The sequence below is a fragment of the Nocardia sp. NBC_01327 genome (assembly GCF_035958815.1).
GTDB lineage: Bacteria > Actinomycetota > Actinomycetes > Mycobacteriales > Mycobacteriaceae > Nocardia.
The window spans coordinates 3,965,532-4,021,417 of record NZ_CP108383.1; the positions used below are offsets into that span (position 1 = coordinate 3,965,532).

Annotated in this window: 60 protein-coding genes (2 of these 60 cut by a window edge); 29 read left to right on the forward strand and 31 right to left on the reverse strand. The window is 66.4% G+C overall.

The features are described from left to right. The 3 genes in view from phnE to OG326_RS17920 are tightly spaced (at most 2 nt apart) and all read right to left on the reverse strand, a layout consistent with a single transcriptional unit that may run on beyond the window. Positions 1–802, reverse strand: the 5' portion of a protein-coding gene (gene phnE / locus OG326_RS17910; protein WP_327145779.1) for a phosphonate ABC transporter, permease protein PhnE. The gene continues 791 nt to the left of window position 1, outside the view; only the first 802 of its 1,593 coding nucleotides appear in the window; the start codon lies at positions 800–802; its stop codon lies off the left edge, out of view. Then, positions 799–1,611, reverse strand: a complete 813-nt coding sequence (phnC, locus tag OG326_RS17915; protein WP_327145780.1) for a phosphonate ABC transporter ATP-binding protein — start codon at positions 1,609–1,611, stop codon at positions 799–801. The genes phnE and phnC overlap by 4 nt, the downstream gene beginning before the upstream one ends. A gap of 2 nt (positions 1,612–1,613) precedes the next feature. Continuing rightward, entirely contained in the window at positions 1,614–2,582 is a 969-nt protein-coding gene (locus OG326_RS17920) for a phosphate/phosphite/phosphonate ABC transporter substrate-binding protein (protein ID WP_327145781.1), read from the reverse strand. Positions 2,583–2,854: 272 nt separating this feature from the next. Here OG326_RS17920 and OG326_RS17925 point away from each other — a divergent pair, with 272 nt between their 5' ends. Next, a complete protein-coding gene (locus tag OG326_RS17925) occupies positions 2,855–3,577 on the forward strand; it encodes a GntR family transcriptional regulator (RefSeq protein WP_327145782.1) in 723 nt (240 codons plus the stop codon). A gap of 168 nt (positions 3,578–3,745) precedes the next feature. Here the strand turns inward: OG326_RS17925 and OG326_RS17930 are convergent, their stop codons facing one another. The 4 genes from OG326_RS17930 to OG326_RS17945 form a co-directional block, all read right to left on the reverse strand. Beyond that, on the reverse strand, positions 3,746–4,504 hold the full coding sequence (locus OG326_RS17930) for an alpha/beta fold hydrolase (RefSeq protein ID WP_327145783.1): 759 nt from the start codon (positions 4,502–4,504) through the stop codon (positions 3,746–3,748). Positions 4,505–4,540: 36 nt separating this feature from the next. After that, positions 4,541–5,752 (reverse strand): alpha/beta hydrolase family protein, encoded by a 1,212-nt coding sequence (locus OG326_RS17935; protein ID WP_327145784.1) that lies wholly within the window; start codon positions 5,750–5,752, stop codon positions 4,541–4,543. Between the two features lie 111 nt (positions 5,753–5,863). Further along, positions 5,864–6,961: a cytochrome P450 gene (locus OG326_RS17940; protein ID WP_327145785.1), complete on the reverse strand. Its 1,098-nt coding sequence runs from the start codon at positions 6,959–6,961 to the stop codon at positions 5,864–5,866. Between the two features lie 171 nt (positions 6,962–7,132). Beyond that, positions 7,133–7,951 (reverse strand): hypothetical protein, encoded by an 819-nt coding sequence (locus tag OG326_RS17945; RefSeq protein ID WP_327145786.1) that lies wholly within the window; start codon positions 7,949–7,951, stop codon positions 7,133–7,135. A gap of 147 nt (positions 7,952–8,098) precedes the next feature. Between OG326_RS17945 and OG326_RS17950 the strand changes: the two genes are divergently transcribed. Next, positions 8,099–8,350, forward strand: a complete 252-nt coding sequence (locus OG326_RS17950; RefSeq protein WP_327145787.1) for a FitA-like ribbon-helix-helix domain-containing protein — start codon at positions 8,099–8,101, stop codon at positions 8,348–8,350. Next, positions 8,350–8,769, forward strand: coding sequence for a type II toxin-antitoxin system VapC family toxin (locus tag OG326_RS17955; protein WP_327145788.1), 420 nt, complete (start codon positions 8,350–8,352; stop codon positions 8,767–8,769). The genes OG326_RS17950 and OG326_RS17955 overlap by 1 nt, the downstream gene beginning before the upstream one ends. A gap of 168 nt (positions 8,770–8,937) precedes the next feature. Here OG326_RS17955 and OG326_RS17960 read toward each other — a convergent pair whose 3' ends face one another. Both OG326_RS17960 and OG326_RS17965 read right to left on the reverse strand, forming a co-directional pair. Next, positions 8,938–10,431: a hypothetical protein gene (locus tag OG326_RS17960; RefSeq protein WP_327145789.1), complete on the reverse strand. Its 1,494-nt coding sequence runs from the start codon at positions 10,429–10,431 to the stop codon at positions 8,938–8,940. Positions 10,432–10,635: 204 nt separating this feature from the next. Next, positions 10,636–12,111, reverse strand: a complete 1,476-nt coding sequence (locus tag OG326_RS17965; protein WP_327145790.1) for an FAD-dependent monooxygenase — start codon at positions 12,109–12,111, stop codon at positions 10,636–10,638. A gap of 86 nt (positions 12,112–12,197) precedes the next feature. Here OG326_RS17965 and OG326_RS17970 point away from each other — a divergent pair, with 86 nt between their 5' ends. Further along, a complete protein-coding gene (locus OG326_RS17970) occupies positions 12,198–12,803 on the forward strand; it encodes a TetR/AcrR family transcriptional regulator (protein WP_327145791.1) in 606 nt (201 codons plus the stop codon). Here OG326_RS17970 and OG326_RS17975 read toward each other — a convergent pair whose 3' ends face one another. Next, positions 12,804–13,769, reverse strand: a complete 966-nt coding sequence (locus OG326_RS17975) for a quinone oxidoreductase family protein (protein WP_327145792.1) — start codon at positions 13,767–13,769, stop codon at positions 12,804–12,806. Positions 13,770–13,867: 98 nt separating this feature from the next. Between OG326_RS17975 and OG326_RS17980 the strand changes: the two genes are divergently transcribed. Beyond that, a complete protein-coding gene (locus OG326_RS17980; RefSeq protein ID WP_327145793.1) occupies positions 13,868–14,218 on the forward strand; it encodes a hypothetical protein in 351 nt (116 codons plus the stop codon). 61 nt (positions 14,219–14,279) lie between these two features. Beyond that, on the forward strand, positions 14,280–14,990 hold the full coding sequence (locus OG326_RS17985) for a GntR family transcriptional regulator (RefSeq protein ID WP_327145794.1): 711 nt from the start codon (positions 14,280–14,282) through the stop codon (positions 14,988–14,990). A 79-nt stretch (positions 14,991–15,069) separates the two neighbouring features. Here OG326_RS17985 and OG326_RS17990 read toward each other — a convergent pair whose 3' ends face one another. After that, a complete protein-coding gene (locus tag OG326_RS17990) occupies positions 15,070–15,519 on the reverse strand; it encodes a PTS sugar transporter subunit IIA (protein WP_327145795.1) in 450 nt (149 codons plus the stop codon). A gap of 5 nt (positions 15,520–15,524) precedes the next feature. Then, entirely contained in the window at positions 15,525–15,755 is a 231-nt protein-coding gene (locus OG326_RS17995) for a PTS glucose/sucrose transporter subunit IIB (RefSeq protein ID WP_297626136.1), read from the reverse strand. Between the two features lie 110 nt (positions 15,756–15,865). Between OG326_RS17995 and OG326_RS18000 the strand changes: the two genes are divergently transcribed. The 8 genes from OG326_RS18000 (at position 15,866) to OG326_RS18035 (ending at position 23,021) form a co-directional block, all read left to right on the forward strand. Next, entirely contained in the window at positions 15,866–17,086 is a 1,221-nt protein-coding gene (locus OG326_RS18000) for a PTS transporter subunit EIIC (protein ID WP_327145796.1), read from the forward strand. Next, a complete protein-coding gene (locus OG326_RS18005; protein ID WP_327145797.1) occupies positions 17,086–17,349 on the forward strand; it encodes an HPr family phosphocarrier protein in 264 nt (87 codons plus the stop codon). The genes OG326_RS18000 and OG326_RS18005 overlap by 1 nt, the downstream gene beginning before the upstream one ends. After that, on the forward strand, positions 17,339–18,994 hold the full coding sequence (gene ptsP, locus OG326_RS18010) for a phosphoenolpyruvate--protein phosphotransferase (RefSeq protein ID WP_327145798.1): 1,656 nt from the start codon (positions 17,339–17,341) through the stop codon (positions 18,992–18,994). The genes OG326_RS18005 and ptsP overlap by 11 nt, the downstream gene beginning before the upstream one ends. After that, on the forward strand, positions 18,991–20,157 hold the full coding sequence (locus OG326_RS18015) for an N-acetylglucosamine-6-phosphate deacetylase (RefSeq protein WP_327145799.1): 1,167 nt from the start codon (positions 18,991–18,993) through the stop codon (positions 20,155–20,157). The genes ptsP and OG326_RS18015 overlap by 4 nt, the downstream gene beginning before the upstream one ends. Next, complete coding sequence (gene nagB, locus OG326_RS18020) at positions 20,145–20,927, forward strand: glucosamine-6-phosphate deaminase (protein WP_327145800.1); 783 nt, start codon at positions 20,145–20,147, stop codon at positions 20,925–20,927. The genes OG326_RS18015 and nagB overlap by 13 nt, the downstream gene beginning before the upstream one ends. A gap of 97 nt (positions 20,928–21,024) precedes the next feature. After that, positions 21,025–21,453 (forward strand): hypothetical protein, encoded by a 429-nt coding sequence (locus OG326_RS18025; RefSeq protein WP_327145801.1) that lies wholly within the window; start codon positions 21,025–21,027, stop codon positions 21,451–21,453. A gap of 98 nt (positions 21,454–21,551) precedes the next feature. Next, complete coding sequence (locus OG326_RS18030; protein WP_327145802.1) at positions 21,552–22,427, forward strand: class I SAM-dependent methyltransferase; 876 nt, start codon at positions 21,552–21,554, stop codon at positions 22,425–22,427. A gap of 81 nt (positions 22,428–22,508) precedes the next feature. Beyond that, on the forward strand, positions 22,509–23,021 hold the full coding sequence (locus tag OG326_RS18035) for a pyridoxamine 5'-phosphate oxidase family protein (RefSeq protein ID WP_327145803.1): 513 nt from the start codon (positions 22,509–22,511) through the stop codon (positions 23,019–23,021). Positions 23,022–23,082: 61 nt separating this feature from the next. Here the strand turns inward: OG326_RS18035 and OG326_RS18040 are convergent, their stop codons facing one another. The 4 genes from OG326_RS18040 to mptB form a co-directional block, all read right to left on the reverse strand. Then, entirely contained in the window at positions 23,083–24,057 is a 975-nt protein-coding gene (locus OG326_RS18040) for a COX15/CtaA family protein (protein ID WP_327145804.1), read from the reverse strand. 74 nt (positions 24,058–24,131) lie between these two features. Then, positions 24,132–24,914 (reverse strand): ABC transporter permease, encoded by a 783-nt coding sequence (locus OG326_RS18045; protein WP_327145805.1) that lies wholly within the window; start codon positions 24,912–24,914, stop codon positions 24,132–24,134. After that, the gene (locus OG326_RS18050; protein WP_327145806.1) at positions 24,911–25,843 is read right to left on the reverse strand and encodes an ABC transporter ATP-binding protein; all 933 of its coding nucleotides are present in this window, start codon (positions 25,841–25,843) and stop codon (positions 24,911–24,913) included. Before OG326_RS18050 ends, OG326_RS18045 begins: the two co-directional genes overlap by 4 nt. Beyond that, positions 25,840–27,522, reverse strand: coding sequence for a polyprenol phosphomannose-dependent alpha 1,6 mannosyltransferase MptB (mptB, locus tag OG326_RS18055; RefSeq protein ID WP_327145807.1), 1,683 nt, complete (start codon positions 27,520–27,522; stop codon positions 25,840–25,842). The genes OG326_RS18050 and mptB overlap by 4 nt, the downstream gene beginning before the upstream one ends. Positions 27,523–27,666: 144 nt before the next feature. Between mptB and OG326_RS18060 the strand changes: the two genes are divergently transcribed. Continuing rightward, a complete protein-coding gene (locus OG326_RS18060; RefSeq protein ID WP_327145808.1) occupies positions 27,667–28,260 on the forward strand; it encodes a TetR/AcrR family transcriptional regulator in 594 nt (197 codons plus the stop codon). 41 nt (positions 28,261–28,301) lie between these two features. Then, positions 28,302–29,321, forward strand: a complete 1,020-nt coding sequence (locus tag OG326_RS18065; RefSeq protein ID WP_327145809.1) for a zinc-dependent alcohol dehydrogenase — start codon at positions 28,302–28,304, stop codon at positions 29,319–29,321. Between the two features lie 5 nt (positions 29,322–29,326). On the opposite strand, the gene OG326_RS18070 is transcribed toward OG326_RS18065, so the two are convergent. Beyond that, positions 29,327–30,001 (reverse strand): GAP family protein, encoded by a 675-nt coding sequence (locus tag OG326_RS18070; protein ID WP_327145810.1) that lies wholly within the window; start codon positions 29,999–30,001, stop codon positions 29,327–29,329. A gap of 243 nt (positions 30,002–30,244) precedes the next feature. Here OG326_RS18070 and OG326_RS18075 point away from each other — a divergent pair, with 243 nt between their 5' ends. From OG326_RS18075 to OG326_RS18105, 7 genes are read left to right on the forward strand one after another with little or no spacing between them, the layout of a single operon-like run. After that, entirely contained in the window at positions 30,245–31,087 is an 843-nt protein-coding gene (locus OG326_RS18075) for a helix-turn-helix transcriptional regulator (protein ID WP_327146514.1), read from the forward strand. Beyond that, on the forward strand, positions 31,084–32,520 hold the full coding sequence (gene sufB / locus OG326_RS18080) for a Fe-S cluster assembly protein SufB (protein WP_327145811.1): 1,437 nt from the start codon (positions 31,084–31,086) through the stop codon (positions 32,518–32,520). The genes OG326_RS18075 and sufB overlap by 4 nt, the downstream gene beginning before the upstream one ends. After that, positions 32,520–33,698 carry a Fe-S cluster assembly protein SufD gene (gene sufD / locus OG326_RS18085; RefSeq protein ID WP_327145812.1) on the forward strand — a complete coding sequence of 393 codons (1,179 nt, stop codon included), beginning with the start codon at positions 32,520–32,522 and terminating at the stop codon, positions 33,696–33,698. The genes sufB and sufD overlap by 1 nt, the downstream gene beginning before the upstream one ends. A 59-nt stretch (positions 33,699–33,757) precedes the next feature. Beyond that, positions 33,758–34,531, forward strand: coding sequence for a Fe-S cluster assembly ATPase SufC (gene sufC / locus OG326_RS18090; protein ID WP_327145813.1), 774 nt, complete (start codon positions 33,758–33,760; stop codon positions 34,529–34,531). Between the two features lie 4 nt (positions 34,532–34,535). Beyond that, positions 34,536–35,813 carry a cysteine desulfurase gene (locus tag OG326_RS18095; RefSeq protein WP_327145814.1) on the forward strand — a complete coding sequence of 426 codons (1,278 nt, stop codon included), beginning with the start codon at positions 34,536–34,538 and terminating at the stop codon, positions 35,811–35,813. 3 nt (positions 35,814–35,816) lie between these two features. Continuing rightward, positions 35,817–36,305, forward strand: a complete 489-nt coding sequence (sufU, locus tag OG326_RS18100; RefSeq protein ID WP_327145815.1) for a Fe-S cluster assembly sulfur transfer protein SufU — start codon at positions 35,817–35,819, stop codon at positions 36,303–36,305. Then, a complete protein-coding gene (locus OG326_RS18105; protein ID WP_327145816.1) occupies positions 36,298–36,720 on the forward strand; it encodes a metal-sulfur cluster assembly factor in 423 nt (140 codons plus the stop codon). The genes sufU and OG326_RS18105 overlap by 8 nt, the downstream gene beginning before the upstream one ends. A gap of 102 nt (positions 36,721–36,822) precedes the next feature. Here the strand turns inward: OG326_RS18105 and OG326_RS18110 are convergent, their stop codons facing one another. Continuing rightward, positions 36,823–37,602, reverse strand: coding sequence for an SDR family NAD(P)-dependent oxidoreductase (locus OG326_RS18110; RefSeq protein ID WP_327145817.1), 780 nt, complete (start codon positions 37,600–37,602; stop codon positions 36,823–36,825). Between the two features lie 24 nt (positions 37,603–37,626). Between OG326_RS18110 and OG326_RS18115 the strand changes: the two genes are divergently transcribed. Both OG326_RS18115 and OG326_RS18120 read left to right on the forward strand, forming a co-directional pair. After that, positions 37,627–38,058, forward strand: coding sequence for a YrdB family protein (locus OG326_RS18115; RefSeq protein WP_327145818.1), 432 nt, complete (start codon positions 37,627–37,629; stop codon positions 38,056–38,058). 80 nt (positions 38,059–38,138) lie between these two features. Next, a complete protein-coding gene (locus tag OG326_RS18120; RefSeq protein ID WP_442791039.1) occupies positions 38,139–38,702 on the forward strand; it encodes a DUF7691 family protein in 564 nt (187 codons plus the stop codon). A 31-nt stretch (positions 38,703–38,733) separates the two neighbouring features. Here OG326_RS18120 and OG326_RS18125 read toward each other — a convergent pair whose 3' ends face one another. Beyond that, positions 38,734–39,360, reverse strand: coding sequence for a hypothetical protein (locus OG326_RS18125; protein WP_327145820.1), 627 nt, complete (start codon positions 39,358–39,360; stop codon positions 38,734–38,736). Between the two features lie 31 nt (positions 39,361–39,391). Between OG326_RS18125 and lexA the strand changes: the two genes are divergently transcribed. The 3 genes from lexA to OG326_RS18140 all read left to right on the forward strand — a co-directional run bounded on the left by lexA (position 39,392) and on the right by OG326_RS18140 (position 41,430). Further along, a complete protein-coding gene (lexA, locus tag OG326_RS18130) occupies positions 39,392–40,111 on the forward strand; it encodes a transcriptional repressor LexA (RefSeq protein ID WP_442790971.1) in 720 nt (239 codons plus the stop codon). 68 nt (positions 40,112–40,179) lie between these two features. Next, the gene (locus OG326_RS18135; protein WP_327145822.1) at positions 40,180–40,635 is read left to right on the forward strand and encodes a DUF4189 domain-containing protein; all 456 of its coding nucleotides are present in this window, start codon (positions 40,180–40,182) and stop codon (positions 40,633–40,635) included. A 171-nt stretch (positions 40,636–40,806) separates the two neighbouring features. Further along, positions 40,807–41,430: a hypothetical protein gene (locus tag OG326_RS18140; RefSeq protein WP_327145823.1), complete on the forward strand. Its 624-nt coding sequence runs from the start codon at positions 40,807–40,809 to the stop codon at positions 41,428–41,430. A gap of 43 nt (positions 41,431–41,473) precedes the next feature. Here OG326_RS18140 and OG326_RS18145 read toward each other — a convergent pair whose 3' ends face one another. From OG326_RS18145 to OG326_RS18190, 10 genes are all read right to left on the reverse strand, one after another. Then, positions 41,474–41,977 (reverse strand): nucleoside deaminase, encoded by a 504-nt coding sequence (locus tag OG326_RS18145; protein ID WP_327145824.1) that lies wholly within the window; start codon positions 41,975–41,977, stop codon positions 41,474–41,476. A 64-nt stretch (positions 41,978–42,041) separates the two neighbouring features. Then, positions 42,042–42,938: a xanthine dehydrogenase accessory protein XdhC gene (xdhC, locus tag OG326_RS18150; protein ID WP_327146515.1), complete on the reverse strand. Its 897-nt coding sequence runs from the start codon at positions 42,936–42,938 to the stop codon at positions 42,042–42,044. Between the two features lies 1 nt (position 42,939). Next, entirely contained in the window at positions 42,940–45,363 is a 2,424-nt protein-coding gene (xdhB, locus tag OG326_RS18155) for a xanthine dehydrogenase molybdopterin binding subunit (protein WP_327145825.1), read from the reverse strand. Beyond that, on the reverse strand, positions 45,360–46,835 hold the full coding sequence (locus tag OG326_RS18160) for a xanthine dehydrogenase small subunit (RefSeq protein ID WP_327145826.1): 1,476 nt from the start codon (positions 46,833–46,835) through the stop codon (positions 45,360–45,362). Before OG326_RS18160 ends, xdhB begins: the two co-directional genes overlap by 4 nt. Positions 46,836–47,307: 472 nt before the next feature. Then, the gene (locus OG326_RS18165) at positions 47,308–47,952 is read right to left on the reverse strand and encodes a histidine phosphatase family protein (RefSeq protein ID WP_327145827.1); all 645 of its coding nucleotides are present in this window, start codon (positions 47,950–47,952) and stop codon (positions 47,308–47,310) included. Continuing rightward, on the reverse strand, positions 47,949–49,742 hold the full coding sequence (locus OG326_RS18170) for a carbamoyltransferase family protein (protein WP_327145828.1): 1,794 nt from the start codon (positions 49,740–49,742) through the stop codon (positions 47,949–47,951). The genes OG326_RS18165 and OG326_RS18170 overlap by 4 nt, the downstream gene beginning before the upstream one ends. A 17-nt stretch (positions 49,743–49,759) precedes the next feature. After that, positions 49,760–50,857 (reverse strand): NAD(P)/FAD-dependent oxidoreductase, encoded by a 1,098-nt coding sequence (locus tag OG326_RS18175; protein WP_327145829.1) that lies wholly within the window; start codon positions 50,855–50,857, stop codon positions 49,760–49,762. Next, complete coding sequence (locus OG326_RS18180; protein ID WP_327145830.1) at positions 50,854–51,822, reverse strand: hypothetical protein; 969 nt, start codon at positions 51,820–51,822, stop codon at positions 50,854–50,856. Before OG326_RS18180 ends, OG326_RS18175 begins: the two co-directional genes overlap by 4 nt. 32 nt (positions 51,823–51,854) lie before the next feature. Then, positions 51,855–52,319, reverse strand: coding sequence for an SRPBCC family protein (locus OG326_RS18185; protein ID WP_327145831.1), 465 nt, complete (start codon positions 52,317–52,319; stop codon positions 51,855–51,857). Positions 52,320–52,509: 190 nt separating this feature from the next. After that, entirely contained in the window at positions 52,510–52,986 is a 477-nt protein-coding gene (locus OG326_RS18190; RefSeq protein ID WP_327145832.1) for a hypothetical protein, read from the reverse strand. Positions 52,987–53,276: 290 nt separating this feature from the next. On the opposite strand from OG326_RS18190, the gene OG326_RS18195 reads away from it, so the two are divergent. Continuing rightward, positions 53,277–54,704: an amino acid permease gene (locus OG326_RS18195; RefSeq protein ID WP_327145833.1), complete on the forward strand. Its 1,428-nt coding sequence runs from the start codon at positions 53,277–53,279 to the stop codon at positions 54,702–54,704. Here OG326_RS18195 and OG326_RS18200 read toward each other — a convergent pair. Both OG326_RS18200 and ku read right to left on the reverse strand, forming a co-directional pair. Then, a complete protein-coding gene (locus OG326_RS18200) occupies positions 54,694–55,269 on the reverse strand; it encodes a GNAT family N-acetyltransferase (RefSeq protein WP_327145834.1) in 576 nt (191 codons plus the stop codon). The genes OG326_RS18195 and OG326_RS18200 overlap by 11 nt on opposite strands. A 56-nt stretch (positions 55,270–55,325) precedes the next feature. Continuing rightward, on the reverse strand, positions 55,326–55,886 hold the 3' portion of the coding sequence (gene ku, locus OG326_RS18205) for a non-homologous end joining protein Ku (RefSeq protein WP_327145835.1). Its footprint extends 339 nt past the window's final position; 561 of the gene's 900 nt are visible here — the last part of the coding sequence; its start codon lies off the right edge, out of view; its stop codon occupies positions 55,326–55,328.

Genomic DNA, 55,886 nt, shown 5'->3' on the forward strand with positions numbered 1-55,886 from the left:
TCTTGCGGACGACGATCGCGAGCAGTTCCATCGCGGCGATGATCACCAGGATCACGCAGACGATGCCGAGTGCGTCGGGATACATCAGGCCGCGCAGCGCATCCTGCAGTGCGAAGCCGATTCCGCCCGCGCCGACGAAGCCGAGGATGACGGACATCCGCAGGTTGATGTCGATACGGTAGACGAAACTCGCGATCCATGACGGGATCGCCTGCGGAACAACCGCATTGAGCATCTCGCGGAAGTATCCGGCGCCTGTGCTGCGCACCGCCTCCCGTGGGCCGGGATCGGTCGCCTCGATCGACTCGGCGAAGAGCTTGCCGAGCATGCCGATGGAATGCAGTGCGAGAGCGAGGATTCCGGGCAGTACTCCGATACCGAGCGCCCGGACGAACAGTACGGCGAACAGCAGGTCGGGCATTGCCCGGCAGCAGGTGATCACGCCTCGCGCGACCGTGTACACGAGCGGGTGCGGTGTGGTGTTGCGGGCGGCCAGGAAGGCCAGCGGGACCGAGGCCACCGCGGCGAGCACGGTGCCGAGCAAGGCCATCAGCAGTGTCTGGATCGCGAGCTTCCAGATGCGGCCCGGGTCGTCCAGGGTCGGCGGCAGCATTCTTGCCAGCAGTGCCCGGACGTGGTCGAGACCGTCGAGCAGTGTGGCGGGGGCGAAGTCGATCCACCAGGCCGAGACGACGGTGCTGATCACCGCTGCCAGGAACAGCGCGGCCAGCACGCGCGGCCGACGAGGTCCTCCGTGACCGCTGCCGCGGGTTTCGGGACGAGCTGCCAGCGCCGTGCTCATGCCGAATCCACCTTGCCTGCAAGCGATTCGGCGGCCGGATCCACGCGCCGGTAGATCTCCATCGCGTTCTCGCGTGACATCTCCGAGGTCGGGCGGTCCAGCACCTTGACCCCGCTGCGCAGACCGACGATCCGATGCGCCCAGCCCATGGCGAGGTCGACCTGGTGCAGGGTGCAGACGACGGTCAGTTTCTCCTCGACGCAGATCTGGAACAGCAGGTCCATGACGATGCCCGCGTTCTCGGGATCGAGCGAGGCGACCGGCTCGTCGGCCAGCAGAATGCTCGGTCGCTGCATGAGGGTGCGGGCGATCGCGACCCGCTGCTGCTGGCCGCCGGAAAGGGTGTCGGCGCGCCGTTCGGCGAAGTCCGCCAAGCCGACTCGATCCAGATAGGTGAGCGCGTCGGCGCGCATACGCCTGGGATAGGTCAGCGTGCCGTAGCGCGGGAGGGTGAGTGCGCCCAGCCCGCCGATCAAGACATTCTCCAGGCAGCTGAGCCGCCCGACCAGGTTGAACTGCTGGAAGACGAACCCGACATCGCGGCGCAGTCTGCGCAGCTGGGCGCCCGAAGCCCGTTCCACCGCAGTGTCATTGACCGTGATGGCGCCCGAGCTGACCGGATGCAGCCCGTTGAGGCAGCGCAGCAGGGTGGACTTCCCGGAACCGGACAGCCCGAGCAGCACGACCAATTCACTCCGACGCACCTCGAGGGATACGTCGTCGAGGGCCACGGTCGGGCCGAAGCGCTTGGTGACGCCGCGGGCGGCGATGACGAGATCATCGCCGGCCACGGTGTTGTCGACGGGCATCGTCAGCCCTTGCACTTCTTGGATCCGGTGATTTCGCAGACCTTGCGCACGCCGTTGTAGTCGGCGTCGGTCGCCGGGACCACGCCCCAGGCGCGCTCATCGGTGATCCGGCACTCGTCGGCGCAGATGCCGCTGCTCTTCAGATTGGCGGCATTGAGTTTGGTGGTGAGCAGGGTCTTGAGCTTCTCGACCGTATCGGTGCCGAGGGCATTGTTGGCGGCGAAGACCGAACCGGCGATCGTCTCGGACTTCCAGACGGTCTTGAGCTGACCCGGCTTCAGATCACCCTTGTCGATCATGGTCTTGTCGACCATGGTGTCGAAGGCGAATCCCGCATCGCAGGTGCCGGAGGCGATCGAGAGTGCCGACGCGTCGTGCGCTCCGGCGTAGATGGGGGTGACACCGGCCGAAATATCGGCCTCGGAACCGGATTTGATGACGCCGGCCGAGATCAGCCCCGCTGTCGGGTAGAGGAAGCCGGAGGTCGAACTGGGGTCGACGAAACACACCTTCTTGCCCGCGAAATCCTTGAGCCCGTTGATCGAAGCATTGTCGGACTTGGCCAATCCGTAGGACTTGTAACCGGGGGATCCGCCCGCGGCCTGCACGACCGCGCCCAGCGGCGTGATCTTCGCGCCGTTGATACCGGCGACCACGTAGGCGAACGGGCCGAAGAACGCCAGATCGACATTGCCCGCGATAATGCCCTCGACAACACCGGCGTAGTCGGAAGCCTGCTTGAACTGAACCTTCGATCCGGTCTCCTTCTCCAGCAGTTTGATGACGGGCGCGTAGCTCGCCTTCAGGTCCGCGGAGTTCTCGGCCGGGACGGCGGCCAGGGTCAGGGTTTCCGGGAATCCCTGCGCGTTGAGGGAGTGGGACTTGGAATCGGAACAGCCGGACGCGACCAGGGCGAGACCGGTCAGCACGGCGGCAAGGGTCATTGCGTGGCGGCGAAGACGGATTTTCATTGTGACGCAATCTTTCTCGGTGACCGAAGGGGGCTCGGAGGGAAGGATCAGTGCGGGCGATCCGCTGCCGAGTCGGCTGTGTCCAGTACGATGAGCTCGAAATCAATTGGTAGAAGCGAGCTTTCGGACGGAGCGCCGGCGTCCGGGAGGGCGGAGGTCTGCATGAGCACTTACTCTGAGCCTTGGTATATACCAAGGAGTGCGGTTTGGGTGTTGGGCAGGTTAACAACGCTCGAACGTTGGTATATACCAAGCTTTGGTATGGTCGCCCCGTGACCGCGACCGCCGAACCCCGAGAGCTGAAACACCAAGCCCTACGCGCGAAGCTGGAGAAACTGCTCGACGGTATGTCCGCGGGAGATCCGTTTCCCGCCGAGCGCGAACTCGCCGAACGGTATGACGTCTCCCGGGAGACGGTTCGCCAGGCCCTGCGGGCCGTACTGCTGCAGGGCCGCATCGAACGCCGCGGTCGCACCACCATCGTCGCGAGCCCGAAGGTGGTGCAGCCGCTCATGATCGGCTCCTACACCGAAGCCGCGCTGGCCGATGGTCGCAGTGCCAGCCGCATTCTGGTCGGCTGGACCCACCTGGTCGCCGACGAAGAACTCGCCGCAAAGCTCCATATCGAGGTCGGCGCCCCGATCACCCAGCTCGAACGCGTCCTGACCACCGACGGCTACCGCGTCGGCCTGGAGACCACCAAATTGCCCGCCCAGCGCTACCCCGGCATGTTCGACAACTTCGACCACACCAGCTCGCTCTACGCCGCGATCATGGGGCGGGGCATACAGTTCGAACGCACCGAAGACAGCATCGACACCACCTTGCCCGACGCCCGCGAGGCCGCCCTCCTCACCGTCGACGCCCGCACCCCCATGTTCCTACTGAACCGAATCTCCTACGACCAGAACGAAATCCCCATAGAACACCGCCGCTCCCTCTACCGCGGCGACCGCATGACCTTCACAACAACCCAACAGGTCCACCACGACTGACCCGCCCGTTCGGTCGAAGAGGCGAAGGCCCAGGCATGCGGCCGGATTGTTGGAAGTCGGCCTCAGCGGTCAAAGATTGCGTCTGGACTGCATTTTTTGCCGGTGGGGGCGGGTTTTTGACCGCTCAGGTCGGATGGCGCTGCGAAGACGTTCTCACTCCGACAGGAATCAGTGCTCCGCGAGGAAGGTGAGGATCGCGGTGGCGAGTTCGGGTGCGGCGAAGGCGCTTCCGTGGTCGCCCGGTACTCGGACGAACTCGGCATTCGGCAGGAGTGCTGCCAGCAGATCGGCGTCGGTGCGCTCGTCCTGATCGCCGATTGCTACGAGTGCCGGGACGGTTATCGCGCGCAGGGCGGCCTCGGGCGTCGGCACCAGCGAGTCCAGTACGTGCAGCATGACCCGAGGGTCGGTGCCAATCCTCGAGATCATCTGGGCTGTGCGGGCATCGGGTGAGTCGGGCTCGATCGTGGTGCCGTTGACCAGTGCGGTGAGCACACGATGATTCGCGCCGCCGGCCTGGGGGCCGCTCACCTTGGCCAGTCCCTGACCGGCCACGATCGCCCGGCCGGGCGTGGCGCCCCGTGCGAGCATGCGCACCACGATCCGCGCGCCGAGGGAGTACCCGCCGAGGTCGTAGTCTCCGTCGCCGAGTCCGAGTTGCTCGACGAGTGCGATTCCGTCGTCCGCCAGGACATCCGGCGGGTAGCCGGTGCGGAAGTCGTGCGGTTTCGCGCTGTCCCCGTAGCCGCGGAAGTCAGGAAGAACAACGCGATGTCCTCGCGCGGCGAGCAGGCGGGCCGGTCCGTACTCGAGCATGAGCGAACCCACGCCTCCGAAGCCGGGCAGCAGGATCAACGGCCGACCGGACCCGATCTCGTGCCATGCCAGTTCTACGCCATCGCGGCCGGTGAATCGATACGCCCCCATAGGGTTTGGATCTTAACCTGAATCAGCCGCGGCGGGTTACAGGTGGGGGAGCATCTCGGGCTGTGCGAGTCGCTGGATGGTTTCCGCGGGGCTCATATCGCTGCGGCCGAAAACCGCATCGAAGTAGGCCAGGAGGTACGAACGTTGCAGGTCGATCGAGCGGGTCGCATCGATCGGGCCGATGGCCTGGTTCCTCAGGTCTGTGCCGACCAGGCCCGCGGTGGCCAGTTGCGCCACGATCACCTGTTCGTCGGTGAAGGACATGTGCCGGGTGCCCGCGACGCGCATGGGCAACTTCAGTCCGGTGTTGTTCGCCCATATCGATTCCCAGCCCGGGTGCGCGAACCACGGCGAGTTGTCGGCGGCGAGCATCAGCATCGGCCGATCGAGACCATCGGTGGCGACGGACCCGAGCATCGGTCCGTCCAGATTGACGCCGGCGGAGACCCTCGAGTCGTCGTGCATGGTTTGAGCCGTCGTCGACCCGCCGAGCGAATGGCCGAACATGCCGACCTTTGTCAGGTCCAGATCATCGGCGAGGTACTGCGGTAACGCAGCATCCGCCTCGGTGGAGTGCGCAGCCGCGGCAGTGAGTTGATCGAGAACGAAGCGCATATCGGCCACCCGGGTCGGGAGTAGACCTTCCAGGACGTTCGGCGACGAATCCACCGGCACCACACTGTGTTCGATGCGTCCGTCGGGGAACTGCACGGCGAACGCTTCGTGGGTGTGGTTGATGGCGACCACGACGTAGCCGTGGCTGGCGAGGTCTTCGGCTTGGGCGGTATTCAGCCCGGTGGTGTCATCCAGGCCCGGGGAATTCAGCAGGATCGGAAACCGCCCGCTGTCGGTGCGGGCGGGCTCGTCGCTGCGGCTGTGGCTGGGCCCGAGCGCCCAGGCATCGGCGGCGACACCGCTCTGGGCGAGGCCGTAGCGCTGTTCCTGTTGCCCGCCCGGGGGCATCCACGGTGCCACGGGCGAGGTGTCGACGTCGTCGGCCGGATACCAGATCTGCACCATCAGTTCGCGTCGGTGGTCCGGATCCCAGGGATCGGCGCGGTTGGCATCGGTGAGGTGCCACTGGGTGAGACCTACCGGATCGGGCCCGGTCGGAGCGGGCAGAGTGATCGTGACCGGTGGATCTGTGGGTGCGGCGGGGTCGGCATCCGCGACGCCGGTGGCGGCTGTGGCAGCCATCGATGCTGCGGCGACGGCCAGGATGTAGCGTTGTAAACCTTTGTATTCCAAGATAATTCCCCCGAATCGGTGTAAGCCTCGGTCGGCCACCATACAAGATCAGAATTGGGCGTGGACCACTGATCGTCGAGAATTGTTCGACCATCGGCACATCCGCTGGAATCAGGCGGCGACCATGCGCAGCTCGGCCAGGGCGTAGGTCTGCCAGCTCAACCGGAGGCGGTAGTCCTCACGCGCGCCGGTCACCCTCAGGTGCGGATAGTGTTGCAGCACAGCGCGTACCGCGTGCTGGACCTGCAATTCGGCGAGCCTGGCACCGATGCAGTAGTGCGGACCGTACCCGAACCCCAGATCAGCCTTCCCCGCACTGTCGGGGTCCAAATGCGCTGAACGCACCGACAGAAATACGGTATGCCCGCGCGGTATCGTCACACCGTTGACCTCGAGGTCGGTGGTGGGGAAACGGCGCAGCGCGTAGTTCACCGGTGAATTCTCGTGGATGAGCTGCTTGATGAATTTCGTGAATTCGACCGGCTCGCCGAGGATTTCGCGGGCACGGTGCTGCTGGTTGCGCACGACGTCGTCCAGGACGAGCGCGGTCAGGCTGATGACGTTCTCGATACCGGCGACGATGGTCAAGAACGCGAGGCTCATGAGTTCGTCCTCGGTGAGTTTGTCCTGCCCGTCGCGGGTGGCGATCCATGCCGAGAGCAGATCGTCACCGGGTGTGCGCCGCTTGTCCGCGATGACACCGGCCACCAGCCCCATGAGCGTGACCATGGCCTTGCGGGTGTCCTGCTCATCGGGAGAGGAATCCACGCGCAGTACCAGCGCGGATGCGTCGCGGAACGCGCCCAGCTGTTCGCGGGGCAGCCCGAGCACGGCCCCGATCACGCGCGCCGGCAACGGCTCACACAGTTCGCCCATGAGGTCGATCTCCCCGGCGGCGGGCAGGTCGGCCACCAGCTCTGCGACCGTCTCGGCCACGATCGCTTCCTGCGTGCGATGATGGCGAGGGGCGAATGCCTCGGCAGCGAGTTTGCGCAGACGGCGATGCTCCTCACCGTCCATGTTCAGTAGATTCGCGTCCAGTGCGGGCGGCAGATGGGCACCGGCATATCCGTTGCGGCTCTTGGCTTTCACCACCGATAGGCGTGCATCGTTGAGCAGACCCTTCACGGCCTCGTAGCCGGTGACCGCCCACGCCGCCGATCCGTCGGGCAGTATCCCCCGATGTACTCCCGCCCCTTGGGTTCTCATCTCCTCATGTAATGCATCGACGCCGTGGATCCCGGCCTGAAACGGGCAACTCCCCTGAAACTCCATGGCCGTTAGTGTGTCAAACGAACGTAGTTCTCGGCTGCCTTTCTGCATCAAAATGTCTGGGGCCGAACACTATTGATGGCTAGGTGAGCGCGGGGGAGGTGGTGGTTACTGGGTAGCAATGCCGATGTCGTCGACCGCGCGGGTGACTGCGTCGGTGATGATGGTGTCGGCTGTGGTCTGTGCTGCGGTCACTGTGCCGAGACCTGCGGCGAGGGCTTGTTGGGGATCGCCGGTGGCTGCCAGTTCCTGTGCTGCGGCGTCGGGGGCTTGGAATGCGGCGGTCAGGACGGTGTTGAACGCCGGGAAGACGACTGCGGCGCCTGCGTCGATCACTGCCACCACCGCGGCTTGGACGGCATCGTGCGGGGTGACGGTGGGCGGGGGATTGGGCACGATGGGTGCGTTGAGTGCGGTGTATGTGTCTTGGCGAGCGGTCTGGGCTGCCGCGACGGCCGCGGGTGGTCCGCCTGCCGCAGCGGCAGGTCCGATGTTGAGTACATCGACTACGCCTACCTCGAACGCATTCAGGGCCCGCGGCGCTACGACCGTGCCGTCGGCGACGATGGTCTGCTGTGCTGCGGCGCTCGTCGGTCCGGTGATGGAAGCTGCCGCGATGCCGAGTGCCTTGGCTGGGTCATTGCCCTGCGAAGCGGCGGCGAATGTGCCGGGCGCCCGCTGAATTGTGGTGGCCGCTGTGGTGGCGGTCTGGACGGCGAGCGGACAGATGATCGAACAGTAGGTGACCTGATTGTGCAGAAAACTGGTGATCAGACCACCGGGCGGAACCGCCTCGGCGATTGGCCCGCCATCCCGCACCGCACCCGGCGGAGGTTCACTGACCGGAGCCGCAGTGGCGGTGGCCATGGCCGCGACGGCGAACCCGGTGGCTACTACGCCGACGTACAAGCAGGACGGTATCCGCATGTTGCTCCTCGAATCGACCAGACGATGAGGACTTCACGATGTGCGGACGTGCCGGGTTCAGTCTCGAGTAAGGCCATCACTGTGTGTGAGTGATATCAACCGATATAATTTGATAGCGTGATATCAAATATGAGGAGGTGATATCAAGTGAAGAACGTGACAATCCGAAATCTCAGTGATGAAGTGCACCGAGCGATTCGCCAGCGCGCGGCCGCCCACGGCCGCAGCACCGAGGCGGAGATCCGTGCCATCCTCACCGACGCTGTGCAACCGGCCGAGCGGATCAAACTCGGCTCTCTGCTAGCAGAGGCAGGGCGCGAGATCCAGCTGACCGACGAAGAGCACGAAGCATTCGACAACCGCGACCGCACCCCGGCTGAACCCCTGGAGTTCGAATAGTGATCATTCTGGACACCAACGTCATCAGCGAACCCCTCCGCAAGTCCCCGGACCCGCGCGTCGCCGAATGGCTCGACGCCCAGAATATCGAAACCCTCTACCTGACCGCCGTTACTGTGGGCGAGCTCAGGTACGGCGCGGCAGCCATGCCCGAGGGCCGCCGCCGCGACCTACTCATCGAAAAGCTCGAAAAACACACGCTGCCATTGTTTTCCGGCCGCGTCCTGGCCTACGACCTCGCGGCCGCCGCAGAATACGCGCGCCTGATGTCCACTGCCCGCGCCGGAGGTCTGGCCATAGCCACCGCCGACGGCATGATTGCCGCCTCTGCGGCCGCCGCAGGCTTCACCGTCGCCACTCGCGACACCGCACCGTTCGAGGTTGCCGGAGTTCCCATCGTCGATCCGTGGCAAGCGTGACGTCGGCGTAACCTGCGGCCGTCTAGCGGCTCCTTCGACCTCTGACCCGATTCGACTCTCCTGCAACTGAAACGACGGCTACAGCGAACCCGGTGCCTACCACGCCGACACACAAGCTGAAAGCTGAGTTACAGACCGCGTGAACCGGGGGCCTGAATCAGGTGGGCCTCAGCAGCCTGGTTGGAGGGGGAAGCAGGCTGGGGCGATGGTGGTTTGGGGGATGGTGGGGTCTGTGGTGGTGGGGGTGGTGGATTGGTGGGTGAGGGTGGATTCTTCGGCGGGGCGGGGCTTGTTGTTGGTGGTTGTGGTGCGGCCGGTGCACATGGCGGCTACGGCGAGGATGAGGACCAGGAGGACCAGGGCGCCGACTATGGGGAGGTCGCGGCGGCGGCGGGGGCGGGCTGCCTTGGGCGGGTGCTGGGGGTCGGACCAGAGGGGGAAGCCGGGGGCCGGGTTTTGGGATTGGCCGGCGGAATAGTTTGCCTGGGGGCCGTTTTCGGGGATGCGGCCGCCCTGCGGGGGGCGGGGCTGTTGGCCGCCTTGCCATCCTGCCGGTTGGGACTGGGGTGGAAATTGGCGGGGGCGGCCGGAAGGGGAGCCTGCGGGGCCCTGAGGGGAGCCACCCTGGGGGTATTGCTGTTGGGGGGCGGGGGCACCGCCGGTGACCGCTCGGTACGCGGCCGCTGCCGCTGCGGCGCTGGCGATTTCGGCGCCTGCTGCCGGGCGGCGGCCTGCGGGCTGTGAGAACTGTTGTGCGGGTGGGGCATCGCGGCCGGGGCCGGTGGGGGACCCGCCGCCGGGACCGGACGGAGCACCGCCGGGGATGGCACGGCCCGCACCGGGACCGGACGGACCACCTGCGGGAGCCGCCGGAACACCTGGCAGAGGGGCCGCCTGGGAGCCCGGGAGCGGGCCCGAAGGAGCACCTGAGCGGGTCCCGGCGGGCGGGCCCGAAGGAGTCGGCGGCGGAGGCGGGGGCTCGGGAGACGGGACGGGAACCGACGGAACCACGACCGTGGGTGCGGCGGACAGCGGGGGAGGGGAGGTCCGGGCCGAATCGGGTGGCGGGAAACCCTCCGACACCAGATCGGAATAGGTTGCGGCGGCGGCGAATCCGAGCGCCCCGAGCGCCTGGCCGACCTGCGCGGCATCCCAGGACGGTTCAGCGCCCTCGGCGAGACTGGTGAAGTAATTGCGCAGCGAGGACGGGCCGTCGCCGATGAGAACGTCGATACCGGGTGGGAGGGCGCCCTTTTCGAGCTTCACGCGGCTGCCGAGCTGCGGGCACAGCAGCACCAGCCCGCTGACGGGGACATTCTCCCGCCCCGGCGCGGAGCGTAATTGGCCGGCGAGATGCACGGTCTGCTGCAGCACCCGCTCGAGCGGATTGGCGTCTCCGTCGATCGGCGCGGGTTTACCGTCGACCGTCCACGGCTCGTTCTCGGCGCAGGAGAGCGTGCCGGTGACACGCTCGGTGAAACCGTGCACCCCCACCACCACACTGGTCTGCGGCGTCCACACCACGATGTCGGCGTCCTGGCACTGCACGATGGCGATACCGGGCACGGCGTGCGGCCCGCTCCACGATTTGAGCCAGTTCACCACGGTGCGCTCGGTAGCCGACAACCGCGATGGGTCATCGTTCCGGACCTTCACCAACATCCCAGACCACCTCTGACCGATGCTTCTACCCTTCGGCCGCCCGAACGGTCGCCGCGACCACCTTACGTCTCACGCTGCGCGGTCGCGGCGAATTGTTTTGCGCGGCAGCAAGATCATTCTGCATGGTCCGGCCGGTTGCCGCGCAGGGGGAGCCCTACCGGCCGGTTCGGGGAGTGACCCGGGGCAACCGGCCGGTTTGTCCGATTACTGCCGCAGCAGCGCTCCGACATAGCCGTCGGGACGGATCAGCACCCGGGTTCCGTCGGTGGCTCCGTAGGCGCGATAGGCGTGCCCGCCGGCATCGATGAGGTCGTGCGCACCGGTCGAAACCCCCGGTCGGACCACCCGCACCACCCTGGCCGGCCGCCCGAACGAGACGCTCTCGATCTCGCCCGGCTCCTCGGCCCGCAGGGGTCCGAAAACGAGCAGCGTCGCATGCGGCCCGCGGAACATATCGAACAGGCTGACCGCCTGCCCTGCCGCATCGGCCAGCGGTGCGTCGGGTGCGCGATCACCGCTGTGCAACCCCTCGCCCGCATCGGCCGCATACAGCTGCCGATAGCTCAGATCCAGCTGCTGGGTGCCCTCACGATCCATGGCATTGGGATCCCCCTTGACCGTTTTGTCCAGCAGCGCCGAGCTCAGCCCGAGCACCTGCGCCGCGATCGCGCGCCGCTCGGTCTGATAGGAATCGAGCAGCGGCTCACTCTCCGCCCCCGGATTGCGCAGCGCCGCTTCGAGTTTCCACCCCAGATTGTAGCCGTCCTGCACACCGGTATTGAGCCCCTGCCCGCCGGTCGGCGGATGCACATGCGCGGCGTCACCGGCGAGGAACACCCGCCCGGCCCGGAACCGTTCGGCCAGCCGAATATTCGGCCGCCACACCGTCGACCAGCTCAAGTCGCTCAGGGTGACATCGGTCCGGCCCGACCGCCGCTCCAGATACTCCTGCAGCACCACCAGATCGGCATCGGAGTCGGCGCTGATCGGCGCCGCGAACTGGAATTTGCGCCCACCCGGCAAGGGGGACATGGCGATTCCCTCCATCGGATCCTCCGGGTTGGCGAACCAGTAGCCGTACTCGTGATCGAGCGCATCGGCGCGCATATCGCCGAGCAGCATGCGAATCGATTCGTCGGTGGTGCCCTCGAAGGCGATGCCGAGCGCCTTGCGCACCGTGCTGCGCCCGCCGTCCGCGCCCACGAGGTAGTCCGCCCGCACGGTTTCGCTCGTGTCGCCGTGCCGCAGCGTGACCGTCACCCCGTCCTGGTCGGCGGTGAAATCCGCCAGCTCGGTGGCCAATTCGACCTTCACGCCGAATTCCGCCAGCCGCTCCCGCAGTATCGCCTCGGTATCGGACTGCCCGAGCACCCACGGATTCGGATGCGGCACATCGGGAGTGGGCTCCCTCGGTTCGGTCATCCGCCGCTCCATGACGAACTCCCCGCCCAGGAAGACCTTCATGAGCGGCTGCGGGATGCCCGCGGCGAGCACCGCGCCGAGGACCCCGAGATCGTCGAACACCTCGAGCGTGCGCGGCTGGATCCCGTCCCCGCGCGAGCCGTCGAAGAACTTCTCGGCCCGATCCACAATGCGCACCGCGATGCCGCGACGCGCCAGATCGATGGCGAGGGTGAGGCCGGTGGGACCGGCGCCTGCGATGAATACCTGCGGCGACATGGCGACTCCAATAACTGAATTTCAATTCACTGAATGTAGATTCAGTATTGTGGATGGTAGTTTCCGCTGTCAAGGAGGTGGTTCGAATGGCTGGGCGACGCCAGGAGCGGTCGACGGAGACCGAGCAGGCGCTCAAGAGCGCCGCGCGACGGCTCTTCGCCGAACGCGGCTACCTGAACACCAAGATCACCGATATCACCGCCGCGGCCGGCCGGGCGGCCGGCTCGTTCTACAACCACTTCGCCGGCAAGGAGGAGATTCTCCAGGCGCTGCTGAACGACCTCGAGGCAGAAGGCGACGTCTCCGCCGAATCACCGGACCACAAACCGGATTTCACCGATCCGGAGGCGGTGCGCTACCACGTCGACAGCTACTGGAGCTTCGCTCGCCACAATTGGGCGGTATTGCGCGCCACCTCCCAGGCCGCCCTGGTCAGCGAGGATTTCGCCCGCATAGTGGCCGATTTCGGCGCACAGCAGCGGCTGGGCATCCGCGACCATCTCGACGGCTTTCCCGCCGCCGGTCTGGAACTTCCCGGCAGCCCGGACGTCAGCCTCGCCATCATGTTCCTGGCGACGAGCGCGCTACTGCAGGCCGTCGAGGACGGCGCGCTCGAACTGACCGACGAGCAGGCCGTCGAGGCGCTGACGCGCTTCATCTACCGCGGCCTGACCGGCCGCGACATCACCTGATCAGGGCAGCAGCACAACCGATCCGGTGGTCTTGCGCCCCTCCAGATCTCGATGCGCCTGCTCGGCATCGGCGAGGGCATAACTCGCGCCGATCCGGATCTTCAGGGTTCCGTCGGCAATGGCATTCATGATGTCGCCTGCGCGCCACAGCAATTCGGCGCGATCGCGCACATAGTGCGCCAGCGTCGGCCGGGTCACGAACAGCGATCCGGCGGGATTGAGCCGCTGCAGATCGAAGGGCGGCACCGGCCCGCTGGCCCCGCCGTACAGCGCCAGCATGCCGCGCACCCGTACCGAGGCCAGACTGGCCTCGAAGGTGTTCGCGCCCACCCCGTCGTAGGCGGCCGCCACGCCCATCCCATGGGTGAGTTCCCTTACGCGCGCGGCAATGTCGTCCTCGTAGCGCAGTACCTCGGCCGCGCCCGCCTCACGGGAGAGCTTCTCTTTGTCATCGGTGGACACGGTGGTGATCACCTGCACCCCGCGCGCCGCCAGCAGCTGGGTCAGGATCAGCCCGACACCACCCGCACCCGCGTGCACGAGCACGGTCTCGCCCATCTCGGGCTTGTAGATCGACTCGATCAGATAGTGCGCCGTCATGCCCTGCAGCAGTGCCGAAGCCGCGACCGGCGCGGGCACCCCGGCCGGTACCGGAATCGCGAATTCGGCGGCAACCAGCACCTTCTCGGCATAACTGGCGGGTGCGGTCGCCCACGCCACCCGATCGCCGACCTGGAACTCCGTGACCTCCGGCCCGACCGCGGCCACCACGCCGGTGCCCTCGGCGCCCGGAATGTAGGGCACGGGTGTCGGATAACGCCCGGTACGGATATAGGTGTCGATGAAATTGACACCGATCGCCTCGGTGTCCACCAGCAGCTGTCCGGGCCCGACCTGCGGGTCCGCTACCTCGGCCGACCGGAGAACCTCGGGACCGCCGTGCTCGGAAACCTCGATGGCGCGCATGACTCTGTTCTACACCCGCCGCATCGGCGGGTCGTGAGCGACGCAGGCAACACCGGCACCTCATGGAGTCCGCTTTACCCGTGGGTAAACTGGCCGGCATGAGCGCTACCGCCGCATCCGCACCTGCCAAGCTGTCGCCGTCCATCATCGATTCGGTGAAGGGATTCCTCGCCGAGCACGGCGGCAGTGCCACCGCGGTGCTGCAGCCCGTCGGCCGCATCGGCGTCCGGGTCACCCTCGTCGGCTCCGATGGCATTCTCGGCGACCGGGTCGTCGGCGATCTGGAGACCGCCAAGGCGCTGGTCGCCGCCGTCGACGGGCTCACCGAGGCCGACGAATGGAACCGCGAACTCATCTCCACCGTCACCCCCGCCAAGGGCCACTGGGCGAAGATGGCAGGCTGGGTAGCCAAGCAGAAGCGATTCCCCAAGGCACGCAACGAGAAGTAGGTCGAATGAACCCGCAACCCGCGGGGGGCGTGCACTCGCCGAGGACACCGTGTCCGGTCGAGTGACAAAACAGGCGCAGCTGCGTTCCGCGCTGACGACCCTGTGCGCAACGCTGCGCCCCGGCGAAATGCTGCCCAGTGAACGGCAACTCTGCGATGACTACCGCGTCAGTCGCATGACGGTGCGAGAGGTGCTGGGCCAGCTCGAATCCGAGGGTGTCATCACCCGCATCCCCGGTAAAGGCACCTTCGTCGCCGAACGCGTCGCGCGCTCGCGACTGCATATGGCCTCCTTCAGCGAGGACATGCGACGGCTGGGCCGCACCCCGAGCACCGTGGTGCTGCACACCGATTTCGATGTGCCGCCGCCGGCCTCGATCGCCGCGCTCGGGATCGGGACCGACGACAAGGCATTCCATCTGGTGCGATTGCGGCTCGCCGACGGACTGCCCATCTCCATCGACGACGGCTGGTACCGGGCCGATCTGCTGCCCGGACTGCTCGACCACGATCTGACGAAATCGCTGTACTCACTGCTGAATCGGGAGTACGACTGCCCCGTCGACCGTGCCGATCAAACGGTGCGCGCGGTGGCCTCGGACGAGCGGAACGCGGGCTGGCTCGGCACCGATGTCGGATCGCCGCTGCTGGCCTTCGATCGCATGTCGTACTCGCGGGACCGGTGCGTCGAACACGCCCAATCCTGGTACCGCGCAGACCGATACCAGGTCTACATGACTGTTTCGGCGGGGGACAGCGGCCAGAACGACTGAGCCGCAGCCGAACCCGATATTGCCCCGAACATGATTGAGCCCCAGCCTGATTCAGGCCGGGGCTCAGATCATTGTCCGCTCAGATAGAGAAGAGGACCTCGCCCGCGGCCACCGCGCCGGAGGCCGCGTGCTGCGCCGAACCCGGCGCGCTGTCCATCACCACCACCGGCACCGCGGCGCTGAGCCCCAGGCGGCGAATGGCATTCGGCGAGAAGGTAACCAGGGGTTCGCCAATCTCGATGCGATCGCCCTCGGCGGCCCGCACCTGGAACAGATCCGTCTTGCCGACGGTATCGATGCCGACATGCAGCAGCACCCCGACACCCGCATCGCTGAGGATGACGGCGGCATGCGGATGCAGCTTCACGATGGCGCCCGCGATGGGTGCGACCACCGTGATCGGCTCATCGGTATCGGGCGGTTCGATGGCCACGCCCGCGCCGACCATCTCGGCCGCGAACACCGGATCGGGTACCTCCGACAGCGGGATGGCGCGGCCGGGCAGGGGCGCGAGAATCTCCGTGCTCATGGCGCTCAGAGGAGATCGTTGATGTCTTCGGCCAGGGCATCGGCGGTCGGACCGACCACGACCTGAACCGCGTCACCCATCTTGACCACGCCGTGTGCGCCGGCGGCCTTGAGATCCTTCTCGTTCACCTTCGTGGCGTCCTTGACCTCGACGCGCAGGCGCGTGATGCAGCCCTCTACTTCGACGATGTTGTCGGTGCCGCCGAGTCCGGCGACGATCTGATCGACTTTCGACATGATTCCTCCTGCGTGTCGAGTGGACAAAGCTGGTTATAACCAGTTATATGTGGTTATAACCAGTCACCATACCGCCGGGTGACCCTATTCACAGACCGAGGAACACCGCTATGGCCGATACCGCCCAGGGCGCGCGCAAGAAAATCGACCTGTCCGGATTGCAGAAGCTCGGCCGTAGCTTGATGCTGCCGATTGCCACGCTACCTGCTGCCGGCCTGTTGCTACGACTAGGACAGGACGACATGATCGGCCGCTGGTCGGCCACCAAGACTGTCGCCAGCGTGCTCGCCGGCGCCGGCGGTGCACTCATCGACGCCCTACCGTTGCTGTTCGCCGTCGGTATCGCCATCGGCTGGGCCAAGAAGGCCGACGGCTCGACCGCACTCGCCGCGGTCGTCGGATATCTCGCCTTCGGCGGTGTCCTCAAGGCCATGTCCCCGGTGGTGCTGGAGGGCAAGACCGACGCCAAAGGCGCTCAGGCGCTGGTGAATTTCGGTGTCCTCGGCGGCATCGTCATCGGCCTGACCGCGGCGATTCTCTGGCAGCGCTACCACCGCACCCAGCTCCCGGACTACCTCGGCTTCTTCTCCGGCCGCCGCCTGGTCCCGATCCTGACCGCCTGTGCCGCGGTGATCATCGGCGTGGGCATGTCGTTCATCTACCCGGCCTTCAACTCCGGCCTCACCTGGCTCGGCAATACCGTGGCCGACAACTCGGTCGTCGGCGGCGGTGTCTTCGGTTTCGCCAACCGCATGCTGCTGCCCCTGGGCCTGCACCACATTCTGAACTCGGTGGTGTGGTTCGTGATCGGCGACTACAACGGCGCACACGGCGATATCCCGCGCTTCCTGGCCGGTGACCCGTCCGCGGGCACCTTCATGACCGGCTTCTTCCCGATCATGATGTTCGGCCTGCCCGCCGCCGCGCTCGCCATCTGGCGCAATGCCAAGCCGGAGAACCGCAAGATGATCGGCGGCATCATGCTCTCGACCGGTCTGACCGCCTTCGTCACCGGCATCACCGAGCCGCTGGAATTCGCCTTCATCTTCGTGGCCTGGCCGCTGCTGCTCATCCACGCGCTCTTCACCGGAACCTCACTCGCACTGACCAATGCGCTGGGCATCCACGACGGCTTCACCTTCTCCGCGGGCGCCATCGACTATCTGCTGAACTTCGGCAAGGCGACACACCCGCTGCTGCTGATACCGATCGGACTCGGGTACGCGGTCCTGTACTACTTCACCTTCAGCTTCATCATTCGACGCTGGAATCTGCCGACACCGGGTCGTGAACCCGAAGAAGAAGAGATCGAGAAGGAGAACGTCGCGTAATGATCAATCGCACCGCTGTTGTTGCGTCGAAGACCGGGCTGCATGCTCGGCCGGCAGCCCTCTTCGCACAGGCTGCCGCCAAATCGGCCACGCCCGTGACGATTTCGATCGACGGCAAGCCGCCCGTCGCCGCCGGCAGTCTGCTGCAGGTGATGACCCTCGGCGTGAAGCAGGGCGACACCGTCACCCTCTACACCGAGGACGGCGGGGACGAGGTCCTCGGCCGGCTCGTCACGCTGCTGGAGACCGATCTTGACGCGTGAGATCCACGGTGTCGCCGCTGCTCCCGGAGTGGCGCTCGGAGCGGTGAAGTGGCTGGCGTCCGCGCCGGTCACCAGCTCGTCCGATGCTCCCGGCAGTGATGTCGAGGCCGAGATCTCCCGTGCCGAAACCGCTTTCGAGACCGTTGCGGGCCGCTATGCCGCGCAGGCGGACACGGCGCAGGGCCCGGCCGCCGACATTCTGTTCATGACCTCGGCGCTGGCGGCCGATCCGGCTCTGCTCGACCAGGTGCGCACGGGCATCCGTGCCGGCGGCCCCACCGCGCACTCGGTCACCGACGCCGTCGCCCACTTCGCCGAGCAGTTGGCGGCGCTGGGCGGCATGATGGCCGAGCGCGCCTCCGACCTGCGGGATGTGGGTCAGCGGGTGGTCGCGGAACTGCTGGGAGTGGATCCGCCCGGAATCCCGGACAGCGCTGAGCCTTTCGTGCTGGCCGCCCAGGATCTCGCACCCGCCGATACGGCGACGCTCGATCCGCGGCTCGTGGTCGGATTGCTCACCGTCGCAGGCGGACCCACCTCGCACACCGCGATTCTGGCCAAGGCACTGGGTATTCCGGCCGTGGTGGCCTGCCCGGACGCGGTCGAGATCGCGGAGAACACCGTGGTGGCGCTCGACGGAACCAGCGGCACAGTCGAAGTCGAACCGGGGGCGCAGCGTCGCGAGGAAGTACTTGCCGTGCGTGCGCGGCAGGTAGACGCTCCCACCGGTCCGGGTCGTACGGCCGACGGGCATGCGGTGCCGCTGCTCGCCAATGTGGGCAGCGCCGCCGATGCGCGGCTCGCGGTCGAACTCGGCGCCGAGGGTGTCGGACTGTTCCGGACCGAATTCCTGTTCCTGGGCAGGCAATCCGCGCCGACGGTCGCCGAGCAGACGGAGCAGTACGCGGAGATCTTCCGCGTCCTGGGGGAGCGCCCGATCACGGTGCGGACCCTGGACGCCGGATCCGATAAGCCGCTGCCGTTCCTGAATCTGCCGGACGAGGAGAACCCCGCGCTCGGTGTGCGCGGGCTGCGGTTGAGCAGCGTCGATGAGGGGACGCTGCTCGACCAGCTCACGGCCATCGAGGCCGCACGACAGGCCACCGGCGCCGCCGTGCAGGTCATGGCGCCCATGGTCGGCACGGTCGAGGAGGCGAACTACTTCGCCGCTCGCGCGCGCGAGGCGGGAGTGCACTCGCCCGGCGTCATGGTCGAGATCCCGGCCGCGGCCTTGCGCGCCGAGCAACTCGGCGCGGAGGTGGATTTCTTCTCCATAGGCACCAATGATCTGTCGCAGTACCTGTTCGGCGCGGATCGCATGTCCTCGTCGCTGGCGGCGCTGCACAATCCGTGGCAGCCCGCACTGTCTGCGACCATAACCATGGTGGTCGCCGGAGCGGGCAAGCATCATGTCAAGGTCGGCGTCTGCGGCGAATCGGCGTCCAATCCCGAATTCGCCTGTGTCCTGGTGGGTCTCGGTGTCGAGACACTGTCCATGGTGCCGCGATCACTGGCGGGGGTGCGGGCAATGCTCGCAGAGGTCACTCTGGAGCAATGCCGAAATGCCGCTGCCGCAGTGCTTGCCGCGCGAACCGCCGACGAGGCATTACAGGCGGCCCGCACCGCGCTGGGGCGAGGTAGGTGAGGACGACACTGCGCGGCCGGGTCGTCTCCCTCACCGAGGCGGGCGATATCGCCGACGGTGTGGTGTCGTTCGACGGACCGGTGCTCGACTTCGTCGGCCCGGCACAGGGATTCACCGGTGAGCTGCCCGCCGTGGCGGACTGCCCGCCGGTGATCCTGCCCGGGCTCATCGACGTGCACTGCCACGGCGGCGGTGGGTTCGGCTTTCCCGAAGCCGACGCCGAAGGCATCGCCGTGGCGGCGGACTTCCATCGCCGGCGCGGCACCACCACGCTGGTGGCCTCGCTGGTCTCCGCCACCGAAACCGAACTGCGCGAACGCATCGGCGTATTGGGCGGGGCCGTCGACTCCGGACTGCTCGCGGGCATTCATCTCGAAGGTCCGTTCATCAGCGAACATCGGCGGGGCGCGCACAATCCCGACCGGATCATCGCCGGTGACCCGGCCATGCTGGATCGCCTCATCGACTACGCGGGCGGGCGCATCGTCTCGGTCACCATCGCCCCGGAGGTCGTGCACTTCGACGCGCTCGCCGATGTGCTCGCGGACGCGAATGTGGTGCTGTCGCTGGGGCATACGGTCGCCGACTACGAGCGCTCGGTGCATGCGATGCGCCGCGGTTGGCGGGTGTCCATCACCCATCTGTTCAATGCCATGCCGGAGCTCGCGCATCGCGACGCCAATTTCCTCACCGCCGCCATGGCCGCCGCCGGACGCGGTGATGTGGTGGCCGAGGTGATCGGTGACGGCGTCCATCTGGCCGACGGCACCGTCCGCATGGTTTTCGACACCCTCGGCCCGGACAATCTCGCCCTCATCACCGATGCCATGGCGGCCGCCGGTCAGCCCGATGGGCGCTATCACCTGGGCAGTCTGGATGTTGTGGTGAAGGACGGGGTTTCGCGCCTCTACGACCCGAACGGTGAGGGCGCGATCGCGGGAGGGACGGCGACCGCCTCGGACGTGCTGCGCCGTACCGTCTTCCATGCGGGCGTGGAACTCACCGCCGCTGCCACGGCCGCCTGCGCCACCCCCGCTCGTCTGCTCGGCCGCGCGGACCAGATAGGTGCGCTCCGCGCGGGTATGCATGCCGACGTGCTCGTCACCGACCACCATCTGACCCCACTGACCGTGTACAAGGACGGAGTCCCATGGAACTCGTGATCACCGATAACGCGGCCGAAGCCGGTGTGCTGGCGGGCCGCATCATGGCCGACCATGTACGCCGGGGGGCCCGCGCCATCGGCCTGGCCACCGGCTCCTCACCGCTCGGCGCCTACCGGGAACTCATTCGCCAGTACCGCGAGGCGGATCTGAGTTTCCGTGGCGTGCAGGCGTTTCTGCTCGATGAGTACATCGGCCTCCCGCCCGGGCATCCGCAGTCCTACGCGCAGTTCATCCGCGACGAATTCACCTCGCACGTGGACTTCGAGGACTCCGATGTGCACAGCCCCGACGGCAATGCCGCCGACATCCCCGCCGCCGCAGCCGATTACGAGCGCTCGATCGCACAGACCGGCCGCATCTCGGTGCAGATCCTCGGCATCGGCGCCAACGGTCACCTCGGCTTCAACGAACCCGGCTCCTCCCTGCGCTCCCGCACCCGGGTGAAAACCTTGACCCCGAAGACCCGCGAAGACAATGCCCGCTTCTTCGACGACGACCTGACCCAGGTCCCCACCCACGTCCTGACCCAGGGCCTCGGAACCATCAGCGACGCAGACCATCTCGTCATGATCGCCACCGGCGCCGGCAAAGCCGACGCCGTCGCCGCGGCCGTCGAAGGCCCCGTCTCGGCTTTCTGCCCCGCCTCGATCCTCCAGATGCACCCCCACGTGACCGTCATCGTCGACCCCGAGGCCGCCGCCGACCTGAAGGCAGTCGAGTACTACCGCTTCGCCGTCGAGAACAAGCCCGCCTGGCAAACCTTCTGAACCTCCGGGAACGAGGATCGGCGATAACTGTCGTCCGGCCCGATGAAGTACTACAATAGGTAGTAGTTGTCGAAGAACTTCGTTCTCGGGGGGCGCCATGACCGGTTCGGCAGATACCTTGCCCGCATCCGTCGCCGATAAGCAATTGCGTTCGGTGACAGCGGTTTTCGCGGTGGCCCTGCTCGTGCACGGCTCCGATCACCTGCGTCGCGGAATGAGCGCCAGCTCATCGACGGTCATGACGCTGGGGACCGCTCAACTGATCCTCGCCCTCGTCACCATCGTGCTCGTCTACCGCGGGCATCGCTGGGCCGCGCCGGCGGCCATAGCCGTGGGCTTCGCCAGTGCGGTGGGCTTCACCCTCGTTCATCTCTTCCCCGACTGGTTCGGCCCGTTCAGTGACAGCTTCATCAATCCGCCCGCCGCCGCCCACGTCAATGGATTCTCCTGGTTCGCAGCGATTTTCGAGATTCTCGCCGATATCGCGCTGGGCATCGCGGGCCTGCGGGCGCGCCGGAGCGTCTGATCGATCCCGGTCGGCGGCCATCGCGCATCGGGGCCTGCGCCGGTCCGGGCAACGTGTCCCGCGAGCGCATGTCGGGCCGTCGCTGAATAATGGTCGGCATGGCCGAGCGCAAGGCGAGTCGGACGGCGGTTCTGGTGTGTCAGGGCCGGGCCGTGGCGGATGGACGGTTGGCGGTCGGGCGGTTTGCCGACCCGGTCGCGATAGAGCTACTGACCGCCGCGGAGCAGGAGCCTGTGGGCCGGGTGCGGTCCGGGGTCCGGCCCAAGCCGTTCGGTGAGCGAATGGAATACGAATTGCTCACCGGCACTACGGAAGTGCTGGTGGTGCGGACGGTCGCCATCGACGATGCGGTGCGTGAGCGCGGCAATCCGCAGCTGGTGATTCTCGGCGCCGGATTGGATGCGCGCGCCTGGCGCATGGCCGAGCTCGCCGAGGTGGACGTCTTCGAGGTCGATCAGCCTGCCTCCCAGCAGGAGAAGCGGGAACGGCTGGGGGAGCGGACGGCGCTGGCGGCCTCGGTGCGCTTCGTTCCGGTGGACTTCGCGCGTGATTCCCTGGGTGCGGCGCTCGCCGAGGCCGGGCACGACGAGACCCGGCCCACCACCTGGATCTGGGAGGGTGTGGTGCCCTATCTGACGCCGGAGCAGGTCGAGGCCACGGTGGAGATGGTCGGCAAGCACAGTGCGCCCGGCAGCCGGTTGATCCTCACCTATCCCGTGCCGTCACGGGTGTATTCGATCGGCCGTAAGACGGTGCAGGTGCTGCTGAATCTGGCGGGGCGGAACAACCCCATGGCGGGGGAGCCGAATCGGTCGTCCTGGCCGCCGGAGCGGATGCGAAAACTACTGGGCGCGCGTGGTTTCGACGTCACCACTGATGTGGATCAGCTCAGCATCGCCCGCGGACTGGACCTGGCGATCGAGCGCGATTCCTTCCTGGCCAGCAGCAGGGTCACCGTCGCCGACCGGCAGTGATCTCGGCCGGGGCACCGATGAATTTTGTCCTCGCACGCGGTCTGCACTGATAACGGCACACCTGCGAACAGGAGATCAGTCATGTCCGAGCTCGAGCCCGTGGTCGAACTGGATCAGCGTTTCAGCAGCCCGGGGGCGGTTGCGCCGTCATGGGCCGAGGTGACCGACGCGCTGAACCAGGCGGAGATCTTCTGGCTGTCCACGGTCCGGCGCGACGGCCGCCCGCATGTGACACCGTTGCCCGCGATCTGGCATGACGGCCGCCTGCACATCTGCACCGGCGATAACGAGCAGAAGGCGGTGAACCTCGTCCGCGAACCGCGCTGCGTGCTGACGACCGGCAGTGATCGGCTGAACTCCGGGGTCGATGTGGTGGTCGAGGGAACGGCCGAGCGCATTACCGATGTGCCGACGCTCAGCGCGCTGGCCCAGCTGTGGAAGGTGCAGCTGGACTGGGACTTCAGCGTGGACGGCGACGGATTCTCGGACGGCCGGGGTGGCACGGCGTCGGTCTACGGCATCGCGCCGGAGAAGGTGCTGGCCTTCGGTAAGGGCGAGCCCTTCAGTCAGACTCGCTACCGCTTCCCGGCCTGACCGAAACACCGCCTGACCGAAACACCGCGTACAGCACCGGCTTTCCCGGCCGGTGCCGATGTCACGCGTTCTGAGCGACCGGTTCGGCGACCACCGCGGTCACCGATTCCCGAGTGCGCATTGCCGCCCACAGGGCCGCGGTCGCCGCGGTGCAGGCCGCCGCGCCACCGACGTGCACGGCCACCAGCGCGGCCGGAACATTCGTGAAGTACTGCACGATGCCGACCAGCGCCTGGCTGCACACCAGCACGATCAGCACAATCAGCCGGTTGCGAATGGCCCTGTTCATGCCGATGGCAGCCAGGCCACACGCCAGGCCGACCAGCAGCGACAGATACGCGACCAGCATCTCGGCATGCAGATGCACCAGCGTGACGATCTCCACCTGCAAGCGCGCGACCGGCTTCTCGATGCTCTTGTCACCGGCATGCGGTCCCGCACCCGTGACCAGGGTGCCCGCAATCAGCGTCGCGGACAGCGCAATCGAACTGAATCCGGTCAGCCACTGCAGCGGCTTGGGCACCCGCACGGTTTCGATGCCGTCATCGGGTTCGCAGATCTTGGCGTAGAGCAGCACCGACAGCCACACCATCAGCATGGATACCAGCAGATGCACCGACACGGTCCACCACAGCAGTCCGGTGCGCACGGTAATGCCGCCGAGGATCGCCTGCAGCACGGTGCCGCCGGGCATCAGCCACGCGTACACCTTCACCTCGTAGCGCCGCCGCGCGCGGAACACCGCGATGACCACCAGGGCCGCGCACAGTGTCACCGCGAAAGTCAGCATGCGATTGCCGAATTCGACCGCCTGATGGATCACCGGCACTTCGGACACCGTCGACGGCGTGAAGCTGCCCGGGAAGCATTGCGGCCAAGTGGGGCAACCGAGCCCGGAGGAGGTGACCCGAACAATGGCCCCGGTCACCGAGATTCCGGCCTGGGACAGGATCACCGCGAAAGCGATGATGCGCTGCACCCGGAGCGAGGGCATCGGGAGCAGGTCGACGAGTCGCTGGAATGCGCGAGATAGCACGCGTCGATGGTAGCGGGAGCGTATTCGGGCCGATCACCGGCCCTACTACAACGCGTCGTTAGTCGGGGGAGCGGTCAGTCGAAGCGGAAGAAACGCGTCGCCAGCCAGCCGCTCACGCTGCCCCAGGCGGCAAGAACGGCAATGCCGTACCAGTCGACACTCTTGCGCAGCGCCTGATTCAGGCACTCCGACAGCGCACCCGAGGGAATGATCCGGGCGATCAGATTCACGGCATGCGGAATGTCATCGGACATGACGACCAGGCTCGCGGTGCCCAGCATGATGAACCAGAGGATATTCGCCAGCGCCAGCACGATCTCCGCCTTGAGCGTCCCGCCCAGCAGCAGGCCGAGGGCACCGAAAGCGACTGTGCCCAGCGCGATCACGACCGCACCGAGCGCGAGCCCGAGGATCGACGGCCGCCAGCCGAGCGCAACACCGATGGCGCCCAGCAGAATCGACTGCAACACCACGACGATGAGCACGGCCGCGCACTTGCCCGCCACGATGCCCCAGCGTGGGAGGGGTGTTGCCCCAAGGCGTTTCAGCGCACCGTAGCGCCGATCGAAGCCGACCGCGATGGCCTGCCCGGTGAACGCGGTGGACATGACCGCCACCATCATGACCGCGGGCACCACCCGATCCACGCGATGCGCGCCCAGCCCGCTCATCGGCAGCAGCGTCAGCCCGATCAGCAGCGTGATCGGAATGAACATGGTCAGCAGCAGCTGCTCCCCATTGCGCAGCAACAGGATCAGCTCCATGCGCGTCTGCGAGACCAGCATCTTGGCGCGTGTGGTCGGCTGCGGCGCCGGGGTGAACGTGCCCGGTGCGAAGCGGTTGTCAGTCTCGGTCATCCTCTGATCTCCCGGCCGGTCAGTTCGAGGAAGACGTCTTCCAGGCGGCGCTGGTCGATGCGAATGTCGGTGGGCAGCACATTGATCTGTGCGCACCAGGCCGTCACGGTCGCGAGAACCTGCGGGGTGATATCGCCGTGCAGCTGGTAGGAGCCGGGCGAGGCCTCCTTGGGGGTGAAGCCCTCCGGTAGCGCCGCGGTCAGCAGTACGAGGTCGAGATTCGGAGGTGCGGTGAAGGCCAGCCGGCCTTCGGCGCCGTGCGAGGTGACCTCGCTGGGCGTGCCCTGGGCGACAATGCGGCCGTGGTCGATGATGACCAGCTGATCGGCCAGCTGTTCGGCCTCGTCCATGAGATGCGTGGTCAGCAGCACGCTGACGCCGTCGCGGCGCAGCGCGTCGATGAGCTCCCACACGAGATGCCTTGCCTGCGCGTCCAATCCGGCGGTCGGCTCGTCCAGGAAGACGATCTCGGGCCGGCCGACCAGCGCACAGGCCAGTGCCAATCGCTGCTGCTGACCGCCGGAGAGCCGCCGGTACGGAGTGCGGCGCGCATCCTGCAGCCCGAGCGTCTTCAACAGCCAGTCCGGATCGAGCGGATGCGCCGAATAGGAGGCGACCAGATCCAGCATCTCCCCGGCCCGCGAACCCGGATACGCGCCGCCGCCCTGCAGCATCACGCCGATGCGCGGGCGCAATTTGTCGGAATCGGCGATCGGGTCCAGGCCCAGTACCCGCACGGTCCCGGCGTCGGGGGAGACGAAACCCTCGCACATCTCGGTGGTGGTCGTCTTGCCGGCGCCATTGGGGCCGAGCAGCGCCAGCACCTGCGCGCGTTCGAGGACGAAGCTGAGACCATCGACTGCGGTGGTATCGCCGTAGCGTTTGACGACGCCGTCGACTCTGACGGCGGGTTCCGAGGCTGCGGTCACGAGGACACACCGTAGGCCGTGGGCTGCTGTGACGGAGCCGACACCCCCGGCTGATTGCGCCACGGCAGCACATTTCTGGTGAGGAAGATCAGCAGTACGCCCACGAGCACGGTGGCGATCGCGGACTCCACGATCTGGAAGACGTAGAAGTCCGCGCCGCGCGGCATGAGGATCACGCTCACCACCGCCGAGAACGCGACGGCAGGCACCCGGAAGGCGGGCCGGTTCGCCCAGGCGGCCAGCGGCACGATCGCCCACAGCAGATACCAGGGCTGCACCACCGGGAACAGCAGCACGATCGCGCCGAGCGAGACGCCCATGGCGCCGACCGGATGCAAGCGCCCGGTCCAGGCGGCGACCAGCATGCGGATGGTCACGAACACCGCGATCGCCCCGGCGATGGGCCGGGTGATGCCGAGCAGAGCTGTGGTGTGATCGCCGAGTCCGAGCAGTACGCCGCCGAATCCGGTGACGATGCCGAGCGCCGTCGGCACCGACATCCAACTGCGCACGGTGGTGGCGGCATTGAGCGTATGAATCCAGCCGAAGCCGAGACCGCTGGCGAAACTCACGAACAGCGTGGTGGCTATGGCCATCGCGCCGAGCAGTGCTCCGGCGATGAGGACCGTGCGCAATCCGCCCCGCCAGCGTTTGGCCAGGGCCATGGTCACGAAGCCGAGCGCGATAATCGACGTGATCTTGATCGAGGACGACAGCGTGATGACCACGACGCCGAACACCAGCAGCGTCCACGCGCGTTTGTCGAACGGATGGGTGTCCTCGACGGCGCGCAGGCAGAACTCCGTACCGGCCAGCATCAGCCCGAGCATGAGCGCGTCATTGTGCACGCCGCCGACCAGGTGGAACAGCACCAGCGGATTGGCCGCACCCAGCCACAGCGCGCTCACCGGCGCGACACCGCAGCGGCGCGACAGCCGCGGCAGCGCCCAGACGATCAGCGCCACACCCGCGAGCGCGAGCAGCCGGTGCAGCCACACCCCGGCAATGATGTTGTCCCCGGCCAACTCCGAGATGCCGCGCCCCATCCACAGGAACAGCGGACCGTACGGCGCGGGCGTCTCACGCCAGATATTCGGCACATTGTTGGTCAGGACATTGTTGAGTCCCAGGCCGTCCGCCGGGCCGACCGCATAGGGGTCGAGCCCGCGCGCGGCGATCTCGCTCTGCGCCAGATACGAGTACACGTCATTGCTGAACATGGGCGGCGCGACACTGAGAGGAATGATCCACAGCAGCAGCGTCCGATCCAGCTGCGACCGGGTGAGCCGATGCCGCGGATGCCCACCCCAGCCGCCGACGGCGAAGCGGCCCAGCAGCAGCCAGGCCATCACCACCAGAACCGTGCCGATCATGCACATGGCCAGCGTGGAGGTGTGCGCCCGCGCGAAGAATCCCAGCACCCGCATACCGGAGGTCGGATTCTGATGCACCGGCTGCGCGCCTACACCGAGTGCCGAAATCGCCATGATCACGGCGCCGGTCGCGCCCAGCATGCGGATCCGGCTCAGCTGCAGCGTTTCCCGCCGGTCCAGCCCCGGCACATCGGTTTCGGTGCTGTGCAGCACGGCAATGGTGTGGTCGGCGGCCGGAACGTCCAGGCCGAGGGCCCGGCGTCCCAGTTCTCTCACTCTGCGCCCCGCGCCGTCCGCTACTGCCACAGCCGCAAAGACTAGTAGGGGGTGCCATCGAGGACTCCGATCGCCCGGTTGTACCCGGGTGGGGATGGACAGACCGCGGCGTATCGGCCTGTTCCTTGCGCTGTTCGGGCTGCCGGTGTCGGACCGCACTCATACGCTTGATGCATGGTTTCCGAGTCGAAGCGTCGAATCGAGGTGGCGGCGGCGGGACTTCTGGCCCGGCACGGCTATCACGGATTCGGCCTGAAGAAGCTGAGCGAAGCGGCCGGGCTGCCGTACGGATCTATCTACCACCACTTTCCGGGTGGTAAGGAGGAGATTGCAGTCTCTGCCATCACCGGTACCGGAGTGCTGGTGGGACGCATGATCAGTGAGGCTCCGGCCGATGTGTTCGGCACGGCCGCAACCCTGTTCGACTTCATGGCCGCGAAACTCGCTGCGTCCGAATGGACCGACGGCTGTCCGGTCGGTACGCCCGCGCTCGACGGCGGCAGCGATGTGGAGGCGGTACGCACCGCGTGCGTTGCTGCATTCGATGCAATGACAGCGGGTTTCACGCAACTGCTCACCGATATGGGGTTGCCGGCGGGGGAGTCCTATGAGCTGTCCACCACGATCGTCGCCGCGTACGAGGGCGCGACACTGCTCGCCAGAGTTCGCCGCTCGGACGAGCCGCTGCTCACCGTCTCCGCCGCCCTGGCCCGCCTGATCCGACTGAGTCTCGCCGAAGTTTCTGTCGTCGAGCAGAACTCACCCTAGGGAGGGTTGTCCAGAACGATCGTTCTAGCGATGATCGATGGATGAAGCGACTCATGCTGGACGGTCCCGGCGCGCTGCGCTGGGAAGACTGCCCCGAACCCACCCTCGACACCCCCGATCAGGCCCTGGTCCGGCCGATCGCCGTAGCCACCTGCGATCTGGATCCCGCTGTCCTGCAAGGTTTCTTTCCCCTCGCGGGCCCCTATCCCTTCGGGCATGAAGGGGTTGCCGAAGTCATCGCCGTAGGCGAGAACGTCCGCACCGTGAGCCCCGGCGACAGAGTGGTCGTCCCGTTCCAAATCTCCTGCGGCGCCTGCCCGCCCTGCCTGCGTGGCCGCACCGGCAGCTGCACCGCCCAGGCCTTCATGTCCACCTACGGCCTCGGTCCGATGGGCGGCCTCGAATGGGGCGGTCTCTGGGCCGATCTCGCGCGAATTCCGCACGCCGACGCCATGCTCGTCCCGCTCCCCGCGGGCATCGACCCGGTCGCGGTGGCCAGCGCCAGCGACAATATCCCCGACGCCTATCGCGCCGTGGCCCCGCAACTTTCGGCGGATCCCGCCGCGGAGGTCCTCATTCTCGGTGGCCCGGCCGCCTCCTCCATCGGCCTCTACGCCGCCGGTCTGGCGGTAGCCCTCGGCGCCTCCCGCACCGTCTACCTCGACACCGACCCCGAAAGACTCGATATAGCAGCCAAACTCGGCGCCGATCCCATCGAGGGCGACCCCGCCACCCGGGTGGGCCGCTTCCCCATCACCGTCGAAGCAGCCGGTGGAGGTGAGGCACTCCGCGCCGCGATCAATGCCACCGCGAACGACGGCTGGTGCACCAGCGTCAGCGTCCAAGTGCAGGACGTGCCGCTCCCACTCCTCGGAATGTATTCGCGCTGCTGCACTTTCCACACCGGCCGCGCCCACGTCCGACCCGTCATCCCGCACGTCCTGGACCTCGTGGCGACCGGTCGCTTCGATCCCTCCGTCGTCACCACGCGCACGGTGCCGTTCGAGGATTCCGTCGATGCGCTCCTGGAAACACCGATGAAGCTTGTCGCCGTCCGCTGACGCGGCTACGAGGCCAGACCGCTGATGCCGTCGCCGAGGGATTTGGCGCTGAGCAGTGCCAGCAGGACCGCCATGATGACGTATTGGTTGCGGACGGTCCAGGTCTTCCAGCGCTCGAGGGTGCCGGCGCCGGTGGTGTGGTTGAAGAAGTGCACCGCCAGGGGGATCAATACGACCAGGGAGGCGATGGCGATGAAGATGGCCGCGGCGCCGATGCGGCCGCCGAGGTGCGCGGTGGAGGATGCGGTGGTGACGGCCCCGGCGGCGACCTGCATGACATTCTTCGGATTGGCCACCACCAGAACGGCGCCCAGGATCAGGCAGTTGCGGGTGGTGAATTCACGTACTCGCTGCAGCCGCGGGGGGAGCGAATCCGGATCGGTGGTTCGGGACAGTCGCAGCTGCTGCAGTGCCATCAAGGCGATGAGCACGCCGAGGATCAGCCGGAACCACGCCACCCAGGATGCGGGCTGCCCATTGTGTTCGGCTCCGGCTCCGGCGCTGATCACCAGCAGCACCGTGAAGATGGCGGTGATGGCCAGCACCCAGCCCAGGACGAAGGCCAGTGCGTTCTGCCGTCCCCGGGGTGCGGAGACGATAAGGATCACCGCGATCAACGCCAGCGGACTGATGGCGACGCCGACCGCGTGACTGAGAAACTGACCGACCGCGTGTCCCATGGAGTCTCCTGCTGTGCCGTACTGCTCGGAAGTCGGGCCTGAGCGTAGCTATGTATTTGCTGATTCAGTTGAATGTGAGCAGGTTTCACCCGTTTCGGGTGAGCTCGTACGGATCGGTGTGTTTAATTCCGCGGCTGTGGCGAATTCCTCGCGAATTTCGCCACCACGTCGGAGTGGTCAGTGCCGATTCGGTGGTGTGCAAAGCCTCACATCCCCAGGTCCAGCGAAGTCAGGTGACCCTTACTGGAACGTGGGATGGAATTCGGTCACACTGGTGTTGTGAAAACCGTGGGTTTGCGGAATGCGAAAGCAGAAACCGGGCGCCAGCTGGGCGCCCGGGCTGCTGTTGTGTCTGCACCGGCGGGCGAAGGCCACACCCGCGAGGCCGTCATCAAACTACTGCTCGAGGACGGTCCGATCACCGCGACCGCCATCGGCAAGCGTTTGGGTCTGAGCCCGGCGGGAGTGCGCCGGCATCTGGACGCTCTCATCGAATCCGGCGAAGCGCGGGCCGCCCGGTCGGCGGCCTGGCAGCAGCAGGGTCGCGGGCGTCCGGCCAAGCAGTATCAGTTGACGGCCACCGGTCGCGGCCGATTGGGTCATGCCTACGATGACCTGGCCGGCGCCGCCATGCGCCAGCTGCGCGAGGTCGGCGGCGACACAGCCATCGTCGACTTCGCACGTAAGCGGGTCGCCACGATTGTCGCCGGAGTTCAGCAGCTCTCCCGGCACACACCCGAGGCGACGATCGACAAGGCGGAAGAGATCGCGGATGCGTTCTCCGAGGCCGGGTTCGCCGCTTCCACCCGGAAAGTCGGTGCGGGAGTACAGATCTGCCAGCACCACTGCCCGGTATCGCACGTCGCCGAGGAATTCCCGGAGTTGTGCGCCGCCGAGCTCGAGGCTTTCAAACAGATACTCGGCACGCATGTGCAGCGGCTGGCGACCATCGCCAACGGCGATTGCGCGTGCACCACACACGTCCCGCTGACGTTGTTGCCGACACAGAACTCGAATACCGCTGAAACCCCCGTTGCCCAGCCCGCAACGACTTCTACACACGACTCCGGAAGGAGTGCCGAATGACGACAACGACCGATCAGGTGCAGCCGCTGTCCCAAGAGGAGACCATCGCCTCCATTGGGACGTACGGGTACGGCTGGGCCGACAAGGATGTCGCCGGTGCCAGTGCCAAGCGCGGCCTGTCCGAGGAGGTCGTTCGCGACATCTCGGCCAAGAAGAGCGAGCCGGAGTGGATGCTCGACTTCCGGCTGAAGGCACTGCGCATCTTCGAGAAGAAGCCGATGCCGAGCTGGGGTTCCGACCTCGACGGCATCCACTTCGACAACATCAAGTACTTCGTGCGCTCCAGCGAGAAGCAGGCCGCCACGTGGGACGACCTGCCCGAGGACATCAAGAACACCTACGACCGCCTGGGCATCCCGGAGGCCGAGAAGCAGCGTCTGGTGTCCGGTGTCGCGGCGCAGTACGAGTCGGAGGTCGTCTACCACTCGATCCGTGAGGATCTCGAGAAGCTGGGCGTCATCTTCCTGGACACCGATACCGCGCTCAAGGAGCACCCGGAGCTGTTCCAGCAGTACTTCGGCTCGGTCATCCCGTCGGGCGACAATAAGTTCTCCGCGCTGAATTCGGCCACCTGGTCGGGTGGTTCGTTCATCTACGTCCCGCCGGGCGTGCACGTGGACATCCCGCTGCAGGCGTACTTCCGCATCAATACCGAGAACATGGGTCAGTTCGAGCGCACCCTGATCATCGTCGACGAGGGCGCCTACGTGCACTACGTCGAGGGTTGCACCGCGCCGATCTACTCCTCGGATTCGCTGCATTCCGCGGTGGTCGAGATCATTGTGAAGAAGGGTGGCCGCTGCCGGTACACCACGATTCAGAACTGGTCGAACAACGTCTACAACCTGGTCACCAAGCGGGCCAAGGCCGAGGCCGGCGCCACCATGGAGTGGGTCGACGGCAATATCGGTTCCAAGGTCACCATGAAGTACCCGGCCGTGTGGATGACCGGTGAGCACGCCAAGGGCGAGGTGCTCTCCATCGCGTTCGCCGGTGCGGGCCAGCACCAGGACACCGGTGCGAAGATGCTGCACCTGGCGCCGCACACCTCCTCGAACATCATCTCGAAGTCGGTGGCGCGCGGCGGCGGTCGTGCCTCCTACCGTGGCCTGGTTCAGGTCAACAAGGGTGCGTACGGCTCGAAGTCGACCGTGAAGTGCGATGCGCTCCTGGTGGACAACATCTCTCGTTCGGATACCTACCCGTACGTCGATATCCGCGAGGACGACGTGACCATGGGTCATGAGGCGACTGTGTCGAAGGTGTCTGCCGACCAGCTGTTCTACCTGATGAGCCGCGGCCTCACCGAGGACGAGGCCATGGCCATGGTGGTGCGCGGCTTCGTGGAGCCGATCGCCAAGGAACTGCCCATGGAGTACGCCCTCGAGCTCAACCGCCTGATCGAGCTGCAAATGGAAGGAGCCGTCGGCTGATGACGGTCGAGAATGTTGCCGTTGCTGCCGAGGCTCGCCCTCCGGCTATCAACAAGGGTGAGGTCTTCGCGTCGTTCGACGTGAACGCCTTCGAAGTGCCTTCGGGGCATGACGAGGCGTGGCGCTTCACTCCGCTGCGCCGGATGCGCGGCCTGCACGACGGCACCGCCGTTCGTGACGGGTCCGCCACCGTCGAAGCGACCTCCGTCGAGGGCATCACGGTCGAGACCGTGGACCGTACCGACGCGCGCCTCGGCGCCGCCGGTACGCCCACCGATCGTGTTGCCGCGCAGGCGTATTCGGGCTTCGGGCAGGCGACCATCGTGTCCGTCGGCGCGGAGGTCGAGGTGGCCGACGCCGTCACCCTGACCGTCACCGGTCCGGGCGAGGGCAAGACCGCCTACGGCCACACCCAGGTTCGTCTCGCGAATTTCGCCGTCGCGAATGTGGTCATCGACCAGCGCGGCAGCGGAACCTACGCGGAGAACGTGGAATTCGTGCTCGGCGACAGTGCCAAGTTGAATGTCATCGTCATCCAGGACTGGGCCGACGATGCCGTGCACGCCACCGCGCACCACGCCCTGCTGGGTCGTGACGCCACCTTCCGGCACACCAATGTCACCCTCGGTGGCGACCTGGTGCGCCTGACCGCGACCGTGCGCTACGCCGGTCCGGGCGGCGATGCGGAAATGCTCGGCGTGTACTTCGCCGACGACGGTCAGCACTTCGAGCAGCGCCTGCTCATGGATCACTCGGTCCCGAACTGCAAGTCCAATGTGCTGTACAAGGGTGCGCTGCAAGGCGATCCGAACTCCGGCAAGCCGGACGCGCGCACCGTGTGGGTGGGCGATGTGCTCATTCGCGCCGCGGCCGAGGGCACCGAAACCTACGAGGCGAATCGCAATCTGGTGCTCACCGATGGCGCGCGCGCCGACTCGGTGCCGAACCTGGAGATCGAGACCGGCGAGATCGTGGGCGCCGGACATGCCTCCGCCACCGGGCGATTCGATGACGAGCAGCTGTTCTACCTGCGCTCGCGCGGCATCTCCGAGGAGGCGGCGCGACGCCTGGTCGTGCGTGGCTTCTTCTTCGAGATCATTCAGAAGATCGCCGTCCCCGAGGTCCGGGAGCGGCTCGAGGCGGCCATCGAGGCCGAACTCGCCGCTGTAGGCGTGTAACGGCTCGCCGTTGTCGGCGTCTGACCAACTTTCCCTCCCCGCAAAGGAATTCGAATTCGATGACCACCCTGGAAATCAAGGACCTGCACGTAGAGGTCGCCAACCCGGACGAATCCGGCGAGCCCATCAAGATCCTCAAGGGCGTGAACCTGACCGTGAAGTCGGGCGAGACCCACGCGATCATGGGCCCCAACGGCTCCGGCAAGTCGACCCTGTCCTACGCGATCGCCGGTCACCCCAAGTACACCGTGACCTCCGGCACCATCACCCTCGACGGTGAAGACGTGCTGGCGATGACGGTGGACGAGCGGGCGCGTGCGGGCCTGTTCCTGGCCATGCAGTACCCGGTCGAGGTTCCGGGCGTCTCGGTCTCGAACTTCCTGCGCACCGCCGCCACCGCCGTGCGCGGCGAGGCGCCCAAGCTGCGCACCTGGGTCAAGGAGCTCAAGACCTCCATGGCCGAGCTCGAGATCGAGCCGACCTTCGTCGAGCGCTCGGTGAACGAGGGCTTCTCCGGCGGTGAGAAGAAGCGCCAGGAGATCCTGCAGCTGGGGCTGCTCAAGCCGAAGATCGCCATCCTCGACGAGACCGACTCCGGCCTGGACGTCGATGCGCTGCGCATCGTCTCCGAGGGCGTGAACAAGTACAAGGAGCGGGAGGACGGCGGCATTCTGCTGATCACCCACTACACCCGCATCCTGCGCTACATCGAGCCCGACTTCGTGCACGTGTTCGTGAACGGCCGCATTGTCGCCCAGGGCGGCAAGGAACTGGCCGACGAGCTGGACGCGAATGGCTACGTGCGCTTCACCTCTGCCGCTGTAGGAGCTTAAAACTATGACCACCACGGTGCGCGATTCCCGGCTCGCCGGGCTGCCTGCTCTGGACGTCGCGCGCATTCGCGCCGACTTCCCGATCCTCAGCCGCACGGTGCGAGACGGTAAACCCCTGGTCTATCTCGACTCGGGCGCCACCTCGCAGCGGCCGACGGCGGTGCTGGATGCGGAACGCGATTTCCTCACCCAGCACAATGCGGCGGTGCACCGTGGTGCTCATCAACTGGCCGAAGAGGCAACGGACGCTTACGAAGACGCGCGCGCCGATATCGCCCGCTTCGTCGGCGTGGACGCTCGCGAGATCGTCTTCACCAAGAACGCGACCGAATCGCTGAACCTGGTGACCTACTCCTTCGCCGACAGCCGGTTCCCGTACCACGTCGGACCCGGCGACGAGATCGTGATCACCGAGCTCGAGCATCACGCGAATCTTGTTCCGTGGCAGGAGCTTGCGCGCCGCACCGGGGCGACCCTGAAGTGGTACGGCATTACCGATGACGGGCGCATCGACCTCGATTCGCTCGAATTGTCGCCTGCCACCAAGGTTGTCGCGTTCACGCATCAGTCGAATGTCACCGGTGCGATCGCCGATGTCACCGAAATGGTGCGCCGGGCAAAGGAAGTCGGTGCGCTGGTCGTGCTCGACGCCTGCCAGTCGGTGCCGCATATGCCGGTGAACTTCCGTGAGCTGGGCGTCGACTTCGCCGCGTTCTCCGGGCACAAGATGCTCGGTCCCTCCGGCGTCGGCGTGCTCTACGGCCGCTACGCGCTGCTCGAGGAGACCCCGCCGTTCATCACCGGTGGTTCCATGATCGAGACGGTGACCATGGAGGCCACCACCTTCACCGCCCCGCCGCAGCGCTTCGAGGCCGGTGTGCCGATGACCTCGCAGGTGGTCGGACTGGGTGCGGCCGTGCGGTATCTGGAAGCCATCGGCATGGATGCTGTTGCGGCGCACGAGCATGCGCTGGTCAGCGCGACGCTCGAGGGGCTCGCCAAGATCGACGGGGTGCGCATTGTCGGCCCGACCGACACCGTGAACCGCGGCGGCGCAGTATCTTTCGTGGTGGACGGCATCCACGCCCACGATGTGGGTCAGATCCTCGACGATGAGGGCGTCGCCATTCGCGTCGGCCACCACTGCGCCTGGCCGCTCATGCGCCGCCTCGGCGTTCCGGCCACCGCGCGTGCCTCGTTCGCCGTCTACAACACCCTCGATGAGGTCGACGCATTGCTGGCCGCGGTGCGGAAGGCCCAGAGCTTCTTCGGAGTTGCATAGATCATGCGCATGGAGCAGATGTACCAGGAAGTGATCCTGGATCACTACAAGCACCCGCACCACCGGGGGCTCCGCGAGCCGTTCGGTGCGCAGGTGCATCACGTCAATCCGACCTGCGGTGACGAGATCACGCTGCGGGTCCAGGTGGACGATAAGGGCGATGTCGCCGACGTGTCCTACGACGGCCAGGGCTGCTCGATCAGCCAGGCCTCCACGTCGGTGCTCGCCGACCAGGTCATCGGCCTTCCGGTGCAGCAGGCGCTGAAGGTGGTCGACTCGTTCAACGAGATGATCTCCAGCCGCGGCACCCTCGAGGGCGATGAGGACATGATCGGCGACGGCATTGCCTTCGCGGGCGTGTCCAAGTACCCGGCGCGCGTCAAATGCGCGCTGCTGGGCTGGATGGCGTTCAAGGACGCGGTGGTGCAGATAGCCTCCGCCGAGGAGACCAAGCTGCCGATGTCGAACGGGGAGAAGAAGAACGATGAGTGAGACGACCGAGACTTCCGTAACTCCGGCGGCCGAGACCGCTGAGACCGCTATTGCGGAAACCGCCGAAAACGCCGCACCGCAGGTCGAGTTGACCGAGGAAGAGGTCAAATTCCTCGAGGATCTCGAAGAGGCCATGCGCGATGTGGTCGACCCCGAGCTCGGCATCAATGTGGTCGATCTGGGCCTGGTCTACGGCATGACCGTCACCGACGGCATCTGCAAGATGGATATGACGCTGACCTCGCCGGCCTGCCCGCTCACCGACGTGATCGAGGACCAGTCGCGCAATGCCCTGGTCCGCAGCGGTCTGGTCGAGGACCTGCAGATCAACTGGGTCTGGATGCCGCCGTGGGGCCCGGACAAGATCACCGACGACGGCCGCGAGCAGCTGCGCGCCCTCGGCTTCACCGTATAACTCCGCCGCGTAGCCGGTGCACGGCTCGGCCGTATGACCGGTGCCCCGTGTCGCATTACTGTCGCCCCTGCTGAAACAGCAGGGGCGACAGTCGTTTTCGGCCTACAGCGTGATGCTCGAGCGCTGCGCCAGCCACTCCGGGAACTCGGTCGCGATAATGCGCTCATCGTGCACATCCTCGGCCGCCTCCGAGGCGAGCCAGGCGATCGGCGGCCCCATGATCGACGGATCCAGCAGTCGCGCACGCACTTCGGAGGGGGCGTCCGCGGGCACCATGCCGGTCGCCGTCGCCCCGCCGGGCAGCAGCATATTCACCCGCACCGGCGTCTCCGCCAGCTCGGCGGCCATGATCCGGGACAGCGCCTCGACACCCGCTCCCGCCGGGCCGTAGGGCACGAATCCGACACGGGTCATGGTGGACGTGCTCATCGAGATATTGACGATCCGCCCGGATCCGGCCGCCAGCATGACCGGCGCGAACGCACGCGCCACCAGAAACACCCCCGTGATCTTCGTGTCGATCACATCGCGAAACCCGTCCGGCGGCACCTCCCAGAACGGCAGCGACTGCTCCAGAAACCTGGGATTCACTGTGCGCATGCCGATTCCAGCATTGTTCACAAGCAGATCGATCCCCCCGAACCGCTCATGCACCTCGGTGACGAGCCCCGCCACCGACTCCTGATCCCGAACATCCGCCGCAACCCCCACGGCCCCCACCCCCAACTCCCGAGCCGCCTCCTCCGCCCGCTCTCTGCTCCGACTGGTCACCACCACCTGCGCCCCACCGTTGACCAGCGCGGCCGCCATAGCCCGCCCAAGCCCCCCGGTAGCACCCGTCACAACGGCCCGCGTCCCTGCCAATGACTGCGAAATGCTCATACCCCCGACGCTAATCGCTGGAGCGTGCTCGAAGTCAAGAGGCGGCCGGTTCGTGGCGGTGGTAGAACTGCTTGGTTCGTGCGCGGCCCGCGCCGGAGGAAGGGGCTCCCGGTGGTGCTGTCGATTGTCAAGGCGCTCAATGCGACTGTTGCGTTCGGGTTGGAGTTGGCGACGCTGGTTGCGGTCGGGTACTGGCCGTTCACGTGGCAGCAGTCGACGGCGATTCGGGTGTTTGCGGGGTTGGGGCTGGCGGCGGTGATGGCCAGTGTGTGGGGGACGTTCGGGTCGCCCGGGAGTTCGCTCAGTGGGGTGGGGCGGATTGTGTTCGAGGTGTGCTGGTTCGGGGTGGGGATCGCCGCTGTCTATGTGATGCGGCGGCAGAGGCTGGCGCTGGTGTTCGCGGTGGTGTTTGTCGTCAATGCCGTGTTGGCGCGGGTGTGGCATCAGATCGATTGAGTGGTGGATCGATCCGGGGTGGGTGGTGTGGCTGCTAGGGTTTGGCCGTTCATGCCGGAAGGGGAGCTGTGTCCTACATCGTGAGCCCGTATGCCGTTGACCTGGAAGGGATCCGGTTGGTCGGTTCGTATAGCCAGGAGTTCTCCGATCATGTGGTGCGGTCCTCGCCGCGGCATGTGCTCGATCGGCTGGACGAGGCCGAGGAGCTCGGGCTGACGCCGCGGGATATCATGCGGCAGTTGCTGCTGGGGGAGGCCATGCACGAGGACTTCGGGCCTACCTACGGGCATGCGCTGGAGGTGCTGTGCCATCACGCCGGCACGCTGCTCGACAATGCGCACTGGGCGGGGATGCGGTTCCGGTACTTCTCGATGGTGGAGGAAGCGCTGGCGGAGCTCGGCGTGGACTTCGATCCGGCGGGGCTGGTGCTCGGCGGCGCGCCGATCGAGCTGCCGCCGATCGATGATTTTCCGAGCATCGGGTTTGTCGAGAGCCACCGGATCGGCGCTATGGCAGACACTTTGGCCGAGGTCGAGTTGGCGCGGCTCACCGATGACGCCATCCGCGGATCGGTGGCGGAGCTGCGGGACTGGGCGCGCACCTGCCAGGCCGAGGGGCTCGGCCTGGTGTGCTTCTACTACTGAACCGGTCGGCTACTACTGAACCGGGCGGGCCTCAGGGCCGCTTGGTCCAGAACAGCCGGTCGAGATTCTTGCGGCGATCATCGGCCCAGTCCCAGATGTAATCGGCGATCCGCAACGGGTTGTCGAGTGTGGTGGTGAGCATATGACCCCCCTCGCGATACTCCAGCAGGTAGTCGTCGGTGCCCTGGCGGAACGTCTGGATGAAGGTGTCCGGATCATCCGGTTCCTGGACGATCAGGAACGGGGTCGGGGCCAAATCCTGCAATTGCGGTATCCACGTGTGCAATTGGCGCTTGGTCAGCACATCGAAGTACCGGGTGCCGCCGACATTCACCCGGAACTCGCGCATCTCGGGGCTCTCCAGCGACCGATCGCGCGGATCGTAGAGCGCGAATTCGGTTCCGGCGATGAGCTCTTCGATCCACAGCAGCGCCCGCCAGGCCGCATGCTCGGGCACCGACACCCGCACGCACTCGCCCACCGCGGCCAGCGTGATCCGGCCGTTCCACACCGGAATCTCGGTGTTCCAGCGCCATAGCCCGGCCAGAATCGGCCCCAGGCTCACCGCCGGTATGCCATCGCTGGACGCCACATAGGCCTCGACCGCATCGGCCGAAGCGACGGAATCAGCCGGTAGTACGACGAATTCGCAACTCACCCGGACCAACCTAATCTACGAGGCCGACACGATGGGCCGGAGCCGGTCACGCCGGGGTAAGCCCGCGCCGACACCGTACGATGCCCGGGTGACCGGATACGACGACTACGACGGGTTCGCCCACCTCGACACCTCGACCCTGGCTCCCCGACAGCAGCAGATTCTGTGCGCGATCCGCGATTGGGTGCAGCAGCACGGGTATTCGCCCAGCACTCGCGAGATCGGTGACGCGGTCGGCTTGAAGTCCGGTTCGTCGGTATCCAAACATTTGAAGGCGCTCGAGGACCGCGGTTTCCTCGCACGCGGCGAATCGGTCACCCGTCCGATGGACGTGCGCCTGTTCCTGCGAGCCGGCGCCCCGCAGCAGCAGGGCGGCGATTCGGTCTCGGTGCCGGTGGTCGGCGATATTGCCGCGGGCACTCCGATCCTGGCCGAACAGCACACCGACGACGTGCTGTCGCTGCCCCGGGAATTGGTGGGCCGCGGCACCGTATTCGGACTCCGGGTCCGCGGTGACTCCATGATCGACGCCGCCATCTGCGACGGCGATATCGTGGTGATCCGCCAGGAGTCCGAAGCGCACTCCGGTGAGATCGTCGCCGCCATGATCGACGGTGAGGCCACCGTCAAGGTCTATCGCCGCCGTAACGGCCACGTGTATCTCGAACCGCGCAACCCCGCGTACGACGTCATCGACGGTGACAAGGCCGTGGTCCTGGGCAAAGTTGTTTCGGTAATGCGCCGCGTCTGAATTGGACTTTGGGGTTTGGCTGGACAATGATTCGACCCGTTATATCAATTCATCCCGGGGAGTATCGAATGTCGTTGCTGCGCAAGGCTGGAATCGGCCTCGCCATCACCTCGATGGCCGCGATGGGCGCCGTTGCCGCCGGTCCCGCCAATGCGGTGGGAACCGATGGCGGGTTCACGGCCGCCTCCGGTGATCTCTACGGCGCCCTGGCGCTGTCGCGGAGCACCGGAAATGTCGCTTATGCGGTGAACTATGGCAACTGGGACGGCGCCGACGGCGCCGCCGTCAACAAATGCGGTGGTGGTGACTGCCAGGTCGTGGTCCACTTCGCCAATGCCTGCGGCGCTGTCTCGCAGGGCGCGGACTCCCGCTTCGGCTGGGCGTGGGCCGCCACCAAGGGTGATGCCGAGACCGCCGCGGTGAACGCACTGGGCACCAGTGCCCCCGCGTTCCCGGATACGGGCTCGGGTTCGCCGCGTGCGGCGAAGGTGGTCCTGTCGGCGTGCACCGACAACGCTCACTGAGCACTCGCTCCAAACGCTGATCGCACCAGTGCTCACGAAGCGCTGATCGCACAGTGCCCACGAGCGCTGATCGCACAGTGCGCCGTGCCGGATTCGTCCGGTGCGGCGCACTTTTGTTTGCTCGGCCCCATTCTCCAGCAAACCACCCATCGCGCCGGAGATGATTTCGAGGTGGACGACATCACCTACGAGGACACCCGGTTCGCACTGCACGCCGCGGCGGAACTGCTCATCGCGGGCCCGCAGTACCGGCGGTTCGGCAGTATCAGAATGCGAATCGTGCTGGGTGGTTTCACCGGGATGAAATGGCCGGTGTCGGTGACCGGCACCGATCTGGTGTGGCCGCAGGGCCGGATCCGTTTGCACGGCAGCTACAGCGCCCTCGCGCTCGCCGCCGGTTTCGAGGCCGCCGGACCGCCCGAGGGCCTCTACAGCGAAGGCACCGGCATGGATCCGGAAGAACCGTTCACCGTCGACAGCGCTGCCGCGGTCTCCGTACACGATTGGTTCGCGGTGGGGGACACCGCATTACGGCGTTTTGCCACCGAGCAGCCGGTGCTGTGGCCCGAGCACTTCGACCTGTCGGTGGCGATCGACGAGGTGAATTACGGTGTCTCGCCGGGGGATTGGCAGAACCCCCAGCCGTACGCCTATGTGGGACCGTGGACGCGCCGCCGTGGTGATTTCTGGAATGCCCCGTTCGGAGCCAAACGCTCCCGTTCCGAAGTCTCCACCGTGGAGAGTCTGCTCGAATTCTTCCGGGAGGGCCGGGTGCGCGCGGCCGCCGACGCCTGAGGCCGGCCCGCGGATCTCCACCGGGCCGCCACAGTGGCCGGAATCAGTAGTCGATGCGGTCGGCCTTGGCCAGCCACGCGTCGAACGGCGCGGTGCGGTTCGGCAGATCCAGCTGCTCGACCCGGGTGGGCCACATCGACTTCGGCTTGGTTTCGAACAGGTCGTAGAACACGCGGTCGTCGAAACCGGCCACCGCGGCATCGTGCCGGTCGGCGGCGTAGACGATCCGGTCGATGCGCGCCCACAGTGCGGAGGACAGGCACATCGGGCACGGCTCACACGAGGTGATCAGCACGCAGCCCTTGAGCGTGAAGGTGTCCAGCTGTTTGCAGGCGGCCCGCATGGCGTTCACCTCGGCATGCGCCATGGGATCCAGGGTCGCGGTGACCTGATTGTGCCCGATCGCGACGACCTCGCCATCCTTGGCGACCAGTGCGCCGAAGGGACCGCCGCCCTCCGTCACGCTGGTGGTGGCCAACCTGATCGCCTCGTTCATCCAGGCGCGCTCTAGTTCCTGGACGTTCGTTTCTTGGATGTGCGCGGTCACGGTCACTCCTTTTTCGAAATACGGTGGGGATTACCCGGATGAAGTACATCGCACCCGGGCGGAGTCAGCTAGGGGTGGAAGACATGAAGACCTCCGCAGGCTGAGACCGGCTTTTCGTAGACTTTGCCAAGGGAGCGACCGGAGTTTTTTCGATCGCCCGGTCCTGCTCGAAGGTCCGGAGCAGGTCCGCCGCAACGCTCACCGCGATCGTGGCGGGTTCCTTTCCGGTGATTCCGGTGATGCCGATGGGCGTCTTGATCCGGTCGATGGCAGCGGTGCCGAGCCCGCCCTCGGTGGCCAGGCGCTGCCGGAATCGCGCCCATTTGGCGGACGAGCCGATCAATCCGATCGAGCCGAGGTCGGTATTGCGCACGGCCGCATCACACAGCGCGGCGTCCTCGGCATGATCGTGGGTCATGATCAGGACGTGGGTGCCGGGCGGTAGCTCGGCCAGCACCTCCTCCGGAAGCAGCGGCGTGTGGTGAATGTGGATCTGCGCCAGGCCATCCGAGAGCACGCCGAGGCGTTCGTCGGTGAGGACGTCGGGGCGGGTATCGACCAGATGCAGATCTAGAGTGTGGCGGGACAGGATTCGGGCCAGCTCCAGCCCGACATGCCCGACGCCGAAGATCGCCACCACGGGCCCCACCGGCAGCGGTTCGAGCAGGACGGTGACCGCTCCGCCGCAGCACTGCACGCCGTGCCGGTTGGTGACCTTGTCGTTGAGGGCGAATTCCATCAGCTCCGGCTCCGGATCACGCGTGCCCATCAGCTCGCGGGCCCGATCGATCGCGACGGCCTCGATATTGCCGCCGCCGATCGAACCCCACGTCTGCGTCTGTCCCACAACAAGTTTGGCGCCGGCCCGGCGCGGCGCGTGGCCGCGCACTGTCGCGACCGTCACCAGCGCGCCGGGCTCCCGGCGGGCTCGCAACTGCGCGACCGCGGCCACCCAGCCCATGTCAGACACGGCTCAAAGCGCTTGCGTCGGTGGGAATCCCGCTGCCGTTCCCAGTGTGACCGTTGCCGTTGCCGTTGGTATGGCCATTGCGCCGCACATCGCTGGTCCGGGCCGCTTCGATGGCCCAGTAGACCGCCTCCGGTGTCGCCGGGCAGCCCAGATCGACACTGGTGCCGGCGGGTCCGAAGGCCGCGGCGGCCTGCCGCAATGCTTCGCGCACCGAGAAGGCCAGCATGAGCGGCGGTTCGCCGACCGCCTTGGATCCGTACACCGCGCCTTCCTCGGTGGCGTTCTCCATCAGCGTGACATTGAATTCCTCGGGCATCTCCGAGAAGCTCGGCAGCTTGTAGGTGCTGGCCGCCTGGGTGAGGAACCGTCCGCGATGGGGTCCGTCGCTGGTATCCCACCGCAGGTCTTCCAATGTCAGCCAGCCCGCGCCCTGTACGAATCCGCCCTCGACCTGACCGATATCGATCAGCGGCGAGAGGCTGTCGCCGACGTCGTGCACGATATCGACACGACGGATGCGGTAGGCCCCGGTGAAGCCGTCCACCTCCACCTCGGTCGCGGCGGCGCCGTAGGAGAAGTACTTGAACGGCGAGCCCTGGAAGATCTTCGCGTCCCAGTGCAGGCCCTCGGTGCGGTAGTAGCCGGAGGCCGAGAGCTGCACCCGCTGCATGTACGCGGTGCGGACCAGGGTGTCCCAGTCCAGCTCCTTGTCACTGCCGAGAACGCGCGCGATACCTTCGACAATGCGAACATCGGAGGCGTTGGTGCCCAGCTGGGTCGCGGCGACCTGAACGAGCCGATCGCGCAACTGCTCACAGGCATTCTTGATCGCACCGCCGTTGAGGTCCGCTCCGGAACTGGCAGCCGTGGCAGAGGTGTTGGGCACCTTGTCCGTTCGCGTCGGCGCCAGCCGCACCTTGTGCAGCGGAATGCCGAGCGTTGTCGCGGCGACCTGCATCATCTTCGTGTGCAGACCCTGCCCCATCTCGGTGCCGCCGTGGTTGATCAGGACCGAACCGTCCTTGTAGATCAGCACCAGCGACCCGCCCTGATTGAAGGCGGTCAGGTTGAACGAGATGCCGAACTTGATATTGGTGATCGCCAAGGCGCGCTTGGTATTCGGATGCGCGGCATTGAAGGCCGCGATCTCGCGCTGCCGCCCGGTCCAGTCGGCGCCGTCCTGCACCTCGTGCCAGATCTTGCCGATTCGGTCGGTCTGGCCGACGGGCTGACCGTACGGCGTGGACTGACCGGGCTGGTAGAAGTTCCGCTCCCGCAATTCAGCCGGATCCAGACCCAGCAGCGGTGCGCACCGGCCCAGGATGTCCTCCATGACCAGCATGCCCTGCGGACCGCCGAAACCGCGGAAAGCGGTGTTGGATACCGTATTCGACTGCGCGATACGACCGGCGACGCGTGCGTGGGGAATCCAGTAGGTGTTGTCGATATGGCACAGCGCGCGGGCCAGTACCGGTTCGGACAGGTCCAGGCTCCAGCCGCCGTCCGCGGTCAATGTCGCGTCCAGGGCCTGGATGCGGCCGTCGGCGTCGAAGCCGATCTTCCAGATGGAGTGGAAACCGTGCCGCTTACCGGACATGGTCAGATCCTGAGTCCGGTTGAGCCGCAATCGAACCGGCCGCCCGGTGAGCTTGGCCCCGAGGGCGGCGATGGCCGCGAACCCGTGCGGCTGCATCTCCTTACCGCCGAAGCCGCCACCCATGCGCAGGCACTGCACGGTCACCTCGTGGCTGTGCAGACCGAGCACGTGCGCGACGATTTCCTGGGTCTCCGAGGGGTGCTGGGTGCTGCTCTGGATGAACATCTGCCCGGCCTCGTCGACCTGGGCCAGTGCGCAGTGCGTCTCCAGGTAGAAGTGCTCCTGGCCCTTGAACTCGAATTCGCCGCTGAAGACGTGCGCCGAATCGGCTAAGCCCTCCTCGATATCGCCGCGAATCATCAGCGGCCGCGCGCCGTGAAAACTGTCGGCCTCGATCGCTTCCCGCACCGACACGATCGCGGGCAGCTCCTCGAGTTCCACCACGACCGCCGCAGCGCCCAGCCGGGCCGCCTCCAGCGTGTCGCCCAGCACCCAGGCCACCGCGTGGCCGTGGAACATGACCTCGGTCGGGAACAGCGGCTCATCATGCTTCATGCCGGCATCGTTCACACCGGGCACATCATCGATGGTGAGCACTCGCACCACACCGGGCACCGCGAGCGCGGCTTCGGTGCGCAGGGCGGTGATCCGGCCGTGCGCCTTCATGACCTGCACCGGGAAGGCGTGCAGCACATCCTTGGTGCGGTACACCAGATCGTCGGTGTAGAGCGCGCTGCCCGTGACGTGCAGCGATGCGCTCTCGTGCGGCATCGGCACGCCGACTACGGGCTTCTCGGGGCGTTCGGACAGGTTACTCATGACAGCACCGCCTCGGTGGTTTGCGCGTACAGCTTTTCCAGACTCCGGCCGAGCATTGCGGAGCGGTACGCGGCACTGGCGCGGTGATCGCTCATCGGCGTGCCCTCGGACTTCAGGATCAGGGCGGCCGCCGCGACGGTCTCCGCCGACCACGGCTTGCCGATGAGCGCGGCCTCGGTATCGCGGGCGCGGATCGGGGTGGCGGCCACACCGCCCAGGCCGATGCGCACCGAGCGGACGAGGCCGTCCTCGATATCGAGTGCGAAAGCGACTGCGACACTGGAGATATCATCGAAGCGGCGCTTGGCGATCTTGTGGAATACCGTCACCGGGGCCAGCGGCAGCGGGATGCGCACGGCGCGGATCAGCTCGTCCGCCCGGCGCACGCTCTGCCGGTAGCCGGTGAAGTAATCGGCCAGCTCGCTCTCCCGCTCCCCGTCGGCGGAGGCGAGCACCACCGACGCGCCGAGGGCCAGCAGTGCGGGCGGGCTGTCACCGATGGGGGAGCCGGTACCCAGATTGCCGCCGAAGGTCGCGTTATTGCGAATGAGCCGGGAGGCGAACTGCGGGAACAACTGTGCCAGCAGCGGCACCGTGCCGTCGAGGCGTCGTTCGATCTCGGTCAGCGGCACCGCGGCGCCGATCTCGATGTGATCCGATGCCACGCGCAGCTCCCGCAATTCCGGGAGTCGATCGATCGCGATCACGTAATCCGCGCGCCGGGCACGGATATTCACCTCCACACCCCAGTCGGTGGAGCCGGCGACGAGCACCGCGTCGGGACGCTCACGCAGAAGCTGCACCGCTTCGGCCAGGGTTTCCGGACGGCGGAAGGTGCGATCGTCCAGGGTGTACTCGGTGGCGACCGGGGCGGGCGCGGGCTGCGCCCGGCGCTGCGCCAGCGGATCGTCGGCGCTCGGCTCGGCGAGGGCGAATGCCGCATCGCGGATCGGGCGGTAGCCGGTGCAGCGGCACAGGTTTCCGCTCAGCGAGTGCAGATCGAAGCCGTTGGGGCCGTGCTCGTGGTCGGCCTCGTGGGCATCGGCATCGGCATCGGCCGCGGGTGCGCAGCGGCCGGACCGGTAGTACTCGGAAGCCATACTGCAGACGAATCCCGGTGTGCAGTAACCGCATTGCGAGCCACCGCGAATGGCCATCTCCCGCTGCACCGGGTGCAGTTCGGTGGGCGCACCCGTGGCATCTAGCGTGCCGAGCCCTTCGGCGGTGACGATCTCCTGGCCGTCGAGGGAGGCGACGGGCACCAGACAGGCATTGACCGCGACCCAGTCGGTGGGCTGATTCACGCCCGGGCGCGCCACCATGATCGAACACGCACCGCATTCACCCTCGGCGCAGCCTTCCTTGCTCCCGGTGAAACCACGGTCACGAAGAAAATCCAGGACCGTTGTGTGGGGAGCCGCCGGGGAAATCGGGGTGACCTCCCCATTGACCGTGATTCGCGCCGCTACCATGGCACATCCTCATTTCGGTGCGCGGTCGATCTGATAATCCTAGTCGCCATTTCAGTAGCTTTCTATTTCGTCGGCGCGGCCCGGAGAACCCGAGCGCAAATCAGCACGTAAAGAGGTGCGCAGGCGGTGACAGAGATCGGAATGTGCCGGGGCCGCAATCGGGCGCACCGGGAAGGGCTGCTCAGCAGCCGTGTGCCACCCGGCCCGGAACCCAGGCGGTGCGGTGAGCGAGGCGACGCAGGTCGGAGAGGCTCGGCATACGACTTCGTCTCCTTCCGGCAGCTCACGAGTCGTTTCACTCGAAACTACGTCGGTGCGGGACCATCGGTCAAGCTGACGTGCGGGGACCGCCGACGCTTTGTAGGAATGTGCGACAAACCGAGCACTGACCGCCAAATGCATTGGTTTATCGCACAAATGGATATGGCGGTTGTGTTTCTCACGGTAAACGCGCCGTTGCGATACAACGGGCTCAGCGCAGATGCGATGTGTCGTTCAGCAATCGCAGCGCCGCGTTCCCCGCACCGTAATACACCACCTCCGAGACCGACGCGGCCGCCAGCTCCATCCGGAACAGCGAATCGTGCGGTGCGCCCAGCGCCAGCCGGATCAGCGTCCGCAGGGGTGCGACGTGCGAGACGATGAGCACCGTGCGCCCGGCGTGCTGTGCGATCAGCGTGTCCCGCGAGAGTATGACGCGGCGTGTCACCACGTCGAACGATTCGCCCGTGCCGCCCGGCACCGCCGTCGGGGACGCTCGCCACGCGGCGAGTTCGTCCGGGCAGCGCTCGCGGACCTCGGCGAAGGTGAGCCCTTCCCAGCTGCCGAAATCCGCCTCGCGCAACCCCTCCTCGACCCGGACCTCCAGGCCGAGTCGCCGCGCTGCTGCCGCGGCGGTCTGGCGGCACCGGCGCAGCGGTGAGGACACCACCGCCTGCACGGTGCCGTGGATCGCGAGTCGCTGCGCGACCTCCTCGGCCTGCCATTGCCCGATGCCGGACAGCGCCGGGTCGGAGCCGCCGCTGCCCGAGAGCCTCTTGTCCGGTGTCAGTGCGGTCTCGCCGTGGCGCAGCAGAACAAGCGTCGTGGGAGTGCCCGGGTCGAGTCCGAGTGTCATACGGCCGGGGCGGCTTTCGTGACGAGGTGGTTGCCGAGCACGAGGTAATCGATCTCCGTGCCGAGGAAGCAGTTCAGCGCATCGGCCGGCGTGCAGACGATCGGCTCGCCCGCCACATTGAACGAGGTATTGATCAGGCACGGGACGTCGGTCAGTGCGGTGAAGCTGCGCAGGAGTTCCGCCAGTCGCGGGGTGTCCCGATCGGTGATCGTCTGCACCCGGGAGGTGCCGTCCACATGGGTCGCACCCGGGATCACGTCACGGAATTCCGGTCGCACCGGGAAGACGAAAGTCATGTACGGCGAACGGGTTTTGCGGCCCATCTCGAAGACCCTGGGCGCGTCCGACTCCAGCACCAGGGGTGCGAACGGGCGGAACGGTTCCCGGTGTTTGACCCTGGTATTGATGACGTCCTTGATATCCGGGAATGTCGGATTCGCCAGGATGCTGCGGTGTCCCAATGCCCTCGGGCCGTGCTCGATCCGGCCCTCGAACCAGCCGATGACCACCTTCTCGGTGAGCAGCTTCGACACCTGATCGACGATTTCGGCATCGCTGAGCCTGGTCCAGCTCACCCGATCGCTGAACTTCCCCAGGGTCACCTCGATCGTGGAGTCGTCGAATTCCGGTCCGAGATAAGGGGTTACGTGCGGCGCGGGCGTCGTCTCGGTGACGTTGCGGCCGAGCCAGGCGTGGACGGCGGCGCCGATCACGATGCCGGTATCGCTGGCGCCGAAACTCACCGCCATATCGTCGAATCGTGAGCCCTCGAACAGCGGAGTGTTGTTGAGGCAGTTCAGCGCAACGCCGCCCTCGAACAGCAGATGGTTCAGATCCGACTTGGCTTCCAGGGCACGGAGTTGGTGGCTCGTGACAACGGTCAGCATCTCCTGCGCCGCGGCCGCCACCCGGGATTTGTACTCGACGGTGTCCTGCACCGGACCGAAGTACTCCTCGAACAGCGGCTCGAGGCTGCGCGGATTGTCCGTCTCGAGCGGCCTGTCGAAGGTGTATCGCCCATCCTCGTGCAGGTGGATGAAGTGCTCGACGAACGGGTTCGGCGACGGGGGTTCGGCGTATCCGGACAATCCCATGACCTTGTATTCGTCGTTATTGGGTACGAAGCCCAGGAACCTCGTAATCGCGCCGAAGAGCAGGCCGATCGAGAATTCCGCGCCGATGGTCGACTCGTCGAAGACCCGGATCCGGCCGTCGCGGATCTCGCCCATCAGCGCCGAAAACACCTCTGCGCGACCGTCACTGATGAGGAACGCGCTGTCCCGCATACCCGACAGGTAGTAACCGGTCATCGCGTGTGCGAGGTGATGCGGGACGAATACCACCCTGTCCGGGTCGGGGGTGAAACCGGTGCGCGCGGCGAAGTCGGCGAGGATCGCCTCGTGGCTGACCGCCTCGGTGTACAGCGTGCCGATATTGTCCAGCAGAGCCATTTTCGCCGGGGTCGGCATCGGCGCGGCGGTGATGCCGTGCACCATCCGGTCCAATACCTCGGCCGAGAAATTCCAAGGGATGGCAATCAGGTCGATATCGGAGAATCGCACTCCCGCCTGGTCGAGACACCAGGTCACCGAGTTGACCGGGAAGGCGGTGGTCTTCTTCTCCCGATTGAACCGCTCCTCCTCCACGGCGGCGACCAATTCCCCGTCCACCAGCAGTGCGGCGCCGGCGTCGTGGCCGAGCAGGTAGTGCCGATCGGTGCCGACCGCGCCGAAATGCTCGGCGAACACGTCCGAGACGCGGGTGAAACCGTTGCAGCCCAAGACAATCATGGCAAATTCCTTCTCTGCTACACGGCTTCGACGGGGCAGCGATCGGTGGCCAGGCCCGCAGTGTCTATCCAGGTTCGCTTGTCGGCCAGGAGGTCTCGGACGATCTCGCCGGCCGCGGGCGCCTGGCACAGTCCCTGGCCGGAGAATCCTGCGGCGTAGAGGAAGGGGCGGGCGGGATCTCGGCCGATGAATGCCGCGCCGTCCGGGCTGCCGTCGAAATCTCCGCTCCAGCCGCGCTCGATCGTGGCGCCTGCGAGGGCTGGGTAGGTCGCGCCGAGTTGCTGTGCCAGCCGGTCGAGCCAGGCCTGCCGTGATTCGCCCGGGTCGGGGCGGCCCATTCCGATGAGGATGCGGTCGTGCCATGTGCGGATGCGCAGGCTGGAGGGATGCAGGGTCATCGGCAACGTGGTGAGCGGAGTGGGCGAGTCGGTGAGGAGCAACTCGATCGGATACGTGGTCACGGGGAGCCGGACCCCGGCCATATCGGCCACCGATCGTGACCAGGGTCCGGCCGCGCAGATGATCGTCTCGGCGCGAATGCCGCCCGCCGGGGTGCGGACCTGCCCGTCGGGGCCGATGCCGGTGACCGGTGTCTGCGTGCGCAGCAGCGCACCCGCATCCCGGGCGGCGGTGGCGTAGCTGTGCACGATCGCGGCGGGATCGCAGGCATACGCCTCGGGCGACCAAGCCGCCGCCACGATGGTGCGTTCGTCCAGGAGCGGATTCAGTTGTGCCGCTTCGGATGCGGTCACGAGCTCGACGTCCACGCCCGCGGCGTGCTGTGCGGCGCGGTCTCGGCGGAAGTCCCTCACCTGCCGGTCCTCGGTGAACAGCACCAGGAAGCCGACCCGCCGCAGGCCCAGAGTCGTTCCGGTGCGCGCGGCGAGGTCGTGATAGGCCGCCAGGCTGCGAACGGCGAGGCTGCCGGTGCGGGCATCGCCGGGAAAGTAGGTGCGCACCACGCCCGCGGTGGATCCGGATGCGCCCGATCCGAGCGCGTCACGTTCCACAAGCACTGTGCGGATACCGGATTCGGCGAGATGGCATGCGATCGAGGTGCCGATGACGCCGCCGCCGATGACGAGGGCTTCCGTGCGTTCGGGTAGACCGCTCATGACTGCTGACCCACTTCCGCCGGGCGCTGCCGGCGCAGCTGGTCTCCGGCGTCCCACGGGAACAGGTGCAGGTTCCAGCCGCCCAGGCAATTGACGTAGAGGGCGAGCTGGCTGGCCACGGCCAAGAAGTCGTCGCGGTCGAGCTGGTCGAGACAGGCCAGGAAGCGCTGGGTGAAGGACCACAGGGTTTCCAGACCGCAGTAGCCCAGGAACTCGGCGGGAATTCCGATCAACAGGCGCGCCATCTGGCGCAGCGAATCCATCGGCATATCCGCGACGGCGGCCCGGACCAGGCCGCCGTAGGTGGCATACCCCAGTGGGCGGGTCTCCCCGTTGACGAACAGCAGGGTGGGCAGCACCGTCTCGAAACTCCCTGCACCGGAAGGGATTCGACCCTGGTGCAGGTCGGCCAGCTCAGCCGGTTCGGACAGCCAGATCCGCTCGGTCTCGGTGTATACGTCGTGGATCAGCCGGTTCGCCTCGGGATCGGCGGCGGTCAGATGGGGTATGCGGTGCCCGCCCGCCGTGCCCGCCTTGCGGACCTCCGCCAGGATCGGCTTCTTCGTCGAATAGACCGAATCCCAGATCGCCTGTCCCGCTTCGAGCAGTGCGGGCATATCTTCCGATCGGATCCGGCCCACCGGGGATGCGGGCATCGGTTCGCTCAACGGTCCGTACTTGATGCCCAAATGCTGTAGCGCGGAACAGAATACGGTGCCGTCGGGCGCGTCCCGCCGATCGGCGATCCTGGTCGATGCGGGCAGATGCAGCAGCGAGGGGATCGGCGCCACGTGATACAGGTGGCTGCCCGCCACCAGTGCGTGTCCCTGCAGACTCCGGTAGGGCAGTGCTTCCCACAGCGCATCGGCCAGCTCGCCATTGCGGCCGTCGAGGTCCGCGGTGACGGTGATATCCAGGTCGGGCCAGGCGATTTCGAGCTGCCGAGCGGTCAATGTCTCAGTCACGGTCTTCTCCTTCGTGCGGTGAGGTGTTGCTGCTACTGCTGCGCGAAGTAGTCGCGAATGGAATCGGCCTGCCCGGCCATCATGGCGATGATCGTCTCGACGACCTCGGGCTCGGCGTCCTCGGCGATCGTCAGCTCCCGTGACCAATCGAAGAAGCTGCGTGTCGGATCATTGGTGATCGGCCGGACGCGAATGGTGGCCAGATAGCGGTCCACGCCCATGGTCGGCACGATGGATCGGTAGGTTTGCGACCGCTCCACCTCATTGCGTCCGGCCACCTCCTGCTGCACCAGGCCGTCGCTGAACACCAGCGTGAAGTTGTACAGCGACGGAACGCGTTCGGGCGCACCGCCTTCGGCCCAGTGCACATCCTTCGCCGCATCGCCGGACACGATCGACACCACCCGCAGCGCGTCGCGGACCACGGCCCAGACGGCGTCCGGATCCGCATCGATGATCGTCGAGTGGTACATCGTGTGCTTGCGCTGGATCGCCATGAGAACTCCTTGTCGGACAAGGGAAATCCCCTTGTTTCGCTGCCACTTGTGTCAGAAGTACACAGCGAAGCGGGTGGCATCAGCCAGGTATGGAAGACATGAAAACGCCGGTGGACCGAGACCGGCATTTCGTAGACTCCTACGAGAGCTCGTTATGGCGGCGAAGGCCGATTTCGCCTGTGCCACAAGATCAGTGCGTCGGCAGCCGATCGGTGGAACCCTCGGCAAGTGCTGCTTCCACATGCGATATGCCCGCCCGGACCGTATCGCCGTAGCCGTCCTCGCTCAGTGCGTCGAGTCGTGCGCGCGCCGCGTCCACATGCCGCTGCGCGGTATCGAATGCACCCAAACGGCGATAGTTGTCGGCGAGATTGAGGTGTAGCGACGGGTAGAAGCCACGGACGGTGAGCGAGGCGTCCAGCCTTTGGGTGCGCTCGTCGGTGAGCGCCTCGGCGGCATCCAATGCGCGAACATCCCACGTGAGCGCATCGGCCGCATGATCGTGCAGGTCGGCCATGTAGTGCCCCAGGATGCAGCGATGCAACGGATCACCATCGGCGCCGATCGAATTCCACAGCGCGGCAAGGGCTTCCCGCGCCTGCTCGGTATTCCCCTGACGCCCGAGGGCTACAGCGTCATTGATGGCGGTCATGGTGGCATCGGTCATGCGGCCACCGTATCCGGGTGGTCCGACAGATCTGCCGCCGCGATTTTCCGCCCATGTCCCCGATCCTGCGCTGTGCTGCGCGAGGAATACGATCTGCAATTCTCCGATATCGTCGACCGGATCCCGGCCTACGCCGCAGGTCATCCATTCAACCGGCCGTACTTCGTGAGATTTCTGCGTGATAACAGGGTGCGGATTAACGGACGAATCGTGCACGTCCGTGATCGTATGGAGTGATCTCGAGTCGGACCTGCGTCCCGCTGTGGCGCAGTGGGACGAAAGGACGCCGTATGTCGATCGCGGAGTTGCGCAGCCAGATCCTGCGCCGCAAACCCCTGGGCGAGATCGAGGACGATACGCCCGCCGAACAGCGGCTGGCCAAACATCTGGGCCTGTGGCAGCTGACCGCGATCGGTGTCGGCGGGATCATCGGGGCGGGGATCTTCTCGCTGGCGGGATCGGTGGCGAACAAGACCGCCGGGCCCGCGGTGCTGATCTCGTTCCTCATTGCCGGACTGGCCAGTGCGTGCGCGGCGCTGTGCTATGCCGAATTCGCGGGCATGGTGCCCAAAGCCGGGTCGGCCTACACGTATGGCTATGTGGCACTGGGGGAGTTGGGCGGCTGGTTCATCGGGTGGGATCTGCTCCTGGAGTACACGGCGGTGTCGGCGGTGGTCGCCATCGGCGTCTCCGGCTACTTCAATTTCTTGCTCGATCAGATCGGACTTACGTTGCCGCACTGGATGCTCGGTGCGTCCGGAACGGGTGACGGACATGTGGTGGACGTGTTCGCCGTGGTGTTCTGCCTGGGCTCGGCGTGGGTGCTCACGCGCGGCATCAAGAGCGTCGGGCGATTCGAAACCTTTTTCGTGGGAGTCAAAGTCGCGGTGGTGCTGCTGATCATCGGACTCGGCGTATTCCATATCGACAGCGCCAATTACACGCCCTACTTCCCGTACGGTCATGCCGCGGTGTGGACGGGCGCGGCGACGGTATTCTTCGCCGTCTTCGGCTACGACGCCATGAGCACCGCCGCCGAGGAATCCACCGAGGCGAAAAAGCAACTGCCCAAGGCGATTCTGTACTCACTGGCCATCGCCATGGTGCTGTACGTGCTGGCGACGCTGGTCCTCACCGGAATGCAGAAATACACCGAGATCAATCCGACCAGCGGCTTCTCCAGCGCCTTCAAATCCGTTGGGCTGCCGGGTGTTGCGAATGTGATCGCGGTCGGCGCCATTATCGGTATCGCCACCGTGGTGCTGGCATTCATGCTGGCGACCACACGCGTCTGGTACGCCATGAGCCGCGACGGCCTGCTGCCCGCGTGGTTCGCCAAGACGCACCCCACCCGGCGCGTGCCGACCCGCGTGACCTGGATCGTGGGCATCGGGTCGGCGATCCTGGCGGGTCTGCTGCCGATCAATACCGTTGCGGAGCTGACCAATATCGGCATTCTGATGGCCTTCATCGTGGTCAGCATCGCGGTGATGGTGCTGCGCTATACCCGTCCCGAGGAGCCGCGCGAATTCCGGCTGCCGCTCATGCCGGTGGTGCCGGTGGTCGGGATCGGGTTCTCGATCTATCTGATCTGGTCGCTGCCGTGGGAGACCTGGGTGCGGTTCGTGGTGTGGCTGCTGGTCGGTCTGGTCGTGTACTTCGGCTATTCGCGGAAGCACTCGAAGCTCGAGCAGTCCGGACGGGTGATCAGCGGTTGATCCGCGCCCGGCCGCCCTCGCCCGCGATGCGGCCCTTGCGGATCAGCTCGCGCTTGGTCCCGGGCATGAGCGTGACCTGATCGCTCTCGGTCTCGGCCGGATCGTCCTCGGCGTTCGGCGTCGGATTCGGCCGCACGAACAGCGTGACGGTGGTGCCCTCGGCGAAACCGTTGCGCTTCATGAGCGAGGCCGAGGCGGTGTTGTGGATCTCCACATCGGTGACGATCCGGCGTGCGCCGCGCTCGAACAGGGTGTCGCAGCAGGCGGACATGAGCCGCCCGGCGATACCGCGGCCCTGCATATCGGGGGCGACCGCGATCCACTCCAGATAGGCCCAGTCATCGCGCAGCTCGAACTCCATCGAACCGAGGACGAATCCCACCACCCGATCGGAGTCCACCGCGACCCAGCAGGAGCGGCCGGCGCTGTCGAGGTGCTCGGCCACCGAGGTGAGCGACCAGGACGTGTAGGGCTTGGTGGAGGTGTCGAACACCTCGTAGCCGAGATCGAGTACCTGTCGAAGATGTCCGAGTCCCATGGGGACGATGGCTATGGCCGGTTCCATATCTGACAGTTTGCCAGGTAGATGCTGGCGTGACTCGTTCCGGCCCGGACCGGTTCCTAGGCGCCTTTGCGGGCCTGCTTGGCCGGAGCCTTCTTCGCCGCCTTCTTGGCGGTCTTCTTCGCCGGTGCGGCAGCCTTCGCCGGTTTGGGGGCGTCGCCGCTCTTGGCGGTACCCCGTCCGGACGCCTCCAGACTCCGCTGCAATGCCGCGACCAGGTCCACGACCTCGGCGTCCATCTCGGGCGCAGCCGATTCCGGTGCGCGCGTGACCTTGCTGCTGCCGCTGGCAATGGCCTCGTCGAGGAGCTTCTTCAGCTCGATCTGGTATTCGTCCACGTACAGGCCCGGATCGAAATCATCCGACAGCGTGTCGACGAGCGTCTCGGCCATCTGCAGCTCCTGCGGCCGCGGATCCGCCACCCCGTCGAGTTTGTCGAAGGCCACCGAGCGCACCTCATCGGGCCACAGCATGGCCTGCAGTACGAGCACTCCGTCGCGCACCCGCAGCGCGCCCAGCCGGGTCTTCTGGCGCAGTGTGAAGTGCACCAGCGCGATCCGATCGGTCTGCTCGAGTGTTTTCGCCAGCAGCACATAGGCTTTCGGCGTACTGGAATCGGG

Coding starts and splice junctions, on each gene's coding strand:
- phnC (WP_327145780.1), bottom strand. CDS start 1,611: ATGCCCGTCGACAACACCGTGGCCGGCGATGATCTCGTCATCGCCGCC.
- OG326_RS17920 (WP_327145781.1), bottom strand. CDS start 2,582: ATGAAAATCCGTCTTCGCCGCCACGCAATGACCCTTGCCGCCGTGCTG.
- OG326_RS17930 (WP_327145783.1), bottom strand. CDS start 4,504: ATGGGGGCGTATCGATTCACCGGCCGCGATGGCGTAGAACTGGCATGG.
- OG326_RS17940 (WP_327145785.1), bottom strand. CDS start 6,961: ATGAGAACCCAAGGGGCGGGAGTACATCGGGGGATACTGCCCGACGGA.
- OG326_RS17945 (WP_327145786.1), bottom strand. CDS start 7,951: ATGCGGATACCGTCCTGCTTGTACGTCGGCGTAGTAGCCACCGGGTTC.
- OG326_RS17960 (WP_327145789.1), bottom strand. CDS start 10,431: ATGTTGGTGAAGGTCCGGAACGATGACCCATCGCGGTTGTCGGCTACC.
- OG326_RS17965 (WP_327145790.1), bottom strand. CDS start 12,111: ATGTCGCCGCAGGTATTCATCGCAGGCGCCGGTCCCACCGGCCTCACC.
- OG326_RS17970 (WP_327145791.1), top strand. CDS start 12,198: ATGGCTGGGCGACGCCAGGAGCGGTCGACGGAGACCGAGCAGGCGCTC.
- OG326_RS17975 (WP_327145792.1), bottom strand. CDS start 13,769: ATGCGCGCCATCGAGGTTTCCGAGCACGGCGGTCCCGAGGTTCTCCGG.
- OG326_RS17980 (WP_327145793.1), top strand. CDS start 13,868: ATGAGCGCTACCGCCGCATCCGCACCTGCCAAGCTGTCGCCGTCCATC.
- OG326_RS17990 (WP_327145795.1), bottom strand. CDS start 15,519: ATGAGCACGGAGATTCTCGCGCCCCTGCCCGGCCGCGCCATCCCGCTG.
- OG326_RS17995 (WP_297626136.1), bottom strand. CDS start 15,755: ATGTCGAAAGTCGATCAGATCGTCGCCGGACTCGGCGGCACCGACAAC.
- OG326_RS18000 (WP_327145796.1), top strand. CDS start 15,866: ATGGCCGATACCGCCCAGGGCGCGCGCAAGAAAATCGACCTGTCCGGA.
- OG326_RS18005 (WP_327145797.1), top strand. CDS start 17,086: ATGATCAATCGCACCGCTGTTGTTGCGTCGAAGACCGGGCTGCATGCT.
- nagB (WP_327145800.1), top strand. CDS start 20,145: ATGGAACTCGTGATCACCGATAACGCGGCCGAAGCCGGTGTGCTGGCG.
- OG326_RS18025 (WP_327145801.1), top strand. CDS start 21,025: ATGACCGGTTCGGCAGATACCTTGCCCGCATCCGTCGCCGATAAGCAA.
- OG326_RS18030 (WP_327145802.1), top strand. CDS start 21,552: ATGGCCGAGCGCAAGGCGAGTCGGACGGCGGTTCTGGTGTGTCAGGGC.
- OG326_RS18035 (WP_327145803.1), top strand. CDS start 22,509: ATGTCCGAGCTCGAGCCCGTGGTCGAACTGGATCAGCGTTTCAGCAGC.
- OG326_RS18045 (WP_327145805.1), bottom strand. CDS start 24,914: ATGACCGAGACTGACAACCGCTTCGCACCGGGCACGTTCACCCCGGCG.
- OG326_RS18060 (WP_327145808.1), top strand. CDS start 27,667: ATGGTTTCCGAGTCGAAGCGTCGAATCGAGGTGGCGGCGGCGGGACTT.
- OG326_RS18065 (WP_327145809.1), top strand. CDS start 28,302: ATGAAGCGACTCATGCTGGACGGTCCCGGCGCGCTGCGCTGGGAAGAC.
- OG326_RS18070 (WP_327145810.1), bottom strand. CDS start 30,001: ATGGGACACGCGGTCGGTCAGTTTCTCAGTCACGCGGTCGGCGTCGCC.
- sufB (WP_327145811.1), top strand. CDS start 31,084: ATGACGACAACGACCGATCAGGTGCAGCCGCTGTCCCAAGAGGAGACC.
- sufD (WP_327145812.1), top strand. CDS start 32,520: ATGACGGTCGAGAATGTTGCCGTTGCTGCCGAGGCTCGCCCTCCGGCT.
- sufC (WP_327145813.1), top strand. CDS start 33,758: ATGACCACCCTGGAAATCAAGGACCTGCACGTAGAGGTCGCCAACCCG.
- OG326_RS18095 (WP_327145814.1), top strand. CDS start 34,536: ATGACCACCACGGTGCGCGATTCCCGGCTCGCCGGGCTGCCTGCTCTG.
- sufU (WP_327145815.1), top strand. CDS start 35,817: ATGCGCATGGAGCAGATGTACCAGGAAGTGATCCTGGATCACTACAAG.
- OG326_RS18105 (WP_327145816.1), top strand. CDS start 36,298: ATGAGTGAGACGACCGAGACTTCCGTAACTCCGGCGGCCGAGACCGCT.
- OG326_RS18110 (WP_327145817.1), bottom strand. CDS start 37,602: ATGAGCATTTCGCAGTCATTGGCAGGGACGCGGGCCGTTGTGACGGGT.
- lexA (WP_442790971.1), top strand. CDS start 39,392: ATGGGCCGGAGCCGGTCACGCCGGGGTAAGCCCGCGCCGACACCGTAC.
- OG326_RS18135 (WP_327145822.1), top strand. CDS start 40,180: ATGTCGTTGCTGCGCAAGGCTGGAATCGGCCTCGCCATCACCTCGATG.
- xdhC (WP_327146515.1), bottom strand. CDS start 42,938: ATGGGCTGGGTGGCCGCGGTCGCGCAGTTGCGAGCCCGCCGGGAGCCC.
- xdhB (WP_327145825.1), bottom strand. CDS start 45,363: ATGAGTAACCTGTCCGAACGCCCCGAGAAGCCCGTAGTCGGCGTGCCG.
- OG326_RS18160 (WP_327145826.1), bottom strand. CDS start 46,835: ATGGTAGCGGCGCGAATCACGGTCAATGGGGAGGTCACCCCGATTTCC.
- OG326_RS18165 (WP_327145827.1), bottom strand. CDS start 47,952: ATGACACTCGGACTCGACCCGGGCACTCCCACGACGCTTGTTCTGCTG.
- OG326_RS18170 (WP_327145828.1), bottom strand. CDS start 49,742: ATGATTGTCTTGGGCTGCAACGGTTTCACCCGCGTCTCGGACGTGTTC.
- OG326_RS18175 (WP_327145829.1), bottom strand. CDS start 50,857: ATGAGCGGTCTACCCGAACGCACGGAAGCCCTCGTCATCGGCGGCGGC.
- OG326_RS18185 (WP_327145831.1), bottom strand. CDS start 52,319: ATGGCGATCCAGCGCAAGCACACGATGTACCACTCGACGATCATCGAT.
- OG326_RS18190 (WP_327145832.1), bottom strand. CDS start 52,986: ATGACCGATGCCACCATGACCGCCATCAATGACGCTGTAGCCCTCGGG.
- OG326_RS18195 (WP_327145833.1), top strand. CDS start 53,277: ATGTCGATCGCGGAGTTGCGCAGCCAGATCCTGCGCCGCAAACCCCTG.
- OG326_RS18200 (WP_327145834.1), bottom strand. CDS start 55,269: ATGGAACCGGCCATAGCCATCGTCCCCATGGGACTCGGACATCTTCGA.